41 protein-coding genes, 1 pseudogene and 1 riboswitch (1 of these 43 running past the window's edge) are annotated in these 51757 nt (G+C 69.6%); of the genes and pseudogenes, 20 read left to right on the plus strand and 22 right to left on the minus strand.

Translation table 11 applies throughout. From position 1 onward, the window contains the following. From AADR41_RS07010 to AADR41_RS07020, 3 genes are all read left to right on the plus strand, one after another. Positions 1–344, plus strand: partial view of an FMN-dependent NADH-azoreductase gene (locus AADR41_RS07010; RefSeq protein WP_342280495.1) — the 3' portion only. It extends 268 nt beyond the left edge of the window; 344 of the gene's 612 nt are visible here — the last part of the coding sequence; the start codon falls outside the window, past its left edge; it ends in the stop codon at positions 342–344. An 824-nt stretch (positions 345–1168) separates the two neighbouring features. Continuing rightward, positions 1169–2341, plus strand: coding sequence for an NADH:flavin oxidoreductase (locus AADR41_RS07015; RefSeq protein WP_342280496.1), 1173 nt, complete (start codon positions 1169–1171; stop codon positions 2339–2341). Positions 2342–2951: 610 nt separating this feature from the next. Next, a complete protein-coding gene (locus AADR41_RS07020) occupies positions 2952–3644 on the plus strand; it encodes a GNAT family N-acetyltransferase (RefSeq protein ID WP_342280497.1) in 693 nt (230 codons plus the stop codon). A 64-nt stretch (positions 3645–3708) separates the two neighbouring features. On the opposite strand, the gene AADR41_RS07025 is transcribed toward AADR41_RS07020, so the two are convergent. Beyond that, positions 3709–4914, minus strand: coding sequence for a cytochrome P450 (locus AADR41_RS07025; RefSeq protein ID WP_342280498.1), 1206 nt, complete (start codon positions 4912–4914; stop codon positions 3709–3711). Between the two features lie 745 nt (positions 4915–5659). Here AADR41_RS07025 and AADR41_RS07030 point away from each other — a divergent pair. The 6 genes from AADR41_RS07030 to AADR41_RS07055 all read left to right on the plus strand — a co-directional run bounded on the left by AADR41_RS07030 (position 5660) and on the right by AADR41_RS07055 (position 13146). Then, on the plus strand, positions 5660–5836 hold the full coding sequence (locus AADR41_RS07030; protein ID WP_342280499.1) for a hypothetical protein: 177 nt from the start codon (positions 5660–5662) through the stop codon (positions 5834–5836). A 382-nt stretch (positions 5837–6218) separates the two neighbouring features. Beyond that, entirely contained in the window at positions 6219–9305 is a 3087-nt protein-coding gene (locus AADR41_RS07035; RefSeq protein ID WP_342280500.1) for a lantibiotic dehydratase, read from the plus strand. After that, on the plus strand, positions 9271–10629 hold the full coding sequence (locus tag AADR41_RS07040) for a lanthionine synthetase C family protein (protein WP_342280501.1): 1359 nt from the start codon (positions 9271–9273) through the stop codon (positions 10627–10629). Before AADR41_RS07035 ends, AADR41_RS07040 begins: the two co-directional genes overlap by 35 nt. Before the next feature lie 129 nt (positions 10630–10758). Further along, positions 10759–11622 (plus strand): hypothetical protein, encoded by an 864-nt coding sequence (locus tag AADR41_RS07045; protein ID WP_342280502.1) that lies wholly within the window; start codon positions 10759–10761, stop codon positions 11620–11622. Then, a complete protein-coding gene (locus tag AADR41_RS07050) occupies positions 11612–12598 on the plus strand; it encodes an alpha/beta hydrolase (protein ID WP_342280503.1) in 987 nt (328 codons plus the stop codon). Before AADR41_RS07045 ends, AADR41_RS07050 begins: the two co-directional genes overlap by 11 nt. Next, complete coding sequence (locus AADR41_RS07055) at positions 12595–13146, plus strand: hypothetical protein (RefSeq protein WP_342280504.1); 552 nt, start codon at positions 12595–12597, stop codon at positions 13144–13146. Before AADR41_RS07050 ends, AADR41_RS07055 begins: the two co-directional genes overlap by 4 nt. A 429-nt stretch (positions 13147–13575) precedes the next feature. On the opposite strand, the gene AADR41_RS42815 is transcribed toward AADR41_RS07055, so the two are convergent. From AADR41_RS42815 to AADR41_RS07065, 3 genes and pseudogenes are all read right to left on the minus strand, one after another. Then, a complete protein-coding gene (locus AADR41_RS42815) occupies positions 13576–13689 on the minus strand; it encodes an alpha/beta hydrolase fold domain-containing protein (RefSeq protein WP_446750992.1) in 114 nt (37 codons plus the stop codon). Then, positions 13688–14007 (minus strand): annotated as a pseudogene (locus AADR41_RS07060) (esterase); the annotation flags it as partial. The gene AADR41_RS42815 and the pseudogene AADR41_RS07060, both read right to left, overlap by 2 nt. A gap of 349 nt (positions 14008–14356) precedes the next feature. Further along, positions 14357–15727, minus strand: a complete 1371-nt coding sequence (locus tag AADR41_RS07065; RefSeq protein WP_342280505.1) for a peptidase C39 family protein — start codon at positions 15725–15727, stop codon at positions 14357–14359. Positions 15728–15925: 198 nt separating this feature from the next. On the opposite strand from AADR41_RS07065, the gene AADR41_RS07070 reads away from it, so the two are divergent. Together AADR41_RS07070 and AADR41_RS07075 are read left to right on the plus strand one after the other, a co-directional pair. Next, a complete protein-coding gene (locus tag AADR41_RS07070; protein WP_342280506.1) occupies positions 15926–16555 on the plus strand; it encodes a uridine kinase family protein in 630 nt (209 codons plus the stop codon). 361 nt (positions 16556–16916) lie between these two features. Continuing rightward, positions 16917–18830 carry an AAA family ATPase gene (locus AADR41_RS07075; protein WP_342280507.1) on the plus strand — a complete coding sequence of 638 codons (1914 nt, stop codon included), beginning with the start codon at positions 16917–16919 and terminating at the stop codon, positions 18828–18830. Positions 18831–18887: 57 nt separating this feature from the next. On the opposite strand, the gene AADR41_RS07080 is transcribed toward AADR41_RS07075, so the two are convergent. From AADR41_RS07080 to ribD, 10 genes are all read right to left on the minus strand, one after another. After that, complete coding sequence (locus AADR41_RS07080; protein ID WP_342280508.1) at positions 18888–19994, minus strand: hemolysin family protein; 1107 nt, start codon at positions 19992–19994, stop codon at positions 18888–18890. Further along, positions 19991–21340, minus strand: a complete 1350-nt coding sequence (locus AADR41_RS07085) for a hemolysin family protein (protein ID WP_342280509.1) — start codon at positions 21338–21340, stop codon at positions 19991–19993. Before AADR41_RS07085 ends, AADR41_RS07080 begins: the two co-directional genes overlap by 4 nt. Positions 21341–21526: 186 nt before the next feature. Then, complete coding sequence (locus AADR41_RS07090; protein ID WP_342280510.1) at positions 21527–21991, minus strand: PH domain-containing protein; 465 nt, start codon at positions 21989–21991, stop codon at positions 21527–21529. A 31-nt stretch (positions 21992–22022) separates the two neighbouring features. After that, a complete protein-coding gene (gene hisG / locus AADR41_RS07095) occupies positions 22023–22871 on the minus strand; it encodes an ATP phosphoribosyltransferase (protein WP_342280511.1) in 849 nt (282 codons plus the stop codon). A gap of 71 nt (positions 22872–22942) precedes the next feature. Next, a complete protein-coding gene (locus AADR41_RS07100) occupies positions 22943–23215 on the minus strand; it encodes a phosphoribosyl-ATP diphosphatase (RefSeq protein ID WP_018524273.1) in 273 nt (90 codons plus the stop codon). Between the two features lie 34 nt (positions 23216–23249). Beyond that, positions 23250–23735, minus strand: coding sequence for a 6,7-dimethyl-8-ribityllumazine synthase (gene ribH, locus AADR41_RS07105; RefSeq protein ID WP_124718909.1), 486 nt, complete (start codon positions 23733–23735; stop codon positions 23250–23252). Between the two features lie 30 nt (positions 23736–23765). After that, a complete protein-coding gene (locus AADR41_RS07110) occupies positions 23766–25064 on the minus strand; it encodes a bifunctional 3,4-dihydroxy-2-butanone-4-phosphate synthase/GTP cyclohydrolase II (protein WP_342280512.1) in 1299 nt (432 codons plus the stop codon). Further along, positions 25061–25705 carry a nicotinamide mononucleotide transporter family protein gene (locus tag AADR41_RS07115; RefSeq protein ID WP_342280513.1) on the minus strand — a complete coding sequence of 215 codons (645 nt, stop codon included), beginning with the start codon at positions 25703–25705 and terminating at the stop codon, positions 25061–25063. Before AADR41_RS07115 ends, AADR41_RS07110 begins: the two co-directional genes overlap by 4 nt. Next, entirely contained in the window at positions 25702–26319 is a 618-nt protein-coding gene (locus AADR41_RS07120; protein ID WP_342280514.1) for a riboflavin synthase, read from the minus strand. The genes AADR41_RS07115 and AADR41_RS07120 overlap by 4 nt, the downstream gene beginning before the upstream one ends. Then, a complete protein-coding gene (ribD, locus tag AADR41_RS07125) occupies positions 26320–27420 on the minus strand; it encodes a bifunctional diaminohydroxyphosphoribosylaminopyrimidine deaminase/5-amino-6-(5-phosphoribosylamino)uracil reductase RibD (protein WP_342280515.1) in 1101 nt (366 codons plus the stop codon). 159 nt (positions 27421–27579) lie between these two features. Beyond that, positions 27580–27710, minus strand: a riboswitch (FMN riboswitch). Between the two features lie 268 nt (positions 27711–27978). Here ribD and AADR41_RS07130 point away from each other — a divergent pair. Beyond that, positions 27979–30315 carry a chitinase C-terminal domain-containing protein gene (locus AADR41_RS07130; RefSeq protein WP_342280516.1) on the plus strand — a complete coding sequence of 779 codons (2337 nt, stop codon included), beginning with the start codon at positions 27979–27981 and terminating at the stop codon, positions 30313–30315. Between the two features lie 134 nt (positions 30316–30449). Here AADR41_RS07130 and AADR41_RS07135 read toward each other — a convergent pair whose 3' ends face one another. After that, the gene (locus tag AADR41_RS07135) at positions 30450–31640 is read right to left on the minus strand and encodes an ROK family transcriptional regulator (protein WP_342280517.1); all 1191 of its coding nucleotides are present in this window, start codon (positions 31638–31640) and stop codon (positions 30450–30452) included. A 172-nt stretch (positions 31641–31812) separates the two neighbouring features. Here AADR41_RS07135 and AADR41_RS07140 point away from each other — a divergent pair, with 172 nt between their 5' ends. Both AADR41_RS07140 and AADR41_RS07145 read left to right on the plus strand, forming a co-directional pair. Continuing rightward, complete coding sequence (locus AADR41_RS07140) at positions 31813–33060, plus strand: MFS transporter (RefSeq protein WP_342280518.1); 1248 nt, start codon at positions 31813–31815, stop codon at positions 33058–33060. Between the two features lie 180 nt (positions 33061–33240). Continuing rightward, entirely contained in the window at positions 33241–34641 is a 1401-nt protein-coding gene (locus tag AADR41_RS07145) for a uracil-xanthine permease family protein (RefSeq protein ID WP_342280519.1), read from the plus strand. Positions 34642–34662: 21 nt separating this feature from the next. Here the strand turns inward: AADR41_RS07145 and AADR41_RS07150 are convergent, their stop codons facing one another. Next, positions 34663–36246, minus strand: a complete 1584-nt coding sequence (locus tag AADR41_RS07150) for an FAD-dependent monooxygenase (RefSeq protein ID WP_342280520.1) — start codon at positions 36244–36246, stop codon at positions 34663–34665. A gap of 102 nt (positions 36247–36348) precedes the next feature. On the opposite strand from AADR41_RS07150, the gene AADR41_RS07155 reads away from it, so the two are divergent. Together AADR41_RS07155 and AADR41_RS07160 are read left to right on the plus strand one after the other, a co-directional pair. Beyond that, the gene (locus tag AADR41_RS07155; protein ID WP_342280521.1) at positions 36349–36891 is read left to right on the plus strand and encodes a CGNR zinc finger domain-containing protein; all 543 of its coding nucleotides are present in this window, start codon (positions 36349–36351) and stop codon (positions 36889–36891) included. Between the two features lie 113 nt (positions 36892–37004). Further along, on the plus strand, positions 37005–37739 hold the full coding sequence (locus AADR41_RS07160) for a DUF5995 family protein (RefSeq protein WP_342280522.1): 735 nt from the start codon (positions 37005–37007) through the stop codon (positions 37737–37739). 185 nt (positions 37740–37924) lie between these two features. On the opposite strand, the gene AADR41_RS07165 is transcribed toward AADR41_RS07160, so the two are convergent. From AADR41_RS07165 to AADR41_RS07190, 6 genes are all read right to left on the minus strand, one after another. Continuing rightward, entirely contained in the window at positions 37925–38857 is a 933-nt protein-coding gene (locus AADR41_RS07165) for a GNAT family N-acetyltransferase (RefSeq protein WP_342280523.1), read from the minus strand. Continuing rightward, positions 38854–41049 carry a peptidase C14 gene (locus tag AADR41_RS07170; protein ID WP_342280524.1) on the minus strand — a complete coding sequence of 732 codons (2196 nt, stop codon included), beginning with the start codon at positions 41047–41049 and terminating at the stop codon, positions 38854–38856. The genes AADR41_RS07165 and AADR41_RS07170 overlap by 4 nt, the downstream gene beginning before the upstream one ends. 56 nt (positions 41050–41105) lie before the next feature. Further along, complete coding sequence (locus AADR41_RS07175; protein ID WP_342280525.1) at positions 41106–41966, minus strand: SDR family NAD(P)-dependent oxidoreductase; 861 nt, start codon at positions 41964–41966, stop codon at positions 41106–41108. A 185-nt stretch (positions 41967–42151) separates the two neighbouring features. Continuing rightward, a complete protein-coding gene (locus tag AADR41_RS07180) occupies positions 42152–42997 on the minus strand; it encodes an amidohydrolase family protein (RefSeq protein WP_342280526.1) in 846 nt (281 codons plus the stop codon). Continuing rightward, positions 42994–44181: a mandelate racemase/muconate lactonizing enzyme family protein gene (locus AADR41_RS07185; protein ID WP_342280527.1), complete on the minus strand. Its 1188-nt coding sequence runs from the start codon at positions 44179–44181 to the stop codon at positions 42994–42996. The genes AADR41_RS07180 and AADR41_RS07185 overlap by 4 nt, the downstream gene beginning before the upstream one ends. After that, positions 44181–45551, minus strand: coding sequence for an aspartate aminotransferase family protein (locus AADR41_RS07190; RefSeq protein WP_342280528.1), 1371 nt, complete (start codon positions 45549–45551; stop codon positions 44181–44183). The genes AADR41_RS07185 and AADR41_RS07190 overlap by 1 nt, the downstream gene beginning before the upstream one ends. Positions 45552–45855: 304 nt before the next feature. Between AADR41_RS07190 and AADR41_RS07195 the strand changes: the two genes are divergently transcribed. The 4 genes from AADR41_RS07195 to AADR41_RS07210 all read left to right on the plus strand — a co-directional run bounded on the left by AADR41_RS07195 (position 45856) and on the right by AADR41_RS07210 (position 51697). Further along, on the plus strand, positions 45856–46713 hold the full coding sequence (locus AADR41_RS07195; protein ID WP_342280529.1) for an IclR family transcriptional regulator: 858 nt from the start codon (positions 45856–45858) through the stop codon (positions 46711–46713). Positions 46714–46921: 208 nt separating this feature from the next. Beyond that, positions 46922–49069 carry a peptidase C14 gene (locus AADR41_RS07200; RefSeq protein ID WP_342280530.1) on the plus strand — a complete coding sequence of 716 codons (2148 nt, stop codon included), beginning with the start codon at positions 46922–46924 and terminating at the stop codon, positions 49067–49069. 31 nt (positions 49070–49100) lie between these two features. Next, the gene (locus tag AADR41_RS07205; protein ID WP_342280531.1) at positions 49101–50357 is read left to right on the plus strand and encodes a Gfo/Idh/MocA family protein; all 1257 of its coding nucleotides are present in this window, start codon (positions 49101–49103) and stop codon (positions 50355–50357) included. An 83-nt stretch (positions 50358–50440) separates the two neighbouring features. After that, entirely contained in the window at positions 50441–51697 is a 1257-nt protein-coding gene (locus tag AADR41_RS07210; RefSeq protein WP_342280532.1) for an extracellular solute-binding protein, read from the plus strand. The last annotated feature ends 60 nt before the right edge of the window (positions 51698–51757 follow it).

A 51757-nucleotide genomic window follows, 5' to 3' on the forward strand; every position in this document is an offset into this window, starting at 1 on the left:
TCCCCTCCACCCTGAAGGCCTGGCTCGACCAGGTCATCCTGGCGGGGCGGACCTTCGGCGAGGGCGTGGCACCGTCCGGCAGGCGCGTGGTGATCGCGTCCTCGCGCGGCGGCTCGTACCGCCCCGGCACCCCGCGGGCCGGCTTCGAGTTCGACACCAACTACCTGGAGAAGGTGCTGGGCGGCGGACTCGGCCTCCAGGTCGAGGTGATATCGCGCGAGCTGACGAAGGCCCCCGTCAACCCCGCCATGGCCGAACTGGTGCCGCAGGCCGAGGAGTCGGCGCGGCGGTCGCTGGAGCGTGCCGCCGAATCCGCACGCGAGCACGCCGCGCTCCTGGCCTGATCCACGGACCCGGCCACCCGGACCGGCGTCGCATCGGAACACACCGTCCGCGAGCCGGCACCCGTGGCGAGGTGGTTGCCGACGGCCTTGCCACAGGCCGCGGATACCCTCCGGGATTGAGCAAACGCGATGCGGGACGCCCCGGCAGCGACAGCCTCCCGGCGGTGCGGCGCCGCGCGGCCGTCATGGACGACCTCACCGGGGTCGAACCGGTGACGGTGACCGGCGCACACCGTCCGGCCCGGAACGACTGCGGCGGCCGGTCCGCGGTCGTGGTGCTTCGCGGAGGACGGCCACGCGCTGCTGCTGGCGTTCGACCACGGGTCGGCGCCGAATCTGTACGCAAAGGAGGACGCCGAATCTGTACGCAAAGGAGAATTTCGCCCTTCAGGAGTCCTTCTACGAGGGCGTCCCGGCATCCCTCGCCGCCCTGGTGAGCGACTGTCCCGAGAACTACGATTCGCTGAACCTCACGCCCCCCGTGACGGGCCTGACGATTCACTGCGCGGGCGGTGTCTTCTGGTACGACGGCACGCGCCGGCACGTGTCCGACGGCCCGGAGAAGTACTGCCGCGGCGAGGACGCGGACCTCTTCGGCGAGTTGGGCTTCGACTGCTGCCTGGACGCCTGCCGCTTCGGCCAGGACTACCCGTGCTGCGGAGAGTCCGTTCCCGACCGTGGGGGCACGCCGAGCGTTTCCCCCGGGCACACGAGTTGGCGCCGTCGGCGCCCAGGGGTGCGCGAGTGGTCGTGGCCATGGCAATCGACGGCTCGAACCGCTACAGATGTCGTGCGCTCCAGCCGCCCCGTACCCAGGAGGTCGCATGACCGGCAAGCCGACTCCCGATGTGCTGTCGCCGGGCGAGATCGGCCCGTTGAAGCTCCGGAACCGCACCATCAAGGCCGCGACGTTCGAAGGACGCAGTGACGGCGGTCTCGTCACCGACCCGCTGATCGAGTTCCACCGGAACGTGGCGGCGGGAGGCGTGGGCATGACCACCGTCGCCTACTGCGCCGTCGCGCCCGAGGGACGTACGCAGTACGACCAGATCTGGATGCGGCCCGACGCCGTCCCCGGCCTGCGGCGGCTCACCGATGCCGTGCATGCCGAGGGCGCCGCGGCATCGGCGCAGATCGGACACGCGGGACCGGTCGCGAACCCCCGGTCGAACCGGCTGCCCGCGCTCGGACCGAGCCGGCGGTTCAACCACCTGGGCGGGCAGATGACCCGCGCCGCCTCCGAGGAGGACATCGCCCGCATCGCCCGCGCGCACGGGGCGGCCGCCCGGATGGCGGTCGAGTCCGGCTTCGACGCCGTCGAGGTGCACCTCGGGCACAACTACTTCGCCAGCTCGTTCCTCAGCCCGCGGATCAACAAACGCAAGGACGCGTACGGCGGTTCACTGCACAACCGGGCGAAGGTGGCCCGCTCCGCGGTCCGTGCGGTGCGGGAAGCGGTGGGCGACCGGATCGCGATCCTGGCGAAGTTCAACATGGACGACGGCGTCGGCGGCGGCTTCTGGCTGGACGAGGCGCTGCAGGTCGCCCGCTGGATCGAGGCGGACGGCACGGTCGACGCCCTGGAACTGACCGTCGGCAGCTCCCTGCTCAACCCCATGTACCTGTTCAAGGGGAAGGCGCCGCTGCGTGACTTCGCGGCAGCACTGCCACGTCCACAGCGCGTCGGCGTACGGATTCTCGGCCGGCGCTTCCTGCACGAGTACCCCTACCGCGACGCGTTCCTCCTTGAGGAGGCCCGCCAGTTCCGTGCCGCGCTCGACCTGCCCCTGATCCTCCTCGGCGGTATCAGCAGCCGGGCGTCCATGGATCTGGCCATGGCTGAGGGGTTCCAGTTCGTCGCGATGGCGCGCGCACTCCTGCGCGAGCCGGACTTCGTCAACCGCGTACGGGAAGAGGATTCGGCCCGTTCGCTGTGCGTGCACTGCAACAAGTGCATGCCGACCAACTTCTCGGGGACGCGCTGCGTCCTGGCGTGACCACCGTCGACCACGCGGACGCAAGGAAAGACGACGGTGGTGAGTGTGCCCGCGTGGGCACCGCCCGTGTGGCGCGAAGACCGTCGCACAGGGCGTCCGGGACGTGCTGTTCGTGGAGCTCCACGTTTCGCTCGTCCTGTTCCTGGTTCCGCATGCCGAGGGTAACGTTGACGACCGCTGGATGCGTTCGGGGAAAGCCGATGACGGCGGCGGGCAGGGTGGTGCCGTACTGCTCACTGGCCCTGCTCATGGCCGGCGGTTGAGCGATCAGGTCGGGCGAGGCGTCCCGGCAGTCGTGCTTCCTGCCTTCGGTCGGCCGGTCTCATACAGCACCAGGGCGAACCACTCATCCCGCCATCTGAGAACGCATCAGCCCCGGGGGCGTTGGGGGCGTGACCACCGCTGTGGAATTCAGCCCGACCTCCACTCTCGTCGCGCGAAGGAGATTCCGTTGAGACCATCCGAATCGTCGGCCTCGGTCCGCTTGGTCAGCCGCGTCGCGGACGACTCCGGGTCCGGCCCGCTCAGCCGGCTGTCAGAGATACGGGAAAACGGCGGGGAAATCGTCGGGCTCATTCGCACCTCCGCGGATCCCGGTCACGGATCCACGGTGGGCCGCATCGAGGAGCTCCGGATCAGCCGCCCGGACCCGGATTCCCGTTGGGGATCAGGGGCGGTGCTGGAGGCGGAGAGACGGTTTCGGACCGTGGGATGCAAACACTCACAGGTGACTCTTCAGCCCGATGACCAGCTTGTGCCGCTGTTCAGCGGGCTCGGCTACGTCGAACTGTCCCACACGATGCACAAGCCCCTCGGGGGGCTGCCGGGGATCGCACCGGGCAGCTCCGCACGCCCCATGGACGAGGACGACTTCCTCGACTGGTCCCGGCAGTTCCGCACCGACTACGTACGGGCCTTGCGCCAGAGCGGCATGTCCGCCGGCCCTGCTGAGAAGCACGCCGAACTCTGGGTCGACGAGCTGTCCTCCACCGGAATCGGCTCTCCCCGGTACTCCTTTCAAGTCCTTGTCCACGACGACGTGACGGTGGGGTACCTCTGGGGCGGTCGCGACGGCAGCCTCTCGTCGCAGTGGTTTGTCTACGACATAAGAATCCACCCGGACCATCGCGGCGCCGGGCATGGGCGCACACTCATGCACGTTGCGGAGATCGAAGCCCTGTCATCGGGATGTTCTGCCGTAGCTCTGAGTGTCTTCGCCGGGAACCAGACCGCCTTCCGTCTCTACACATCCCTCGGATACACGGTCGGCAACTCCCGGATGCTCAAGGATCTTGAAGCGTGAGCCGTGTTGTCCGATGTCGCATCGCTCCGGGGCGCCGGGTGGGGGGGTGGGCTCCGGATCGCGACTACTGCCCGACCGCTACAGGGAGCTCTTCGAATCCCCGGATCGGGAAGCGGTGGGCGCGCACCGGCTTTCCCGCGAGCTCAATTCCGGGGAAGCGCACCAGGATTCGCTGGAGAGCCTCCTGGGCCTCGATACGTGCCAGACCTGTACCCAGGCAATAGTGCGGACCGGCACTGAACGTGAGAGAGGGCGCAGAGCTGCGCGCAGGATTGAACGTGTGCGGATCCTCGTATCGAGCAGGGTCTCTGTTCGCCGCCGCCAGGAGCACCATGACCTCCGCGCCCTCAGGCATCAGGCAACCACCCACCGTGGTTTCCTGTGCCACCCTTCGACGATTGGCGAGATGCGCCGGCGGGTCGTATCGAAGGACCTCGTCCACGAAGAGTGTCGCGGCTTCCATGGTCGCCGGTACCGCCACGCGATCATCAGGCCGCTCAAGAAGAATCGACAGGCCGCTGGCGATGCCGTAGGCAGTGGTCTCGAATCCCGCCACAAACAGAAAAACAATATTTGCCAGCAGCTCTCGATCCGTCAGCTTGCCGCCGGTGTCGTCCTGGACGTGCAGCAGCTCGCCTATGAGATCGTCAAGAGGGTTCCGTCGGCTCTCCGCGATCAGTGATGTGAAGTACTCCTCCACTTCTCTGGCGGACTTGGCGGCCTGAGGCAGATCTTCGGGCTTGTCCGCGTCCGCCAAGTACTTGAACTGGACGAGAAGCCAATCCTGATCCGCTCGTGGCACACCTACGACTTCACTGATCACCGAAATCGGCAGCCGATAGGCGAACTCGTCCATGAAGTCCACGACGCCGCGCTGTCGGGCCAGGCCCTCGAAGCGATCCAGGAGAACCTCGACATTACGAGCGACGGCGGATCTCATCGCAGCCAGTCGACGAGGAGTGAACGGCTGAGCCAGGGCATGATGGGCCCGCCTGTGATCCTCGGGTCCAGCATGGATCAGGGAGTCCAGGAACAAGTTCACGGAAGAACCGTCCGGGTGCAACTTCCCCCGGTCCGGACTGTCCAGCGTCTGAACCGGAAAAAGCGGACTACGCAGTACGTAATCGGCTTCGGCGTAGCCCACGACCAGGAATTTGCGGGCCGTCAGCTCATGGACCGGCCCGCCCTCGGTCAGGATTCTGTAGTAGGGATACGGATTTTCCCGACCCTCCGCCGACCACACCCTGGCCATAATACCGTTGGCATCCATGCCGCGAAGCATGCCATGGCATTCCTGGAATCTGTCAAGGCAGCACTCACCCCTGACCGTCCGATTCACGCGTTCCTGGCCGGGCTCTCTCAATGACCCAATTCCTTCTGAATACTCTCCAGCAACCGCCGCACCCAAACCAAAAAATATTCTTCGGGCCGCCCGGAGGGGCTCGCGATGGGCGGCCACACCTCCCTCACGCTTCCTCCTCACCCGCGGCCCGGTTCACCCCCCGCAGCCACCGAACCGCCCACCCTCCAGGCTCCGGACCGGCGGCTTCCGACACGAGCGCCCATGCCGGCGACGAGCTGGAAATACCCCACTGACCTGCGACTATTCGACCTTCCTGCGACTCGCGTCGGCCCCCGTCCGCCCATCTCGCAGGCTCGCGGGGAACACCCCCGCGAGCCCGCGAGACCTGCCCACAGGTTCTTTCCTCCCTGCGTGAAGCAGGCGCCCACGCACCTCGGACGCCATCCGCCGCAACGCACTGCGCCGGCACGGCGCTAATCGCCGTACGGAATGCCGAAATACTCACGAAAACTAGATCAAAAACAGACGAAAGGGTAATGTGAAGGCCCCGAGGAGAAAATTTGATCACCCCTGTTCCCCATTCACCGAACAGCGCTTACAGTGATTCCGAGTTCTACGGCACACCCGTGGTTCCGCCGGTTCTATTTGCTCAAAAGGCAAGGAATCTGCGGTCTACTGACCTGGGTATAACCTGGAATAGGGAGACAGCTACATGAGCACTGACCTCATTACTGCAGTGGCGAATCAAGAACTGTCCGACCTCGACCTCGACATTAAATTCCTGGCGAGTGACGAAAGCGCGGACTTCACGCTGACCTGCGCGGTCGACAGCATGGGAAACAATGTCAACACCTCGATGGGGATTCGCGGCCCGATCTGCTGCGCGTAGATCCGCAGCAGGCCGCAGGAGCCTCACGCTTCAGTCAAGCGGTTGACAGCCGGCTGAAGATTTGAGGAAGCAGAAGACCGGGCCCACGGATGGATCGCGAATCCAGGTCGATCCGTGGGCCTCCGGTCGCGCGGAATGCCGCTCGAACTGCCTCCGTACGATCCTGGCGATGACTCCCGGACCGGCCGGCTCAGCCGCTCCAGCCCGCCCCATCGGCCACCGATCCTCCTATGAAATCCAGCGACCGGGCCTCCGAACCCACACCCTGGGGGACGCCCGGACAGATCCAGTCTGAATGAAATCAGAGATCGCGATGCCCAGATCGGTCCGCACTCGCCTCAGCAGACCGACGGCTCAGCCGGACGGAACAAGGACAACGTAGATGACGGGCACTTATTTCGCCGCCGAGGAGCCCATACTGCTCCGAGCCGCCTCCCTCCCACGAGGCGCTCTCTCCATATCGACCCCTCGCTCGACGCACAGAAGCGAAACGTCGGATTCGGAGCTCGTTGCCTACATCCGGGGACTGGCTTCCAACGCAACCCTGAAAGAAGCCATTGCGGTTTCCAGCACATCACTGGGTGAGACCCTGGATTCCCTTGCGCGTGGTGATGTGCTGTCCCGGAAGAAACTTGTCAGAACGGCGATCTCTGTCACGAAATACGCTTTGCGTATAACGGGGCGGCCAACTCCCTTTGGGCTTCAGGCAGGGGTTTCCGTGGCAACCCCTGCCGACCGGGCAAGTCTCAGATTCTCACGGAACCAAAAACACGTAAATTACGACGAGGGATGGTTCTCCGAGGTCGCGAAGTCCCTGCTCGGCATCGCGGAGGTGCGCAACCGGCTGACCATCGTCGCGAACGACCTCTGCCACCTTCGGGGCAACAGAATAGTCATTCCGTACGCCGGCCTGCATGGCACGGAGACTGAGCAACGGAAGGGACAGGTGAGTATACGCCTCACCAAACTCCTGGCTTCCGTACGCACCATCACCGAGAGCCCGATCCCTTATGCAGAAGCCATCGGCAGACTGGCTGACTCATTTCCGGAGATCAGTCGAGATCGACTTGATGGCTACATGCTGGAGCTCATCAGAAGCGAAGTCGTTCTCACCTCCCTCGTGTCAGGGAATTTGGATGACATACCAGAGGGAACCCAGAACGCCACATTGATCGCCCTTCGCGAGGTATCCGAAGGCCAGCGGCAATACGAACAGCGTGCAGTGGGCGAGGGCCTTGAGGACTACAAGCGCACTCTTGCACTGGCCAAGGCGGCAACGGGGCGGACTGAGGACGTCCCGCTCCAGGTCGACCTCAGGACGGGGATGGAAGCTGCACTGCCCTACGGCGTGCTGCGCGAGATAGAAAAGTATGCGTCCGCGGTCTGGCGGATTGCACCGAACACCTCATCGCACCCGCACATGGTCACATACTTCAATGCCTTCGCCGACAAGTACGGAAAATATGGCGCGGAACGCCTGGACCGGCTGATCGACTCCCATATCGGGCTGGGCTTCCCCCAAGGATTCCAGAACCCTCCGGTAGAGTCCCGCATGCTCCGTGAGCACGATCACGGCTTGGGGACCGAATCGAAGCCGAGTGAGCGCGCCGAGATGCTGGGAGCACTGCTCCACAGGGGACTGGCGAGCAAGGACGGAGAGATCGTCCTGAGCGATGCCGATATCGACATACTGGCCCGTGGCGAAATGAGCACGGCTCCGCCTTCTTCAATGGATCTCTGTTTCCAGCTGATGGCGCGAAGCCTTGACGACATGAATGCGGGAGATTTCAGGCTCGCAGCGTCGCCGCTCGTCGGATCTCGTGTCATCGGCGCGACCATGGGACGTTTCTCCCGGATCACCGGCAGCGTGAAGGCTGTTTCCGACCTCTACGCACGTCCCACGACGGACATGCAGGATGTCATCCATGCGCAGGTGGATTTCCAGCCCAATAAGGCTCGGGCGCTCAATGTTATGCGGGCGCCGCAGCTTTCTCCCTACGTCATTCCAGTCGGCACGTTCAGCGACCGCGGCGATGGACACATCGACTGGAGAGAGCTCGTTGTCTATTCTGACGGTCAGGCACTCCGGCTTCATTGGGAACGCAAGGGAAGGGATGTGCAACCCTTCGTCCCGCATATGCTCGCCCTCCAGAACCGCGCACCGAATCTTGCGCGTCTTCTCAGTGAACTCAGATACTCGGACGGCACGAAGGCATGGAAGCCGTGGTCCTGGACAGGCTACGAGTCGATGCCGGCCCTGCCACGTGTCCGCATCGGCCGAGTCATCGCCTTTCCCAAGACCTGGCGCCCCAGTGCTGAGATGCGGAATTCTGCTCGGGACGCAGCATCCTGGACGCGTGCGGTTCAGGATTGGAGAGAGCGCACCGACATCCAGAGCAACGTGAGCGTCTCTCATCTGGACCGGGTGTACGGAATCGATCTGGACAGTGAGTTCCACCGCGAGATGCTGCGGCGCGACGTCCTCAAGGGCGGCGTAGAGATCACGGAGACCCTGGGAGAAGAGGATCACGACTTCGGATGGCTGCAGGATCGGAGCAGCGAGATCGTCGTCCCCCTCCGCAGCACACCGCACCCCATGACCTCACGGAAGGCGCGGCAGGTCCCCAGGGTGTTCGAGAGCCCACGGTACGAACCGGCCGGCGAGTGGGCCTACATCCGGGTGTTCGGGGATCTCAATGCGCAGAACGAGTTCATATCGCAGCACCTTCCCGACATTGTCCGCGAGGTGGCTGAATGGACGGACCGATGGTTCTTCATCCGGTTCAACTCACCGGACCCTCACATCCGGCTACGCTTTCACGCCGCAAACGATGAGGCGAGGGAAGTCCTTCTCATCAAACTGTTGGACACCGCGAAGAGATTGCGCGCGTCCGGCGTCGTCCGCAAGGTGACGGTGGACAACTACGAACCGGAGGTCTCCAGGTACGGAGGCGCGACCGCCATGACTCTGGCCGAGAAACTGTTCTGCATCGACAGCCAGACGGCCATCAATCAGATCCGCCTGCTGGAGGCCAACAGCATTCAGAATGCAGGCATCGGAACACTGATGGTCGCGAACTACACCTGTCTACTGGATTCACTGGGACTGGACTGGTGCACCTGGGTGGGGAAGCAGTTCCCCAAGAGCCACGACGGGGCGGTTTCCCGTGCTGAAATCGACGAGGCATGCGCCATGATATCGCCGACCAATACTGCCTCGAAGATCGGTGAGCACCTGGGGTCCTCGAATCTCGAACGGGCCTGGTCCGGGAACGTTATCGCCAAGGAATACGGCAATCTGATCCTACGTAATTCCCAGTTCATTTCGGAGACCGCCCGGAACTACTCGATCCTGAGTCTTCTCCATATGCAGCACAACCGGCTCATCGGCATCAATCCTGAGAACGAGAAAAAGACCCTCACTCTCCTGGGTCATGTCGGACGGAAGCTCTCGTCCCTGCCCCGGTGAACTGCTGAAGGTGACGTGGAAAATGACGGACGCTCAAATCGGTGAATCGACATGGACGAAGATCTCCGGGGACATCGCACGACGAGTCACCGACCCGGATCGAGTGCTGACCGTCCTGGAGAACCAGCCGGGCGCCGAGGACTGGAACCCTCAGTCACGGCACGCGCTGGGAAGTGGCCTGCTCGGTCCGGCGATCCTGCTCGGTGGCGATCCCACCCGGGCCAGCCATGACGGGCCGGCAGCACACGAGCACATGAGACGTGTTGCCCGTTGGGTCACCTCGGTCCCCGCTCTGAACCCCGGTCTGTACTCGGGACAGGCCGGGGTGGCGTTCGGCATCGTCATGCGACAGAGGGCGGCCGGGGGTTATACGGGGGCCCTGCGGGAGCTGGACCGGAAGATCTCGACCGGCATCGCCGCCATCTGCCGCAGGATGAACGAGAACAGCATCGGCGACAGAGCAAGGTTCGACACCATAGCCGGTTTGGCCGGAATAGGCCGCTACGCCCTGATGCGACCTGCCTCCATGGCGGATGCTCTGCGAACCGTCCTGTCGACGCTGGTGGGCATGAGCGAGTCGGTTCGAGCCGGGGGCCTCAGCGTGCCGGGCTTCTGGTGCCTGACCCGTCCCAGGGGCGAGCCCGTCGAATCCGTCCAGGAAGGTCATCTCAATCTGGGCCTGTCACATGGCATCGCCGGACCATTGGCCCTGTTGTCACTCGCCCGGAGCTCGGGAATCGAGGTCCCTCACCAGGAGCGGGCGATCGAGCGACTCGCCCAGATATTTCAAGAGCAGCAGCTCGTGGACCACCGCGGCGTCTACTGGCCGAATCTCCTCACGTGGGACGACTGGCGTCGCGGGTACTCCACGAAGGAGAGAGGCCGAACGGCCTGGTGCTACGGCGGCCTTGGAATCGCCTGCTCTCTCCAGTTGGCCGCAGCCGCCACAGGCCGCCGCGACCTGAGGGAACTGGCCACGGACTCGGTCGACGCCATCATCCGCACCCCACTGCCGGAGTGGGGTATTCGCGATGTCTCGCTGTGCCACGGTTGGGCCGGCGCACTCAATTGCCTGAAGTTCTTCAGCGACGGGGAGCGCGCCGAGGACGTCTCGCGCGCAAGGGATCGCATAGCAGCCATCATCGAGAAGGAGTTCGATCCCGACTCCCCGTTCGGCTATCGATACCCGGACGAGAGACACGACCAACTCCTCGATCGGCCGGGGTTCCTGGACGGTGCCAGCGGCATCGCCCTGGCCCTGGAAGCCTATTCCTCGGGTGAGACTTCTGCCGCCCCCTGGGACGCCGCGCTCCTTCTGGCATGACGTGCCGGCCTGCGCAACATACCGCGCACAGTCGCAAATGATCTCTCCCGATCTTTCCTTCTCCGGCGCGGACGACTTGGCCTTTTGCATGGTGTGAGGCAGATTTCACGCAGAAAAGAGGTGACCGAAATGAAGATTCTGAAGCGAATCAAAGAAATATCCCGCTCACAGATCGGCCGGGAACGGGCGCTTACCACGACCGAACAGATCAGCGCCGTGACTCATCTGGTCAACAGCCTGGAGGTTCTGGCAAACGATCGCAACCCCCGGAACGCCGCCCTGGTGGACTGGAACCTCATCAAGGATGAATATTCGTGGGCTCCGCGTCACGTCCATGATTTTCTGGGCTTCGTTTCCCGACCGGGCGTCAGTCGCGCAATCCATGTGGCGCGTGCCGCTTCTGCTCTTTCGTTGTTGATTCCTGGAACACATCGCCGTCATCGTGCGGCAGCGGGAATGTTCCTTTCACTTACATCCGTGATCACGAGCCCACGTCAGCATTTCGGAACGGATGGCTCCGACCAAGTCGCATTTTTGGTTCAGGGTGTTGCCGCCCTGGCACGTATGGGTGAGCAGCAACCCAGAATCGTCGACTCCTGCCTCTGGTTCGTAGGCCTTCAGTCGAGCCTCTCCTATTTTGCTTCCGGGGTGGCCAAGGCCGCCGGCCCCCTCTGGCGTTCCGGCGAAGCTCTGCCGCTTATTCTGCGCACCGAGGCGTACGGCGACAGCACCGCTTTTCGCCTCGTCAAGAAATACCCCCGCGCGGCCAGGGCTGCGACTACGGGTGTGCTGCTCCTTGAGTGCGGTTTCCCCGTAGTGTTTCTGGCCAAAGGCAGGATGACGCTGCCGGTACTCGTCTCGGCGGGTACATTCCATGTGATAAATGCCCGTGTGATGGGTCTCTCCCGCTTCGTGTGGGCCTTTCTGTCCACATACCCTGCGATTCTCTATGTCACGCAGCAGGACCTCGGTTCGGTGCGCCATGGAAAATAGAAGCGACACCCTCCCCCGGCTGATCGCAGGGGTACTGGCCGGCAGCCTTGCGGGTGGCATCGGGGTTCAGAGGATGCGACGGCGGAGAGTCGGCCTGGGGTCGGGCCGCGAGCGCTTCCTCGATGCCGACTCGGGGAACCTGATCTCCTATCAATTGCACCCGGCGGTCGCCCCTGCCTTCTCTCAGGATCCCCTACTGGTATTCGTTCCCGACCTGGGCGCGACAGTGGAGCGCTGGAGCGAGCTCAGGATGGCGCTGGAGCACGATTTCTCCGTCCTTACCCACAACCGCGCCGGTTACGGCAGGAGCCGGTACCGAATGGGCGGAGAGTTCTCTCTCGGCTCGGCGGTCAGCGACTTGCTCAGTGTCATCGAGAAGGCCGGTTCCGACCGACCCGTGGTCCTCATGGGTCATGGATTGGGCGGCCTGATCGCATTGCTCGCGGAGGAATCACTGCCCACAGCATCGCTGATGCTCCTTGATCCGCGGTATCCCGCAGAGCTTCAGCGCTCTGTGCTGCTTCGTTCGAAGTCCGAGCAATCCGGCTTCAATCTGAAATACATGCCCTCGTCATCGCGCATCGGCCTCTCCTCGCTTCTGGTCCCGCCTCCCTGGGCCGGCTCTCTCCCCGCAGACGTGCGGCGGCTGTGCCTCGATCAGTACCGGGATGCAGAGTTGTGGCGCGCGTACATGCGGGAGTGGAAGGCAGCCCACTCCGAACTGCAGAACCCCGATCCGATGCCCGTGGTGCGCAAGCCCCTGCACCTGGTCACGTCCAACACCAAGGGTGTCGAGAGCGAGGCATACGAGGAGATGCACGCGGAGCTGCTGAAGTCCGCGGATGCCGGCCGCCGGACGAGTCTTGAGAACGTGATGCGTGACCAGCTGCCGATGGGAAGCCGCTGCGTGGAGAGCCTCGTGCCTCTCGTCGGCGAGTTCCTCCAATCGATCTGCGGACCCGGGAGGACGTCTTGAAGCGCAGCTCAACCGTGGCTCATCGTTCGGTCGACGCCCTGCTGGCCGGATGGTTCGCGATCACGTTGGTGAGCCAGCACCCGCACCGTTCCTTCGACTGGTTCCGTCAGTTCGACAGGATGGGCGCCATCCCCAACTGGCGTTTCTTCGCTCCCTTTCCCATCCGGTACGACTTCGTCGTGCTTTTCCGAGTCGTCGGCGAGGGGGGTGAGGTCTCGCCCTGGACACGGCTCGTCGGAGGTGACGGACGGTCCTGGAGTGCGGTCGTATGGTCTCCGGAACGACGCCACGAGAAGGCTGTTCTCACCGTCTGTGGCGATCTGGTTTCGACGCTGACGGCCTCGGGCCCCGGAGCGATAGAGAATTCGGTCCCCGACAGGGTTCTCCGTGAACTCGTGCGGCGAGAAGTCCTGCACGGTTCGCACGCGTCGCGCGATCCGGCACAGCGCTGCCAGTTCCTGATCACCAAGAGCGGAGGATACGACGACCAGGTGGCACCGAAGTTCCTCTACGCCTCGCCTCTCTTTTCCTCCCGGAGCAAGGACTGATGCGTTGCCAGGTGGCGACATGGACGGTTCGCCGCGGCGCGGCAGGGCACCAGCGATTCGCCCGACCGGAAATGACGAGTGCCGGTAGGGCCCCGGCCGGCGGGGTGATCTCGTCGTGATCACTCCCTGCCCGTTGCGCGGACGGTGGACTGCCGCACGAGGTGTCTCGCCGGCTCAGGTATGGCTCGACGGCCGTCTTTCGTCGCTACCGTCCTCGCGAGCAGTCCGAGCAGTCCGAGCAGGGGCACGGGCAGGGGCAAGGTGTGAGTGAGCCGATGTGGGGCATCGGGGCACTCGCCGTCCCCATCTCGGGAAGCCGGTTGGTCATGCTGAGTGGCGAGGCCCTGACAGCGCGTTCGTACCTTTCAGCGCTGTCAGGGCCTCGCCTGCCTACGCGGCTCCTCGAACCCCACAGGCAGCGGCGGTGGGTCAGGCCGGGTGGAGTGCGGTGCGGAGGCTGGCGGCGTATGCCTCACCCTCGTCGCGCAGGACGTCGGTCTCTGCGGTGACGACCAGGGTCGGGGCTCGCGTCGGTGACCGGATCGTGGGTGCGGGCGTTGCCGAAGACCCATCCGGCGCCGTGGATGCAGAGGATCACCGGCAGCGCGCCGGTGATCCGGCCGGCCGCACGATCCTCGCCCGCACACTGCCGGTGGGACCGCCCGTGACAGTGATCCACTCCTCGTCGATCACCGGCAGTTCGACGTCCCCCGGCTGGACCTCGTCCACGGCCTTGCGCCCCTCGACCGGATCCAGGTCGAACAGGTACGGCGGGTTCGCCGTCGCCTCGGCGAACGCCAGGGCCTCGGGTTCGAGGGCGGGCCGGACCGGAGTCGTCGCATCAGGCCTCTCCAGCTCCATTCGCGGGGCGTCATGCCATAGGCCGCGCGAGCGCCCGCGGCGCTCGTCGATGAGCTCCTGGTGGTTGCGGGTGATCTTGGTCGAGAACCCGCCCACCAGGAGCTTCGTCGTTCCGTGGAACCGTCCGGCACCCGGCCATCAGAGCCGGGTCGAAAAAATCTCAATCCGCATGATTGACAACAGAAGCGGGCCACCGTGACCGCGACGAGCGGCGTTTCCGTTCACGAGGTGTCTCGCCGGCTCGGGCATCACTCGATCGGGGTCACGGTGGACAAGCACGGCCACCTCACCCCGGACGGCCGGGAACGCTGCCGTCGGACGGTCGAGGCGGCCGTGGCGCCGCGCCCGATCACATCAGGCCGAACGACCTCAGGACCCGGCGCTGCTCAGCGGTCGGCATGGCCGGCCAGTACAGGTAACAGACGCCGCCCGTACCGCTCCTGACCTTGCCCTGCGCGTCATAGCGCTTGGTGCGGAGCCAGATGTTCTCCCACTCCCGGCGCCGGTAGATCCGGCGCACCGCCTCGTTGTCCGGCGAGGCCGGGTCGTTCGCGATCACGTCGCCGGACTCGGTGAAGCCGATCACGGTCATCAGATGGCCGGAGGTCCCGTACCCGGCTCCGGTCAGCTCCTCCTTGAGGAAGGACTGTGACGTGATGACCGGGATGCCCGCGCGGATCAGCGTCTCCAGGTCCCCGAGCGAGCCCAGCCGGGTCACCGCCGAGCTCATCTCGTCGTACGTAGCGGCGTAGGCCGCGTTGAACGGCCAGTTGCCGCAGCCCTCGTACTGGTAGTCGTAGGTGAACCGCGCCGCGTGGCAGACCTGCGGGTCGGCCAGGCCGGGCTTGACCCAGGCGAGGTCCTCGGCGGTCGGCCGGCGGCCCCAGTACTCGATGATCATCTGTGAGGAGGTGGGGCTGCACCAGGCCTCGCCGCCGTTGTCGTACTCGGGGTACTGGCCCGCGTGGACGTTCTGCGAGTAGCGGGGCACCCGAAGCTCGCGGACCAGGCCGGGGGTGCCGGCCGGGACGGTGAAGCGGTCCGGGATGTCGGAGGCCATCGCGCCGATCCTCCGGACGGCGGGCGTCACACGGCTGCCCGGGGTGCGGTACAGGGTGAGCCGCAGCCGGTAGGAGACCAGTCGCAGTCCGCTCGCCGGGTCGTCCACCGAGAAGGTGTCGGTCCAGACCGAGCTCCTGCCGTCGCTCTGGTCGTCGACCGACGTGCGGCGGATGTCGCCGTCACCGGCGGCCCAGCGGCCCATCACGTACCAGGGCGTCGAGCCGCCGTCCGAGTAGTGGCCCTGGAGCTCGATCTGGATCCAGGTGCCCGCCGGGGTCTGCGCGTTCCAGGAGGCGATCACCTCGGTCGCCGGGACCGAGGAGCGGTGGACCGGGGAGGTCCAGGTCGCGTACTCCCAGGTGGCGGTCGTACCGGTGTGCGGGTCGGTGTAGTCGGTGCGCCCCACGGCGTGGCCGATGACCAGCCCGGGGCAGCGGCCCGCGGCGACCCGCGTCCCGGCGCCGGAGCCGGCGCGCCAGTCGGTGTAGGTGTGCCAGAAGCGGTTGTCCACGGCAGGGGCCTTCACCGAGGGAGCGTGGGGCGGGGCGGCGGAGCGGGCGGCGGCGGTCGCGGAGCCGGCGGACGACACCGCTCCGGCGGCGGCCGCTGCCGCGATCGCGGCGGTCAGCACGGTCCTGCGTGAGGTCGGTCTGTTCATGGGCGAGACCCCCGGTCGTAAGCGGAATGGGGCTGCGATGTGCACGACAGTGCGCCAACTATCGCGGGTCGCAGCCGGATCCGGCCAGCGATTCGGCTCGCGCCGATGAACCAATATTGGTCTGGTCCACTGGCGTGACCTGCGGCTGTCCCGGACGCGGACGGCGGGCGCCCGGGACCGGCTCGTAGGCTGGTGTCCATGAACGACCTCTCGCTCCTCGCCCGGCGGCTGCGCACCCTGGCGCCGTCCTGCGGACCGGTCCGGCTGATCGCCGTCGACGGCCACGCGGGCTCGGGGAAGAGCACCTTCGCCGCCCGCCTGGCCGCCGCGCTCGGTGACGCACCCGTCCTGCACCTGGACGACGTGGCCACGCACGAGTCCTTCTTCACCTGGGTGGACCGGCTGCGGGAACAGGTGCTCGTGCCGCTGGAGCGCGGTGAGCGCGCGCGGTACGCGCCTTACGACTGGACCGCGCGGAGCTTCGGGGCGCCGCGCGACCTGGAGCCCGCGCCGGTGGTCCTGATCGAGGGCGTGGGGGCCGGCCGCCGGGCGCTGCGGCCGCATCTGGCCCGGCTGCTGTGGATGGACCTGCCGGCCGCGCGGTCCTGGGAGCGCGGCCGCCGCAGGGACGGGCCCGCGCTCTCGGAGTTCTGGGACGGGTGGACGGCGGCCGAGGCGGAGCACTTCTCGGCCGACCCTTCCCGTCCCCACGCGGACACTCTGGTGCGGCAGTTGCCGGTGGGATACGAGTTGCTGGAGGGACCGGGAACAGCATCAGGAACGAACCATTCCGTCACGGAACGTGAGCGCGTGGCGCCGTCGTACTGAATGGTGAGAAATCGCCCGGCAAGTACCTCAACTCCGCTTGACCCGGGGGCGGTACAGGTCTTACGTTCTCAATGTGCGGCTTTTCGGAGCCCCAACAGACGCGAAGCCCCCGATTGTTCCCCCGTGATCGGGGGCTTCGTTCTGCCCTCACGCCCCCTCCCGCACACCCGTCCGACGGATTCCACTCACCCTGGGTCACGGTCTCCCTTCGGCCTGCGGCGCTCTTAGTCGCACACTCCCTGCGCAGGTACGATGCCTCTCGGTGCGGTCAATTCCCGTCTGCGGCAAAGTGATTCGGCGCGCCCGGGTGGGCAGAATCGTGCGGCGGGACATCCTGGGGGCACGGTTTGTGGGGGACCAGATGGACATCGGCACTCAGGGCGCACAGGCCCCGGCCGACCTCGCCTGGCTGCGCGGCGTGGACGCCTACACCATGGGCGCCTACCCACAGGCCGAGGAGGAGTTCAGGGCCGCGGTCCGGCTCGATCCCGGCATGGCGGACGGCTGGCTCGGCCTCCATGCGCTGAGGGTCGACACGACTGCGGCGCTGCTGCACATGTACCGCCACCGCGAGCGCTTCGGCGAGCAGCGCACCCGGCACCGGCGCACGCTCAACTCCTGGTACTGGCTGGGCTGGTGGGTGCAGCCGGTCCTGGAGAGCGCACGGGACCTGCTGCTGGCGCACGCCTCGCACTGGCTGGACGGCCGCCACGTTCCCGAACTGGACCGGGCGCTCGCGGGCCTGCCGCCGGTGGACACCGACCCGCAGGTGCGCTTTCTGCACGCCTGCCGTTCGTACCTGGTCAAGGACTGGGAACAGCTCGTACGCAACACCGAGCAGCTGGTGGACGATCCGCTGCTGGGCATCGAGGCCGGGCTGTTCGGCGGCATGGCCCGGGTGCGCCTGGAGATGTACGGGCAGGCCGAGCCGCTGCTCTCCACCGCGCTGATGCGCTGCCGCAGCGAGCAGCCGCAGCGCAAGGAGCTGCGCTACTGGCTGGCCCGTGCGCACGAGGGCACCGGTCGCAGCGCCGCCGCCCTGCCGCTCTACCGGGCGGTGCACCGGATCGACCCCGCGTTCATGGACACCTCGGCGCGGCTCGCCGCGATCGCGGACTACGACGGCCTGGAGGGCTCCGACGAGGCGGCCGGCCTGGCCGCCGTGTCGCTGGCCGGGCTCGGTACCGACGGCACCGTTTCGGAGGCGCAGCCGGACGCGGATCCGCTGCTCGGCGCCGATCCGGTGGACGGACGGGAGCTGCGGCCCGGCGGTGAGGTGCCCGGTTTCGTGGATGTCGGGATGCCGCCGCCGTCCGGCGGGACGCGGCGCAGAGCGGCGGTGCCCGGCCAGCCGGCGTCCCCGTTCCCGGCGGGGCCCAGCGATCCGGTGCTGCTCGCCCAGGCGCTGGCCGAGCTGGAGCGGATGGTGGGGCTGGAGCCGGTGAAGCGCCAGGTCAAGGCGTTGTCCGCGCAGCTGAACATGGCGCGGCTGCGGGCCGGCCAGGGGCTTCCCGTGCAGCCGCCGAAGCGCCATTTCGTCTTCTCGGGCCCGTCCGGCACCGGCAAGACCACGGTGGCCCGCATTCTGGGCCGGGTCTTCTACGCGCTGGGGCTGCTCGGCGGCGACCATCTGGTCGAGGCCCAACGGGCCGATCTGGTGGGCGAGTTCCTCGGCCAGACCGCGGTCAAGGCCAATGAGCTGATCGACTCGGCGCTCGGTGGGGTGCTCTTCGTCGACGAGGCGTACAGCCTCGCCAACAGCGGCTACAGCAAGGGCGACGCGTACGGCGACGAGGCGCTGCAGGTCCTCCTCAAGCGCGCGGAGGACAACCGGGACCATCTCGTCGTCATCCTCGCGGGCTATCCGGAGGGCATGGACCGGCTGCTGGCCACCAATCCGGGGCTCTCCTCGCGCTTCACCACCCGGGTGGACTTCCCGAGCTACCGGCCGCTTGAGCTCACCTCGATCGGTGAGGTGCTGGCGGCGGAGAACGACGACGCGTGGGACGAGGAGTCCCTGGACGAGCTGCGGTCCATCAGCGGCCATGTGGTCGAGCAGGGCTGGATCGACGAGCTGGGCAACGGCCGGTTCCTGCGCACCCTGTACGAGAAGAGCTGCGCCTACCGCGATCTCCGGCTCTCCGGCTACGCGGCCGTGCCGAGCCGGGACGATCTGGCCACGCTGCGGCTGCCGGACCTGATGCAGGCGTACGGCGAGGTGCTGTCCGGCCGGGGGCCGGTGGACCGGGGGCCGCAGGAGCCGCCGGCGCTGTGAGCCCCGGTGGCCGGAGGGGCCGGGCGACGGCCCCTCCGGCGGACCGGGACGGTGCGGTCAGCGGACCGCTGCGGTGAGTTCGCCGTATCCGGTCGTGGTGCCCGCGGGTTCCGCCGCCCGGCGCGGCACCGCGATCCGGTGGGCCGGGTCGCGCACCTCGCCGACGAGCATCTCCAGGACGTCCTCCATGGCGACCAGGCCGAGGATCCGGCCGGACGCGTCCGCGACCTGTGCCAGGTGCGTGGCCGCCCTGCGCATCACGGTCAGGGCGTCGTCCAGGGGCAGCTCGGCCCGTACGGTCGCCATCGGGCGCCATACGTGCTGGGGGACGGCCCGCTCGCCGTCCTCCAGGTCCAGCACGTCCTTGACGTGCAGGTAGCCCATGAACGGACCGCCGCCCTCCGCGCACACGGGGAAGCGCGAGTAGCCGGTGCGTACGGTCAGCTCCTCGATCCGGTGCGGGGTGACGGACGGGTCCACGGTCACCAGGGACGCCCGGCCGAGCAGCACATCGGTGACGGGCCTGCTGCCCAGCTCCAGCGCGTCCTCCAGCCGCTCCTGCGCCTCCGGCTCCAGCAGTCCGGCCTGGCCGGAGTCCTCGACGAGCCGGTTGAGCTGCTCGCTGGTGAAGACGGCCTCGACCTCGTCCTTCGGTTCGACGCCGAAGATCCTGAGCACCAGCCGGGCGCAGGCGCCCAGCGCGACGGTGACCGGGCGGCAGACGCGGGCGAAGCCGACGAGGCCGGGGCTGAGCCAGAGCGCGGTCTTCTCCGGCGCCGCCATCGCGAGGTTCTTCGGGACCATCTCGCCGATGACGAGGTGGAGGAAGACCACGAAGACGAGCGCCAGGACGTAGCCGAGCGGATGGATCAGGCCCTCGGGCAGATGGACCGCCTGGAAGACCGGCTCCAGCAGATGGGCGACGGTCGGTTCGGCGACGGCGCCGAGGGTCAGTGAGCAGACGGTGATGCCGAACTGGGCGGCGGCCATCATCCGCGGCAGGTTCTCCAGCCCGTACAGCACCTGCCGGGCCCGGCCCGAACCGGCCGCCGCGAGGGGCTCGACCTGGCTGCGCCGTACGGAGACGAGGGCGAACTCGGCGCCGACGAAGAAGCCGTTCGCCAGCACGAGGAGTGCGGCGAAGAGCAGTTGGACCAGGCTCATCGCACGGCCTCCAGGAGGTCCTGGGCCACCGGGGCCTCGGCCGTGCGGACGAAGCGGACCTTCTCGGCCCGGTAGTGGCCGACCTGGCGGACGGAGATCCGCCAGCCGGGCAGCTCCGCCCGGTCGCCGGGGGCGGGGATCCGTCCCAGCAGATCGGCGACGAGTCCGGCCACGGTCTCGTACGGTCCGTCGGGGACGTCGAGTCCTATCCGGCGCAGGGTGAGGACCCGGCAGCTGCCCTCGGCGTCCCAGGCCGGGCGGCCGTCCTCCGGGGCGGCGGGGGCGAGCTCGGGCCGGTCGGCGCCCTCGGCGTCGTGCTCGTCCCTGACCTCGCCGACGAGCTCCTCGATGATGTCCTCCAGGGTGACGACTCCGGCGGTGCCGCCGTACTCGTCGACCACCACGGCGATCGGCTGCTCGTTGCGCAGCCGCTGGAGCAGCTGTTCGACGGGCAGGGTCTCGGGGACCAGGAGCGGCGGTACGGCGATCCGTCCGGCGGGGGTGCGCAGCCGGTCCTGGGCGGGCACGGCGAGTGCGTCCTTGAGGTGGATCATGCCGACGACCTCGTCGATCCGTTCCCGGTAGACGGGGAAGCGGGAGAGCCCGGTGGCACGGGTGAGGTTGAGGACGTCCTGTGCGGTCGCCGAGGACTGCAGGGCGCTGACCTTCACCCGTGGGGTCATGACGTGCTGGGCGGTGAGTCCGGCGAGCGACAGGGTCCGTACGAAGAGGTCCGCGGTGTCCTGTTCGAGGGTGCCGGCCTCGGCCGAGTGCCGGGCCAGGGAGACCAGCTCCCCGGGGGTACGGGCGGAGGCCAGTTCGTCGGTGGGTTCGACGCCCAGCAGCCGCACCAGCCGGTTGGCCACGGTGTTCAGCAGGCTGATCACCGGCCGGAAGGCGGCGGAGAAACGGTGCTGGGGGCCGGCGACGAACCGGGCGACCTGGAGCGGCCGGGAGACCGCCCAGTTCTTCGGTACGAGTTCGCCGATCACCATCTGGACGGCGGAGGCCACCATCATCCCGATCACCACGCTGATGCCGGGGACGGCGCCGTCGGGCAGCCCGGTCGCGGTGAGCGGGCCGTCCAGCAGCTGGGCGAGCGCCGGTTCGGCGAGCATGCCGACGACCAGTGAGGTGATGGTGATGCCCAGCTGGGTGCCGGAGAGCTGGAAGGAGAGTTCGCGCAGGGCTTCGACGACGGTACGGGCCCGCCGGTCGCCCTCGGCGGCGGCGCGCTCGGCGTCCGGCCGCTCCACCGTGACGAGCCCGAATTCGGCTGCCACGAAGAATCCGTTGGCGAGGATGAGAAGGAATGCCGCGCTCAGAAGCAGCAGGGGGGTGGTCATGCCGCCGCCTCCGGGGAAGGGGCGGCGCAGGTACTACCGGACGATCCGTCCATTGCTGGAAGGAGTCACTCCTTGGGTCGCAGGAAAGCCCCGCCGGTCTCATGGACCTCTGGGTGCGGGGCGGGGTGCGCAGGGGCACCGCCGTCCTCCAGAGTAATCAAGAAGCGGCCTCGCGGGGCAGGGGGCTCAGCCGATGTCCGTTCCGGTGCCGTGGTTCTCGGCGAGGGCGCGCAGCGTCCGGGCGTCGCGGATGGCCTGCTGCTTGGCGATTCCCGGCTGGATGCCGAGGGCGGGCATGCTGGTCCCGTCGCTGAGGTCGAGGAAGACCCAGGGGTCGCCGACGCGCAGGTTGACCCGGAGGATCTCCGCCCAGGACAGCCGGCGCGTCCGGGTGAGATTGACCACGGTCACCCCGTCCTCGTTCGCGACGACCTTGGGGCGGCTGAGCAGCGCCAGCACACCGAAGAACAAAAGCGCCGTGAAGACGAAGCTGGCCCGCTCCCCCGGGCTCAGCTGCTCCAGGGTCAGCGCGACGGCGGTGATGACGAGGAACATCACCGCCCCCACGCTCAGCAGGACCACCCGGGTTCGGGTCGGCCGGAACGTGACCGGGAGCGTGGGGAGTTCGGGCCGGGGTGCGGGGGCGGACATGGTGTTCTTCTGTCTTCCGGGCGGCCGGCCGTCAGAGGCGGCAGGCGTGGATGGCGGTGGTGAGGATGGCGCGGGCGCCGAGGTCGTACAGATCGTCCATGATCCGCTGGGCCTCCCGGGCGGCGACCATGGAACGGACGGCGACCCAGCCCTCGTGGTGCAGCGGCGAGATGGTCGGCGACTCCAGGCCCGGGGTGAGGGCGACCGCGCGCTCCAGGTGCTCGACGCGGCAGTCGTAGTCCATCATCACGTAGGAGCGGGCGACCAGGACGCCCTGGAGGCGGCGGAGGAACTGCCGCACCTTGGGGTCGTCGTCGGGTGCGCCGGTGCGGCGGATGACGACGGCCTCGGACTTCATGATCGGCTCGCCGATGACTTCGAGTCCGGCGTTGCGCAGGCTGGTGCCGGTCTCCACGACGTCGGCGATGACCTGGGCGACACCGAGCTCGATGGCGGTCTCGACGGCGCCGTCGAGGTGGACGACGGAGGCGTTGACGCCGACGTCGGCGAGGTGCTTGGCGACGATGCCCTCGTAGGAGGTGGCGATCGTCATGCCGTCGAAGTCCTGCGGGCCCTCGGCGGTGCCGGGCTTGGTGGCGTAGCGGAAGGTGGAGCGGGCGAAGCCGAGCTGGAGGATCTCCTCGGAGTCCGCGCCGGAGTCCAGCAGCAGGTCGCGGCCGGTGATGCCGATGTCGAGCCGGCCGGAGCTGACGTAGATCGCGATGTCGCGCGGCCGCAGGTAGAAGAACTCGACCTCGTTCTCGGGGTCGACGAGGACGAGCTCTTTGGACTCCTTGCGCTGCTGGTAGCCGGCCTCATGGAGCATCGCCATCGCAGGCCCGGAGAGTGAACCCTTGTTGGGGACGGCGATGCGCAGCATGAGGTCAGGTTTCCTTTGCGAGGAGGGAGTCTTCTGCGGACGTGCGGATGTACGTGGTGCGGGGGTGGTGCTCAGAGGTGGGCGTAGACGTCGTCGAGCGAGATCCCGCGGGCGACCATCATCACCTGGACGTGGTACAGCAGCTGGGAGATCTCCTCGGCGGCGGCGTCCTTGCTCTCGTGCTCGGCGGCCATCCAGACTTCGGCGGCCTCCTCGACGACCTTCTTGCCGATGGCATGGACGCCCTTGTCCACGAGCTCGGCGGTACGGGAGGTGGAGGGGTCGCCGTTGGCGGCCTTGAGCTGCAGCTCGGCGAAGAGCTCTTCGAAGGTTTTGTTCGCCATGATGGTCTTAGAGTACGGGGTCGGTGCCCTGTGATCAGCGCCAGGGCTCGCTGACCGTGCGCAGCGTGGCGGCGGTGGCGACGGCCGCGGTGACCGCTTCGTGCCCCTTGTCCTCGTTGGACCCTTCGAGACCGGCCCGGTCGAGCGCCTGCTCCTCGGTGTCGCACGTGAGTACGCCGAAGCCGACCGGGACTCCGGTGTCGACGGCGACCTGGGTGAGGCCGTTGGTGACGCCGTGGGACACGTACTCGAAGTGCGGGGTGCCGCCGCGGATGATCACGCCGAGGGCGACGACCGCGTCGTAGCCGCGGCCCGCGAGGACCTTGGCGACGACCGGGAGTTCGAAGCTGCCGGGCACCCGGAGCAGGGTCGGCTCGTCGATGCCGAGCTCGTGCAGGGCGCGCAGGGCGCCGTCGACGAGGCCGTCCATGATCTTCTCGTGCCACTGCGCGGCGACGACCGCCACGCGCAGGTCACCGCAGTTGCGTACGGACAGTTCGGGTGCGCCCTTGCCGCTCATGTCTCTCCTGCCGCTCGTTTCCGTGATTCGTCACTGGTTGCCGCAGGTCGACGCCTTGGCGGCGTCGAGCCAGGGCAGGTCGTGCCCCATGCGGTCGCGCTTGGTGCGCAGGTAACGCAGATTGTGCTCGCCGGCCTGGACGGGCATCGGCTCGCGGCCGGTGACGGCGAGCCCGTGCCGCAGGATCGCGGCCGTCTTGTCGGGGTTGTTGGTCATCAGCCTCAGGCTGTGCACGCCGAGGTCCTTGAGGATCTGGGCGCCGGCCGCGTAGTCCCGGGCGTCGGCGGGCAGGCCGAGCTCCAGGTTCGCGTCGAGGGTGTCGATGCCGCGCTCCTGGAGTTCGTAGGCGCGCAGCTTGGACAGCAGGCCGATGCCCCGGCCCTCGTGGCCGCGCAGATAGACGACGACACCGCGGCCCTCCTCGGTGATCCGCCGCATGGACGCGTGCAGCTGGGGCCCGCAGTCGCAGCGCTGGGACTGGAAGATGTCTCCGGTCAGGCACTCGGAGTGAACCCGGACCAGGACGTCGTCGCCGTCCCCGAGGTCGCCGTGGACGAGGGCGACGTGTTCGACGCCGTCGGTGGTGGAGCGGTAGCCGTACGCGGTGAACGCGCCGAAGGCCGTCGGCAGCCGTACCTCGGCCTCGCGGCGGACGGTCGGCTCGGAGCTGCGGCGGTAGGCGATCAGGTCCTCGATGGAGATGATCGTGAGGCCGTGCTTGCGGGCGAACGGGACGAGCTGGGGCAGCCGCAGCATCACGCCGTCCTCGCCGGCGATCTCCACGATGGCCCCGGCGGGCCGCAGTCCGGCGAGCCGGGCGAGGTCGACGGCGGCCTCGGTGTGGCCGTTGCGGACCAGTACGCCGCCGGAGCGGGCGCGGAGCGGGAAGATGTGGCCGGGGCGCACGAAGTCGCCGGGGCCGGCCTCGCCGCCGGCGAGCAGCCGGAGCGTGGTGGCCCGGTCGGCGGCGGAGATGCCGGTGGTGACGCCGTGGGCGGCGGACGCGTCGACGGTGACGGTGAACGCGGTGCGCATCGACTCGGTGTTGTGGTCGACCATCTGCGGGAGTGCGAGCCGTTCCAGCTCGTCGTTCTCCATGGGTGCGCAGATCAGGCCGCGGCACTCGCTCATCATGAACGCGACGATCTCGGGTGTGGCCTTCTCGGCTGCGACGACGAGGTCGCCCTCGTTCTCCCGGTCCTCGTCGTCGACGACCACGACGGGCCGTCCGGCGGCGATGTCGCGGATCGCCTGCTCGACGGGGTCGAGGCGGAGGTCCTCCGCGGCGCTCGGGGGTTCCCGGTGCAACCAGGTGGGCTGGGCAGTCATGCCGTGGCTCCTTCCAGAGCGGGTGTCCGCGAACGCAGCCACCAGTCGCGCATGCCCCACAGGACCAGGGCGCCGTACACGACGTAGATGAGACCGGAGAAGGCCAGCCCGCTGTGGAAGTTCAGCGGTACGCCGACCAGGTCGACCAGCAGCCAGGCGAACCAGAACTCGACCATGCCGCGGGCCTGGGCGAGCATCGCCACGAGCGTGCCGGCGAATATGTACGCGTCCGCCCAGGGGCTCCAGGAGAGCGAGGGGAACGCGGTGAACAGGCCGCCGACGGCGAGGGTGCCGAGGGCGGCGCCGCCGAGCAGGTAGCCGCGCTCGCGCCAGGTGGCGAACCGTACGGCGATGGAGCCGTCCTGGGCCTGCTGCCTGCCCCGGGTCCACTGCTGCCAGCCCCAGACGGCCACGGCGATCACGACGACCTGCTTGCCGACGCTGCCCGCCTGGTGCACGGAGGCGTTGGCGGCGACCAGCACGACGCCGGACAGCAGCTGGGCGGGCCAGGTCCAGATCGAGCGGAGCCAGCCCAGGGTCAGGGCGATCAGACCGACGGTGTTGCCGATCATGTCGGACCAGATGATGTGCTGCCCGAAGACGGTGAACGCCTCCGAGTTCAGCCAGTGCAGGGCGCTCACCGGACCGGCTCCCCGGGTTCCTGCGCGGTGTTGCCGAGCAGTCGCTCGACGTACTTCGCGATGACGTCCACCTCCAGGTTGACCGGGTCGCCGGGCTCCTTGATGCCGAGCGTGGTCAGGGCGAGGGTGGTGGGGATGAGGCTGATGGTGAAGTAGTCGGTTCCGGCCTCCACCACGGTGAGGCTGACGCCGTCGACGGTGATCGATCCCTTCTCGACCACGTAGCGGCTCAGGTGCGCGGGGAGAGAGACCTTCACGATCTCCCAGTTCTCGGAGATCCTGCGCTCGACGATGCGCCCGGTGCCGTCGACATGGCCCTGGACGATGTGTCCGCCGAGCCGGCCGCCGACCGCCATGGGGCGTTCCAGGTTGACCCGGGAGCCGGTGTCCAGGGCGCCGAGGCTGGACCGGTCGAGGGTCTCGGCCATGACGTCGGCGGTGAATTCGCCGTCGCCGAGGTCGACGACGGTGAGGCAGACGCCGTTGACGGCGATGGAGTCGCCGTGCTTGGCGCCTTCGGTGACCACTGGGCCGCGCAGGCGGAAGCGGGAGGCGTCGGCGAGCTTCTCGACGGCGGTGACTTCACCCAGTTCTTCGACAATTCCGGTGAACACTCAGTTTCCCTTCCGGGCGGGGCCGGGGACGGCGGTGATGCGCAGATCGGGGCCGATGCGGACGGTCTCGGTCACATCGAGGCGCAACGCCCCGGCGATGGTGGAGATTCCGGCGTCGGCGAGGGCCGCGGGGCCTGCGCCGAGGAGTACGGGGGCGAGATAGCCGACGACCTTGTCGACCGTTCCCGCGGCGACGAAGGCCCCGGCCAGGGTCGGGCCGCCTTCGAGGAGTACGGAGCGGATACCGCGCCCGTGCAGGGCACGGAGCAGGGCGGGGATGTCCAGGCCGGGGCCGTGGGCGGCACGCGGCAGCCGCAGGACGGCGGCTTCGGGCAGGTGTCCGGCGTCGGCGTCCTCGGCGACGGCGATCAGGGTGGGCGCGGTGTCGTCCAGGACCCGGGCGCCGGGGCGTACGGCGGTGGCGCCGGTGTCGACGACCACCCGCAGCGGCTGCACGGCACCCTCGATGCCGCGTACGCCGAGCTGCGGGTCGTCGGTGCGGGCGGTGCCGGAGCCGACCACCACGGCGTCGGCCTCGGCGCGCAGCCGGTGGACGTCGGCGCGGGACTCGGCGGAGGTGATCCAGCGGCTGGTGGCGTCGGCGGCCGCGATCCGGCCGTCGAGGGTCGCCGCGTACTTCCACAGGACGTACGGACGGCCCAGCCGCACCGAGGTGAGCCAGGCCGCGTTGCCCGCCTCGGCCTCGTCCGCGAGGAGCCCCTGCTCGGCCTTGATCCCGGCCGCGCGCAGGGTGTCGCCACCGCCGGTGGCCTGCGGGTCCGGGTCGCCGACGGCGTAGGCGACGCGGGCGACCCCGGCCTCGGTGAGCGCCTGGGCACAGGGGCCGGTGCGGCCGGTGTGGTTGCAGGGTTCGAGGGTGACGTAGGCGGTGCCGCCGCGGGCCCGGTCGCCCGCCTCGCGCAGGGCGTGGATCTCGGCGTGCGGTCCGCCGGCCCGCTGGTGGAAGCCTTCTCCGGCCTGCCGGCCCGCGGCGTCGAGGATGACGCAGCCGACGACGGGGTTGGGGCTGGTGGAGCCGAGACCGCGGGCGGCGAGCGTGATCGCACGGCGCATGGCGGTGATGTCGGCTGCGGTGTCCACCGGGTCCTCCTGCCTCTTCGGGCACGGACTCCGGGGCCTGTCGATGACGACAGATGAAGCGGGAACACCACGGGGGAACGCCGGAAAAGCCGGAAAACACGGATGGATCGGTCGCCCGAAAACCATCCGCCGACGGCGGCGTACCCGCGAAACGGCCCGCCGCGCACTGCCTCCCATCCGGACTTTAACCGTCGGTCCAGGAATCTCACCTGGTCAACCGGCCGCTGGATGCGGACGGGTCGCGGACTATAACCGCCGGTTCGGAATTGCACCGACCCCGGAGTGCGCTGCTGCTGGTACACGATCAGTGTGCCACGCCCGGCGGTGGGCCATGCGGGTGAGTGTCTGTGGACTGGCTCACAGGGAACCTCCGGCGGACGGCCCGGCGGAAGAAGTTGACCCTTAAAGGTCCAGACCTATTGACGCACTGGTCTAGTCCTTTTAATCTCTGCGTCACCTCCGAGGAGCGGTCCCGCGGTGTGCGCACACCCGGGGCACCGACACGCCCCACCCCCTTGCCAGTTGTGTTCTGCCGAACCTCCCCGGGAGGAACCGAACGTGCTGTCCCCCACTCGTGCGAGAGCCACCCTGCTCGCGGCCGGCGCAGCCGTCGCCGGTCTGCTGATGGGCTCGCTCGCCGCCACCCCGTCGGCCGCCGCCGACCAGGAGTCCTGTCGCCCCGACGGGCTCTACGAGACGCCCGGCGTCGCCGTCCCCTACTGCTCCGTCTACGACACCGAGGGCCGCGAGAAGATGGGCGCCGACCACCAGCGGCGGGTCATCGGATACTTCACGAACTGGCGGACCGGCAAGGACGGCAGACCCGCCTACCTCGTCCCCGACATCCCCTGGGACAAAGTCACCCATTTGAATTACGCGTTCGCCCATGTCGACGGCGGCAACAAGCTCTCGGTCGGCGCCGACGGGCCGGACAACGCCTCGACCGGCATGACCTGGCCGGGTGTCGCGGGCGCCGAGATGGACCCGGGCCTCCCCTACAAGGGCCATTTCAACCTGATGGGCAAGTTCAAGAAGAAGCACCCGAACGTGAAGACCATGGTGTCGGTGGGCGGCTGGGCCGAGACCGGCGGCTACTTCGACGACAGCGGCAAGCGGGTGGACTCCGGCGGCTTCTACTCGATGGCGACCAACGCCGACGGCTCGGTCAACCAGGCCGGTATCGACACCTTCGCCGACTCCGCCGTCGCGTTCGTCAAGAAGTACGGCTTCAACGGCGTCGACATCGACTACGAGTACCCCACGACCATGAAGGACTCCGGCAACCCGCTGGACCGGACGCTCTCCAACGCGCGCCGGGCCGGCCTGGTCAAGGGCTACGCCGCGCTGATGAAGACGCTGCGCGAGAAGCTCGACCGGGCGTCCGCCGCCGACGGCACGCACTACCTGCTGAGCGTGGCCGCGCCCTCGTCCGGCTATCTGCTGCGCGGGATGGAGACCTTCCAGGTCCAGAAGTACCTGGACTACGTCAACATCATGTCGTACGACCTGCACGGTGCCTGGAACGAGTACGTCGGCCCCAACGCCGCTCTCTTCGACGACGGCAAGGACGCCGAACTCGCCCAGGCGGGCGTCTACTCGACCTCCCAGTACGGCGGCACCGGCTACCTCAACACCGACTGGGCGTACCACTACTTCCGCGGTTCGATGCCGTCCGGCCGGATCAACATCGGCCTGCCGTACTACACCCGCGGTTTCAAGAACGTGCAGGGCGGCACGGACGGGCTGTGGGGCAGGGCCGCCACCACCGACTGCCCGGCCGGCGCCGGACTGGCCAAGTGCGGTGACGGCGCCGTCGGCATCGACAACCTCTGGCACGACCTGGACACCGCGGGCAAGGAGTCGCCCGCCGGTTCCAACCCCATGTGGCACGCGAAGAACCTGGAGAAGGGGGTCGTCGGCGACTACGTCACCGACTACGGCTTCCCCGCCGACACGAAGCTGACCGGCACCTACGCCCGCAAGTACGACTCGACGCTGGTCGCGCCCTGGCTGTGGAACGCCGAGAAGAAGGTCTTCCTGTCCACCGAGGACGAGCAGTCGGTCGCCGCCAAGGCGGACTACGTCGTCGACAAGGGCATCGGCGGCACCATGATCTGGGAACTCGCGGGCGACTACGGCTGGAACGCCGCCAAGGGCCAGTACGAGCCGGGCTCCACGCTGACCTCGGCGATGTACGACAGGTTCAAGTCGGCCACCCCGTACGGCGCGAAGCGGTCCACCATCGATCTGCCCACCGAGGCCATCGACATCGATGTGTCCTTCGACCGGTTCCCGCTCGGCGACTCCAACTACCCGATCAGCCCCAAGCTGAAGATCACCAACAACACGAAGGCGACCCTGCCGGGCTCCACGGAGTTCCGGTTCGACTACTCGACGTCCGCGCCGGCCAACGCCAAGGACCAGTCGGGCTTCGGCACGACGATCGTGCGCAGCGACCACACCGCGGCCGACAACATCGGCGGGCTCAAGGGCGACTACAACCGGGTCTCGCTGAAGCTGCCGGCCTGGCAGAGCCTGGCCCCCGGCGCCTCGGTCGAGCTCGACTTCGTCTACTACCTGCCCACCTCGACGCCGTCGAACTGGACGGTGACCTTCGGCGGGAAGTCGTACGCCCTCGCCGCCGACCTGGCACGCGGCACCACCCCGGTCGAACCCGGCACCGGAACGTCGACGCCCTCGCCGGACCCGTCGACCGGGCCGGAGCCCGGTGGTGGCGGCTGCACCGCGCCCGTCTGGAGCGCGGGCTCCGAGTACGGCGCCGGTACGGCCGTCTCCCACGGCACGCACCAGTGGAAGGCCAAGTGGTGGACGAAGGGCGAGGAGCCCGGTTCCACCGGTGACTGGGGGGCCTGGCAGGACCTCGGGGCCTGCTGACGCCCCTCCCGCAGCCGCCCGGCGGTGACCGGTCCGCCCCCGGTCACCGCCGGGCTCCCCGCTGTCCGGGGACCTGGGTCCTCCGTCCGGACCGGGCCGGATCAGCGGGCCCGGCACGATCCGGACGAGCGGCCCTAACCCGCCGGTGTGAACAGCTCGTCCTGGGCCGCGTCCCGGGCGGCGAGCAGCGCGCCGCGGAGCACCGCCGCGCCGCCCAGCCGGCCGGCCCTGACCTCGGTGCGCAGCGGTGACATCCGGGCCAGCCGTTCCTCGACCCGTGCCGCGAGCGCGGCCCCGCCCGCGTGGCCGACCTCGCCCGCCAGCAGCACACAGCCCGGGTCGAGGACCGAGGCGACGGCGGCGGCGCCCAGCGCGAGGCGCTCGGCGAGGGTGTCCAGGAACGCCTCGTGGTCCCCCTCCCCGGCCAGCGCGGCCCGCACCGCCGACGCGGCTCCCGGTTCCTTGTCGCCCTCGGCCGCGCCCGGGGGCACGGCGATGCCGTGGGCGGCGGCCAGTTCACAGACCGGGGCGGAGCCGACCAGGGAGTGGAAGCCGCCGTCGCAGTTGAGCGCGGACGGCGCACCGGCCGTGCCGGGCACCGGCAGGAAGCCGATCTCGCCCGCTCCGCCGGAGGCTCCCCGGCGCAGCTTCCCGTCCAGCATGACGGCGGCGCCGACACCGTGGCCGAGCCAGAAGAGCACGAAGGTGTCGCGGTCGGCGGCCGATCCGCCCCGGTGTTCGGCGACCGCCGCGAGGTTGGTCTCGTTCTCGACCAGCACGGTCGCGGGAAGCCGTTGCTGGAGCACCCGCACCAGCCGCCGGTGCCAGGCGGGCAGCCCGCTGGTGTCGCGCAGCTCGCCGGTGACCGGGTCGATCAGTCCGGGTGCGCCGATGCCGACGCTGTGCAGCGGGCCGGCGCCGGCCTCGCGCGCGGTGCGCTCCAGGAGCGCGGCGGCCCGTTCGGCGGCGGCCTCGGTGTCGGTGCCGCTGCCGATGGGCAGGGTGGCCTCGGCGAGCGTGGTGCCGACGAGATCGGCGACGACCACGGCGACGCTGTGGGTGCGTACGTCGAGCGCGGCGAGATGGGCCCGGTCGGCGGCGATCCCGTACAGCCGGGCATTGGGGCCGCGGCGCTCGGCACCGGCCTCGCCGACGACTCTGATCAGACCGGCTCCCTGGAGCCGTTCCACGAGGTCCGCGACGGTGGGCCGGGAGAGGCCGGTCAGGGTCTTCAGCTGCGTGGCCGTCAGCGGGCCGTCCTGCTGGAGCAGTCGCAGGGCGAGCCGGTCGTTGATGGCCCGTGCGGTGCTCGGTGATGCGGGCATGCCGGGATCCTTCCAGATCGCTGTCGTACTGATCGCCGGCGTACTGGACGCCCGGACCCACTATTTATCAGGCAGGGTTCCTGATAGTTTACTGCGCGCACCGTGGAGACGGGCACCGGGACACCGGAGACAGCGAATTCCGAGAGAAACTCCCAGGGGAGGGCACGGCGGTATGACAGCGGATTCCACAGACGCGGGCTTCGGCACGGCGCAGGTGAGGCGGGCCAGGTTCGCCGTCGCCGCGGTCTTCACCGTGCACGGCGCGGTGACCGGCAGCTTCGCCACCCGGGTGCCCTGGATCCAGGACCACGCCGGGGTCAGCGCCGGCCAGCTCGGCCTGGCTCTCGCCTTCCCGGCGATCGGCGCCTCGCTCGCGATGCCGCTGGCCGGCGCGATCAGCCATCGTTTCGGCGCCAGGACCGCGCTGCGCGGACTGCTCGCCCTGTGGACGCTGGCACTGGTCCTGCCCGCGCTGGCGCCCAACCTGCTGACACTGTGCGCCGCGCTCCTCGTGTACGGGGCCTCGGCCGGCATGTCGGACGTGGCGATGAACGCCCTCGGCGTCGAGGTGGAGAACCGCCTGGACAAGTCGATCATGTCCGGGCTGCACGGGATGTGGAGTGTGGGCGCCCTGATCGGTTCGGCGGCGGGCACGGTGGCCGCGCATCTGGGCGCCGACGCCCGGCTGCACCACACGCTGGCCGCCCTGGTGCTCACCGCGCTCGGCCTGATCGCCTGCCGGGACGTACTGGATCTGCGCGGCGAACCGGACGAGGAGCCGCCGCCGCGCTTCACGCTCCCGCCGAAGTCGGCGCTGATCATCGGTGCGGTGGGCTTCTGCGCGGTGTTCGCGGAGGGCGCCAGTCTGGACTGGTCGGCGGTGTATCTGCGGGACACCATGGACACCTCCGCGGGGCTCGCCGCGGCGTCCACGACGGCGTTCGCGCTGACCATGGCAGTCGCCCGGATCGCCGGTGACAAGGTCGTCGACCGCTTCGGCGCGGTCCCGACCGTTCGGTTCGGCGGGGTCCTCGCGACGCTCGGCGGGCTGCTCGTGGTCGCGGCGCCGAACGCGGCCCTGGCGATGTGCGGTTTCGGGTTCCTCGGCCTCGGCGTGGCCGTGGTCGTACCGCTCGCTTTCGCGGCGGCCGGGCGCAGCGGTCCGAACCCGAGCCAGGCGATCGCGGGCGTCGCCACCATCACGTACACCTCCGGGCTGATCGCCCCGTCCGCGATCGGCTCGCTGGCCGAGGCGACCTCGCTGGTCGTGTCGTTCGGCCTGGTGACGGTGCTGGCGTTCGGTCTGGTGCTGGGGGCGGGGGTGCTGCGGGCGGGCGACCGCCGGGCGGTGCCGGCCTCCGACGCGGGTGCCCCGGACGCCGGCGCCCGGGGTCCGGCGGCCACCGAGCCGCGCCCCTGACCGGTCGCGGTGGCGGGCGGGCCCGCTCCCCCCGCCCCACCTGCGCCGTCCGTGTCCGGGAGGGCCCGGCCCGGCCGCGAACACCTCATGGTCCGGCATTACCATGGCGCTGATCATTTCTGCGGCAGCGACGTGCCCGGCGAGGCGCTCGGCTCCGCACCCAACACTCAGGGAGCGACCATGGGCCTCGGCGTGCGCTGGACCTTGCACGGCGACGGGAGGACCCCCGCCCCGGGAGCCGTGGTCAGGCCGGACGAACGGCTCTCCTGGCCCCGTACGTTCGGGCTGGGCGCCCAGCACGTGGTCGCCATGTTCGGGGCGTCGTTCGTCGCCCCGGTGCTCATGGGTCTGGACCCGAACCTGGCGATCATGATGTCGGGTGTCGCGACGGCCGTCTTCCTGCTGGCCACCCGCGGCCAGGTGCCCAGCTACCTCGGCTGTTCGCTCTCCTTCGTCGGGGTCGCGGCGACGATCCGGGCGAGCGGCGGCAGCAGTGCCGTGGTCACCGGTGCGGTCTTCGTCGTCGGCGCGGTGCTCTTCCTCGCCGGTCTCGCGGTGCAGCGGTTCGGTGCCCGGATCATCCACGCGGCGATGCCGCCGGTGGTCACCGGCGCGGTCGTCATGCTGATCGGTTTCAACCTGGCTCCGGTCACCGCGTCGACGTACTGGCCGCAGGACCAGTGGACGGCCCTGCTGGTGATGCTGTTCACCGGACTGGCCGTAGTGTGCCTGCGCGGTTTCCTCTCGCGCATCGCGATCTTCCTCGGCCTGGTCTTCGGGTACGCGCTGTCCTGGGTCCTCGACCGGGTCTTCGGCAAGATCCACTCCCCGGCCGGCGGCGCGGAGGCCGTGGACCACTGGCGGCTCGACCTGTCGGGGGTCGCCAAGGCCGACTGGATCGGGCTGCCGTCCTTCCACGCGCCGAGCTTCGAGTTGTCGGCGATCCTGGTCGCCTTGCCGGTGGTCATCGCGCTGATCGCGGAGAACGCCGGGCATGTGAAGGCCGTCGGTGAGATGACCGGCGCCTCGCTGGACGACAAGCTGGGCACCGCGATCGCCGCCGACGGCGCCGCGTCGATGCTGTCGACCGCGGTGGGCGGTCCGCCGAACACCACGTACTCGGAGAACATCGGCGTGATGGCCGCGACCCGGGTCTACTCCACCGCCGCGTACTGGGCCGCCGCCTGCTTCGCCCTGCTCTTCGGCCTCTGCCCCAAGTTCGGCGCGGTCGTCGCCGCCATCCCCGGCGGGGTGCTCGGCGGCATCACCGTCATCCTCTACGGCATGATCGGCCTGCTCGGCGCCCAGATCTGGCTGAACGCCAAGGTCGATCTGCGCAACCCGCTGAACCTGGTGCCGGCCGCCGCGGGCATCATCATCGGCGTCGGCGGGGTCAGCCTGAAGATCACCGACAACTTCGAGCTGAGCGGGATCGCGCTCGGCACCATCGTGGTGATCACCGGCTATCACGTGCTGCGCGCCTTCGCGCCGGCACACCTCAAGACCCAGGAGCCCCTGCTGGACTCGGGCACGTCGGCGTACGACGAGGAAGCCGCCCGCAATCCCGGCGAGAAGCCGTAGGGCCTTCCGCCGGGGCGGCGCTCACCCGGCGGACAGGATGCGGCGCAGGGTCTTGGCGAGCGCCGGGCGCGAGGAGCCGGGCGCGACCAGGGCGACATGCCCGTCGGGACGTACGAGGACGGCGCCGTCCGCTTCCGCCGTGCCGCGGAACCCGGCCCACTGTCCGGGCACCGCTTCCCGCTGCGCCCCGGTGTCGAGTGCGCGGGCCACGACCGGGATGCCGGTCGCCGCGCGGACGGCATCGGCCTCCTGACGCCAGGCCGGGCTGTCCGTCCTGGTGAGAAGGGTGAAGCCGGGGCCGACGAGGTCGAGCGTCGAGGTGACTCCGGGCGGCCCGCCGACCAGCCGGACGTGCGGTGCCCGCCGGCCGGGGGCGCAGTCCGGGTGGAGGCCCGTGGGATCCAGTGCGGTGCCACGGCCGTCCGTTCCGGTGCCGGTGACGACGGCGGTGGAGCGGTACTCGGCGGTCAGCAGGAGCTCGTCGTCGATGCGGTAGCCCGTGCGGTTGCGGGCGTTGTCGGTGGAGATGTCGAGGACCTGGCGGGCGACCGGCCGGCGTTCGGCCTCGTAGGTGTCGAGCAGGGCGTCTCCGGCATGTCCGGCGACGACGGCAGCGAGCTTCCAGGCGAGATTGTCGGCGTCCCCGATGCCGGTGTTCATTCCGTGCCCGCCGGACGGCGGGATCGCGTGGGCCGCGTCGCCCGCCAGCAGCACGCGCGAGCTGCGGTAGGCGGCGGCGAGCCGGGCGTCCATCCGCCACGTCATCGTGGACCGCACGGTCACGTCCAGGTCGGGGATGCCCGCCGCGGTGCGGATGAGCCGGGCCAGGTCACCGTGGTCGGGGATGTCCGGCCGCTGTTCCGCCGCCGGGTCCAGCGGGTGCTGGTAGATCCAGTGCCGGTCGTTGTCGACGGCCATGAAGCCACCGCCTCCCGGCACCGTGAGGAAGTACGAGGCGCTGGCGCGGTCGGCCACGACCTCGCCCAGCGGCGCCTCGAAGCGGACGCTGAGGTACCGGCCCAGACCGGTGGGGCCCTCCATCGCGATTCCCGCCCCGGTGCGTACGGTGCCGGCGGCGCCGTCGCAGCCGACGGCCCAGTCCGCGCGCACGGAGTGCCGGTCCCCGGTGGCGGTGTCCTCGACCGTGGCCGTCACTCCGTGGCCGTCGTCGGCCAGGGACAGCAGCCGCATGCCGAACCGGACCCGCGGGCCGGCCAGGTCCTGGGCGCGCCGCCGGAGGATGGGCTCCAGCACGTCCTGGGAGCAGATCAGGCCCGGTGACGGGGTGTGCTCCTGCTCGTCCTCCAGGGGGCCGTGCGCCAGTCCGGTCCGGACGAAATCCGGATCGACGAGGTCGCGGCCCCGGTAGAAGAAGACCTGGGACGCCGGGAGGCCGGCCTCCCGGATGCGCTCCTCCAGGCCCATCCGCCGGAAGATCTCCATGGACCGTGCCGACACTCCGCGTGCCTTCGGGTGGCTCGACGTCTTCGGGCGGGCCTCGACCAGCAGGTGGTCGACGCCGTGGCCGGACAGCAGGGCCGACATGGTCAGGCCGACCGGTCCGCCCCCGACGAGCAGTACGGACACCTTCGACGGAACAGACATGATTCTCCCCGTGTACACGGCCGACCGGCCAAGTAACGACTAACTTCCGAAATTGACGTTACCATGGGGCCGGGCAGCACGGCGCAGAGCAGAGGAGACGCGATGAGCGGCAATGGACCCGGTGACGACAATCCCCGCGGCCTGTACTTCCTGACCGACCTGATCAACACGGTCCAGGACGAGGTCCCGGCGAGCGCGGCCGATCTGCAGGCCGTGCTGGAACGCCACGGCGGCCCGCCCCTCGCCCTCACCGAGACCGCCGCCGGGGAGCTGCGCGACGCCGCGGCGTCGCTCGCCGGGATCCTGGAGCTGAGCGACGAGGACCGTGCGGCCGACGCGATCAACGATCTGCTCGACCGCTACCCGGCCCGTCCCCGTCTGGTCCGTCTGCCCGGCCGCCCCTGGTCGCTCCACTCCCGGGCGCCCGAGGGCACGGAGCCCGCCCGCTGGCTCCTGTCCACGGCCGCCCTCGCCCTCGCGCTCTGGTTCGGCGAGCGCGGGTACTGCGCCTGGGGCCGGTGCGCGGCACCCGGATGCCGCAACTACTTCATCGACACCGGCCGCCGGTCGCCGCAGCGCTACTGCTCGCCCCGCTGCGGCACCCGGGTACGCGTCGCCGCGCACCGCGCGCAGCGCGATCAGTGAGCCGGTCCGCCCGGCCGCACCCCCGGCACGCCGGAGCCGGGACCGTTCGCCCATTGAGATGAACCCCCGGCCCGGCGCTGCCGTGGCGGGTGCCCGGCTGGGACGCTGCCCGCATGGCGCAGTACCAGCAGACACAGGAGCTCCCGGCGGGGGACGGCCCGGTCCTCACCGCTGCCCCCGACATCGACCGGGTGATCGGCCGGATGCGGGCGCTGTGCCCCGCCCGGCCGCCGGTGGGCGGGGCGCAGGACGGGGTGGCTGTGTTCCACCGCGTCTATCTGACGGTCACCGAGACCGTCGGGCGGCAGCTCGCCGGTGGCGCGTTCCCGGACCGGCGGGCCGCCGCCGCGCTGGACGTGCGGTTCGCCGAGCGCTACCTGGCGGTGGCCGACGCCGCGGCGGCGGGAGAGCGGACGCCCGACTGCTGGCGTCCGCTCTTCCGGTACCGCCACCATCCGGGCGTACGGCCGCCGCAGTTCGCCCTGTCCGGCATCAACGCGCACATCGGCCACGAGCTGCCGCTCGCCGTGGTGGACACCTGCCGCACGCTGGGCTGCGCCCCGCCCGATCTGGAGGAGGAGTTCGACCGGGTGGGCGATCTTCTGGTGATGCTGGAGGAGCGGATCCGGGAGGATCTGCTGCCGGGCCCCGAACTGCTGGATCTGGCGGACCCGCTCACCCATCTGTTCGGCTCGTGGAGCCTGGAACGGGCCCGCGAGGCGGCCTGGTCGACGGCGCTGGTGCTCTGGCGGCTGCGTGAGGTTCCGCTGCTCGCCGAGGAGTTCCGTCGCCGGCTGGACGCGGGGGCGGGGCTGGTGGGGCGCTTTCTGCTCACGCCCTGCCGCTGACGGCGAGTCCGCTCCGGGAGGGGCCCCGTACGCCCCACCCGGGGTCTTTCGTTCGGATCGTGCCGGGATCGCGCGCCCCGGCACGATCCGGCCCGATCCGAACGAAAGTCCCCGGGCCCTGCCCGCGAAGCCCTGCCCGGCTCGCGACGCCCTCCGGGCGTACGACGGGACGTCACGGACCCGGCCTAGAAGCAGTCGCCGTACCAGTGGACCGCGCCGGGTGCCGTGACCGTGGCACGCACCGATTCCTCGGTGGCGTGCAGCGGGCGTGCCATGCCCACGCGTTCGGTCACCCGCCAGGTGTCCGACAGCAGCACCGGCAGCGCGGCCCGGACCCCGGGACCGTCGGGGAGGCGGACCCGGGCCCGGCTCAGACCGGCCGCCCTCCCCCGTTCTCCGGCGGCGGCGAACAGCCCGCCCAGGCTCCCGGGGGCGCCCGCGAACTCCCGCACCTCCAGGTACTCCCCTTCGTGCTGGGCCACCAGCCAGCCGGCGAGCGCCCCCGACGCCGGGTCCTGGGCCACCAGCGACCGCTCGACCGGCCCGTACCAGGCGGGCACCCGCACCGCCCAGTCCCCGGCCGCCCGCACCGAGCTGAGCGGCCGGTCCGCGTTGTACGCCCGGTGCAGGGCGGCCACCTCGGCGGTGTCCCGCACGGTGGCCGGGCGGATCCGGAACTCCCCGGCGGCGGGCGAGGGCGCGAGGGTTCCCTCGGTGTACGTGCTGGCGAACTCCTGCCATCCCGAGCCCCGGTAGACGCCCGGTGTCCCGGTGAACAGCAGCGACCAGGCGCACCCTTCGGCCGTCATGGTGTGCTCCGCCGCCTCCAGCAGCCGGCGCACCAGTCCCCGGCCGCGGGCCTCGGGGCGGGTGGCGACGCTGCCGATGCCGCCGACCCGCTGCGGGGTGCCGTCCGCGTCCCGGATCAGCCTGGGCACGTAGACGACGACCGCGTCGATCCCTTCTCCCTCCGCGCTCTGCGCGACGAAGGTGTGACGGTGGCGGTCCGGATCGAGGGCGTGCAGGTCGGCGATCTGCGGCGCTTGGAAGCAGCGCCGCCACAGGGCGGCCAGTGCCGGGTCGTCAGCCGGGGTGGCGGTGCGGATCGTGGCGGTCACAGGGTCAGGTTCCCGTCCGTGCGTACCTTGTCGCCGTCGGCCGGCATCGCGCTGCGCTTCGTACCGTCCTCCACGCAGGTGGTGTGCAGCACCGAGGCCAGGGCGTCCGGAGCGAGGTGGAGGGTGCCGCCGGTGAAGCGGCTGCCGGTCGCCGCGTAGTGGTTCGTTCCGTCGGCGATGCGGACATGGGCGGTGTCCGGGCCGGAGGCGGAGCTGCTGAGACCGTTGATGTCCCAGGTGGTCCGCCCCTCGCCGGCGGCCCGGCCGAGCAGCGCCCGGGCCTTGTTGCTGCCGGTGAGGCGGGTGCCGCCGGTGACGGTGATCCGCTGGTCGCGCACGGCGCTGAGTTCGATGCCGGTGTTGTCGTAGCTGCCGCCGTCGATCCGCAGATCCGCCGAACCGACCGAGAGCGGCGCGGCGTTCTCGGCGCCGGTGACGGTGCAGTCGGTGAAGTGGACGGGGCCCGCCCCGCGCAGGATCGCGCCGTCGACGCCCTTGAACGTGCAGCGTACGAAGTGCACGGGCGCGGTGACCGGGGTCTGGACGAGGACGGCTCCGGCGGGCGGCTCGAAGGAGCAGTCGCTGATGGTGGTGGGCCGGGTGGAGCGCGCGGAGCGCTGGGCGACCGCGAAGGTCTTCGCGGTGCAGCCGCGCACCTGGGCGCCGTCGGCGTTCACCGTGAGGGTGCCGGCCTGGTCGAAGGTGGGGCGGGCGATCACCGTGATGTCTTCGAGGGTCAGGTCGGTGATCTTGGTGTTGGCGGTGAACCAGGAGCAGACATGTCTGCGCACCGTGATCCGCTTCGCCGAAATGCCCCACTGGGCACCGGAGTTGGCGATGTCCATCAGGCCGGAGTTGCCGTCGAAGAGCAGATCGTGCTCGTACTGCCCGTGCGTGGTGAAGGGGTTGCCGCCCGCGTCGTCGCCGTCGCCGTGGCAGTTCACGACGGTGCAGTACGCGGAGGCGGTGAGGTCGTTGAGGTGGCGGACATTGCTGGTCGTGCAGTCCGCGACCCGTCCGTACAGGCAGTAGATCTGCTGGGTGAGGTAGCCCGCGCCGCCGTACTCGACGGTGGGCGGGTTCTTCAGCGAGCAGTCCTCGGTGCGGAAACGGGTGCACCAGCGGCGCATGACGACCGGCCAGAAGGTGCCGGTGGCGTGGATGCCGGAGACGTCGCAGCCCACCGCGTACTCGAAGCTGACCGGGTGGGAGCCGGTGTACTCGTCGGGGCCGGCGCCCTCGAAGACCATGTTGCGGATGTGGGTGTCCCGGACCGGTTCGACGCGGGTCCAGGTGAGGTTGCGGCCGGCGGCGAGTTCCCAGCCGTTGAGGTAGCCGATCCGGATGTGTCCGGCGTCCACGATCTCGGTGATCTCGACCAGCTTCTGCAGTTCGCGTTCGTCACGGCCCCCGCCCGCCACCGGGTCCACCTGCACGGTCCACCACTGACCGACCGCGAACGCCTTGGCGTCGGGGACCGGGAAGGTGTCGGTCAGCTCGATGACCTTGCCGGAGAGCGCGTGCCTGACGGTGGTGTCGGTGACGGTGCCGCGGAAGGAGAGGACGGCGCCGAAGGGGTTGTCGTGGGTGTTCTTCTCGATGCCTTCGGTGCGTATGCGGTGGCCGCCGAAGTCGAGTTCGATGTGGGAGCGGTCGAAGAGGTGGCGTCGGGTGAACAGGAGGTCGGTGTGGGCTTCGATGCGGTGGACGCTGCTGTCGGCGATCATGGCGTCGAGGGCGGCGTCGGCGGGGGATTTGGCGTCGAAGTGGCCGAAGGTGCGGAAGTCGAGGGTGCCGGTGTGGAGCTGGTGCCAGCGGCCGGTCTTCGCGTTCTGCGGGGCGATGACGGTGCCGCCGTTGTGTGCGGCGGTGGACTTCTTGTCCCAGCGGACGGCCATGGTGCCGCCGTCACCGGGGGTGCGGTAGCCGGCGATCAGGACCTGGGTGCCGTCGTCGAGGGGCTTGGTGTTCAGCGCGCGCAGTGCTGCGACCGTGTCGACACGGAGTACGTCGCCGGTGTGCGACGGCGCGGCCTGGGCGGAACCGGCGGCCACGGCCGAACCAGCCACGACCAGACCGGCCAGCCCCGAAGCCCGGAGAAGATTCCGACGGGACGAAGCGGGGGCCGGGCCGGAGGACGAAGCGGGGGCCGGGCCGGAGGACGGAGCGGTGGACGATGCATTGACGGACATGGCGGAGGCGCTCCTCGCGTTGTCGATGCGTGCTCGGGGAGACCGGCGACCGCCGGTCACGGTCGGGGGTCGTGCGGTCGGATCGTGTTGCGGTACGGCGGCATGAAACGCATCCGCGGCATCTGGTCGGCCAGCACTCCCCCGTCGACGACGATGCGGGCCCCGGTGAGATACGCCCCGGCGTCCGAGGCGAGCAGCAGCAGCGCGCCCACGCATTCGTCGGGCTGCGCGTACCTGCCGAGCGGGATGCGCTCGCGGTAAGCGGATTCGAAGGCCTCCCGGTCGAAGGGGAATTCGCCGTCGATGGGGGTCTCGACCATGCCGGGAGCGAGGGTGTTGGCGGTGATGCCGTGCGGGGCGAGCTCGACCGCCAGGGTCTCGGTGAGCAGTTGGGCGGCGGCCTTGGAGGCGTTGTAGTGGGCCAGACCGGCCTCCGCCACCAGTGCGTTCTTCGAGGTGATGGTGATGATGCGGCCGGCGACCGAGTCCGCCGTCATGTGTTCGGCGATGCGCTGGCTGAGGAAGAAGACGGCGTCGACGTTGACCCGCATGATGTGCGACCAGCTCGCCGGGGTGATTTCGTTGAAGCGCTCCAGCGCCGCGGTGCCCGCGTTGTTGACCAGGATGTGCAGCGGTCCCGTCTCGGCGCGTACGGCGTCGACGAAGCCGGGCAGCGCGTCGATGTCCGCGAGGTCCTGGCCGTAGGTGCGGCACCGGCGGCCGAGTGCCTCGATCGCCGCCGCGGTCTCGGCGATGCCCCGGGCTCCGGGCAGGTCGACGAGGACCAGGTCGGCGCCCGCCTCCGCGAGGCCGACGGCGAAGGACCGGCCGAGGCCGCGGGCGGCCCCGGTCACGACCGCGGTGCGGCCGGTCAGATCGAAGCGGTCGGTTCCGCGGGGCGGGACGGCTGCGGTCATGGCGGGGTTCCTCCAGGCGGAGCGGTACGGAGAGGGGTGTGTCGGCTCCGGTACTGGTCGCCGGAGGGGTCCGGGCCGCCGCGCTGGGACACATGGGTGATGGCGCGGCGGCCCGGCTGCCGGTCGGTGCCGGGCGTCAGGGATGACCCCGGCACCGTACCGGCAGGTTCGGAGGAACGGCCGGATCAGCCGTTGAGGCCGAGCAGGTCCAGCGACGGCCGGTGGATGATCTCCTCCACCGCGTCCACGTCGAGCGGCGGCAGCCCGGGGATGCCGGGGATGCGGGCGATCTCCCGCAGCCCCTTCACCGAGTCGTCGACCGTCGTGAACGGGTAGTCGCTGCCGAACATCAGCTTGTGGAAGACCCCGTAGTCCTGGACCAGCCGGAGACTGTGCCAGAGCTGGAAGGGCCGGTAGTGCAGGGCGCTGATGTCCGCGTACACGTGCGGGTGCTTGCGGATGACCGCGATGCACTCGCCCTCGAAGGGGTGGCCGAGGTGGGCGAGGACCATCCGCAGTTCCGGGTGGCGGATGGCGACCGCGTCCAGGTGGCGGGGCATCGCCCACTCCAGCGGCGCGCTCGACACGAAGGTCGTGCCGGTGTGCACCAGGAGCGGGAGACCGTGCCGTTCGGCGTACGTGTACAGCTCGTCGTACTCCTCGGCGGCCGGGTCGAAGCCCGCGTACATCGGCATCAGCTTGATGCCGCGCAGGCCCAGTTCCTGGTGGCCGTGGCGGAGTTCGTCCTGCCAGCCGGGCTGGGTCGGGTCCAGGGAGAGATAGCCGATCAGCCGGTCGGGGTGCGCTCCGGCGTACGAGGCGACGGCCGCGTCGTCGACCCAGAGGCCGCTGCGCCGAGCCTTGCCGCCGACGACGATCGTGCGGGTGCCCTCGGGGGCGGTGGCCTCGTACTCCTCCCACTTCACCGTGAGGTCGACCTCGCCCGCGTGGGCGCGGGCGGAGTCGGACCTGAACGGGTCGGTGAAGTCGTGGCTGTGCCGGAAGAGGTGCGAGTGGACGTCGACGATCATGTCCGGTTCCGCTTCTCCCAGCCGTCCGCGAACATGTTCCAGAAGCGGTGGGTGGGCGGGTGTTCCTCGAAGACCTCGTCGACGAGCTCGACACCGAGACCCGGTGCGGTCGGCAGGCCGATCCGGCCGTCGACGATCGGGAGGGTGCCCTTGAGCGCGTCGAAGACGTAGTCCTCCAGGAGACCGTCGAAGGTTTCCAGGATCTTGAAGTTGGGGATTCCGAGCGTCGCGTGCACCGAGACGGTGGTGCAGAGCGGCGAGTTCGAGTTGTGCGGGGCGACGAGCATGCCGTGGGTATCGGCGATCGCGGCGAGCTTCCTGACCTCGGTGAAGCCACCGGCCATGGAGAGGTCGGGCTGGATGATGTCGACGGCGTTCGTCGCGAAGAGCTGCTTGTACTCGTAGCGGTTGTGGAAGTGCTCACCGCCGGAGATCGGGAACGCGGCGCGCTGCCGCAGTTCCGCGTACCGCTCGATGTGGGTCCACGGCATCGGCTCCTCGAACCAGCCGATGTCGAAGGGCTCCAGCTCGCGCACCAGCCGGGCCGCAGTCGGCATGGCGAACCGGGCGTGGCCCTCGATGAACAGGTCGACGTCCGGTCCGATGGCCTCGCGGACGGCGGCCACGAGATCGACGGAGCGGCGCAGTTCGGCCCGCTCCAACTCGTGCAGGCCGGGGCCGAACGGGTCGAACTTGAGGGCGGTGAAGCCCTTCGCCACGATCTCCTTCGCCTTGGCGGCGAAGGTCTCGGCGTCGCGCTCGCCGTTGTACCAGCCGTTGGCGTACACGCGTACGTCGTCGCGGCAGGCGCCGCCGGTCAGCCGGTAGGCGGGGACGCCGAGGGCCTTGCCCATCAGGTCGTACATGGCCTGGTCGAGGCCGGACAGGACGACGCCGCCCATGTCGCCGCCGCGCAGGAAGTCGCCCTGGTAGACGCGGAGCCAGAGCTCCTCGATGTCGAAGGGGTCGGCGCCGATGAGGTGGCGCTGTGCCAGTGCCTCGGTGAGGGCGCAGACCTCGCGGACCCGGTAGGGGTGGGTGATCTCGCCGATGCCGGACAGGCCCTCGTCGGTGTGGACCCGGACATAGCCGAAGTCGCGCCAGGAGGTGCCGAGCATCAGGGTCTCGACGCGGGTGATCCGGCCGGCGGGGCCTGCCGGGCGGGTGCGGTTGACAGTCAGCATCAGCGGGTCGCTCCGCCCATGGTGGAGGTGTTCTCCAGGTCGCGGGCGCCGCCCTCGGCGAGCACGGCCTTGACCGCGGCCTCGGTGCCCTCGACGAGACGGTCCACGTCGGCGTCGGTGTGGGCGTAGCTGATGTGGCTGCGCTTGAGGTTGAGCGGCAGCTCGAACAGGCCGTGGTCCAGGAGTTTGCGGCGGTAGCCGACGAACAGCGAGGCGTCGTTGTTCAGCAGGTCCGCGTAGGTGCGGGGGGCCTCGCCCGGCATGAAGTAGCTGACGAAGACGGAGCCGTAGCCGGTGACGACGGCGGGGACGCCGAGGCGCTCGTACAGTCCGGTCAGTTCGGTGCGGACCCGCTCGCCGAGCCGGAAGACGTGCTCGTGGACCGGCTCCTCGCGCAGCTTGCGCAGGGTGGCGAGGGCCGCGGCGACGACGGACGGGTGGCCGTTGTACGTGCCGGCGAAGAAGGCGGGGGCGCCGGGGCGGGTGGAGAAGAGGTCCATCAGGTCGGCGCGGCCGCCGATCGCGCCGACGGGGGCGCCGTTGGCGATCGCCTTGCCGAGGGTGGTGAGGTCGGGGGTGACGCCGGAGATCTTCTGCCAGCCGCCGATGTCGTGGCGGAAGCCGGTGATGACCTCGTCGAAGATCAGGATGCTGCCGGCCTTCGTGGTCTCCTCGCGCAGCGTGGTGAGGAACTCCTGGTACGGCAGGAGCGCTCCGACGTTGTGCGGGACGGGCTCGACGATCACGGCGGCGATGTCGGAGCCGTGCTCGGCGAAGGTGCGGCGGACGGCCTCGCTGTCGTTGAACGGCAGGACGAGGGTGGCTTCGAGGACCTCGGGCAGGATGCCGGTCGAGATCGGGTCGTGGCCGCCGACCTTCTCGGGCGCGGAGATGACGTTGAGGCTGACCGCGTCGTGCCAGCCGTGGTAGCAGCCCTGGAACTTGACGACCAGGCGGCGGCCGGTGGCGGCGCGGGAGACGCGCAGCGCGTGGAACGTGGCCTCGCTGCCGGTGCTGGTGAGCAGCACCTTCTCGATGGAGGGGATCAGCTCGGTGAGCTGTTCGGCGAGGAGGACCTCGCCCTCGGTGACACCGACGCCCATGTGGCCGAGGGTGGCTCCGGCCTCGGCGGTGGCGCGGGCCACGTCGGGGTCGTTGTGGCCGAGCAGGGGCGGTCCGAACGCCGAGTGGAAGTCGGTGTACTCGCGTCCGTCGGCGGTACGGAACCGTGCGCCGTCCGTCCCCGTGACGACCAGGTCGGTCAGTCCGGGAACACTGCGCTGACCGCTGTTCACGCCGCCGGGTACGACCTGGCGGGCGCGCTCGGCGAGTTGGGCTCCGGATTCGTTGTCCACCGGGCCTGAACTCATATCGCTTGCTCCTTGCGTCGAGAGTCGTCGGTCTTCGCAGGCCCTGCCCGGCCTGTGAATCCCTGGCGCCATCCGCCCGGCAGTCGCCGCAGGAAAGGGATGATCCGTGGTGCTTGGGGTGGTACTCGGGGTGGTGCGTTTCGCTTTTCCAGAACGCTGTTCTGTAGAGCAGAACAGTGCCTGGATATTACGTCCGACTTCGGGGCCGGTCAAGACCTTTCCGGGCTCAGGAAGGCCCGATTCCGCGCCTTCTTGACCGAGAACACACGTTCCTGACCTCCCCGAGGGACTAGGCTGTTCTGCTATGACGAACAGTGCTGCCCCAGAAGAACCGAAGTACTGGGTCAAGAGCGTGGCCAGGGCAGCGGACATCCTCGAAGCGCTCGCCGCCCCCGCACAGGGGAACGGCCTGAGCGTCACGGAGGTCGGCCAGGCCTGCTCCATCTCCAAGAGCGCCGCCTTCGGCATGCTTCAGACCCTGCGCGCCTACGGCCTCGTCTCGGACGACGGCGAGGGGATGAACCGCCGCTACCGGCTCGGCATGAGCCTGGCCCGGCTCGGCGACCGGGCCCGCTCCCAGGTGTCGCTGCGCGGCGTCGCCCACCCGGTGCTGCGCGAACTGACCCGGGCCACCGGGATGGCGTCCAGGCTCGCGGTCCCCGAGGACGGCCACGCGGTCGTCGTGGACCAGGTCGAGCTCGACCAGCGCGTCCGGCTCGATCTGCGGATGGGGCAGCGCGAACTGCCGCACTGCACGGGGCTGGGCAAGGCGCTGCTCTCCGCCGTGCCGCCCGGCGAGGCGGCCGCGGTCGTCGAGCGGTTCGGGCTGCCCCGGCGCACCTCCCGCACCATCACCGACCCGGCGACCTTCCTGTCGCATCTGCGCGACATAGCCCGGGTCGGCTACGCCCTGGACGACGAGGAGGACGCCGAGGGCATCATCTGCATCGGCGCGCCGGTCTTCGACGACCGTTCGGTGTGCGCCGGGGCCGTCTCGATCACCGGCCTCAAGCTCGGCCTGCCGGCCTGGCGCTACCAGGAACTGGGCGGCCAGGTACGGGACGCGGCCCGCCGGATCAGCGTCTCGCTCGGCTGGGTCGACGAGCCGGACGGCACCACGTCCGACAGCGACACGTCGCATTCCGACGGATTCGGGTCTTGACCAAATGGCTTAACCCGCCGTAGGTTCCCTGCCAACCGCGGTGACACTTCGAGGTCACCGGCGTTTTACCCCTTCCGACCCGGTTCCGGCGCCTGCCCATCGCGCCGTGGACACTCGACGGCCGGACCCTTTTCAGCCATCCGCCTCATGGCAGTCCCCCGCAGGAACGCTCCCTCACTTGTCGCACTTCTCGGAAGGCGAAGTCCGCATGAGCGTTCCGCAGCAACACACCCCCGCTTCGTCCCGTCGGAATCTTCTCCGGGCTTCGGGGCTGGCAGGTCTGGTCGTGGCCGGTTCGGCCGTGGCCGCCGGTTCCGCCCAGGCCGCGCCGTCGCACACCGGCGACGTACTCCGTGTCGACACGGTCGCAGCACTGCGCGCGCTGAACACCAAGCCCCTCGACGACGGCACCCAGGTCCTGATCGCCGGCTACCGCACCCCCGGCGACGGCGGCACCATGGCCGTCCGCTGGGACAAGAAGTCCACCGCCGCACACAACGGCGGCACCGTCATCGCCCCGCAGAACGCGAAGACCGGCCGCTGGCACCAGCTCCACACCGGCACCCTCGACTTCCGCACCTTCGGCCACTTCGACGCCAAATCCCCCGCCGACGCCGCCCTCGACGCCATGATCGCCGACAGCAGCGTCCACCGCATCGAAGCCCACACCGACCTCCTGTTCACCCGACGCCACCTCTTCGACCGCTCCCACATCGAACTCGACTTCGGCGGCCACCGCATACGCACCGAAGGCATCGAGAAGAACACCCACGACAACCCCTTCGGCGCCGTCCTCTCCTTCCGCGGCACCGTCACCGACACCACCGTCGAGCACACCCTGAGCGCGGCGATGCCGGACCTGTCGGACCTCTTCGAGGTCGGTGACTCGTCGAAGTTCGCCGTGGGCCAGTGGTGGGCCGTGGAGATCAACGCGCTGGCCGGGAAGTACGAGAAGGAGATCCAGCGGCTCGTCCAGGTCACCGACGTCGTCGACTCGACGCACGTCCGGGTCAACTACCAGATCGGCTGGGACCTGGCCGCCGGCCGGACCCTGACCTGGACCCGCGTCGAGCCCGTCGACCGCGCCCACGTCCGCAACATGGTCTTCGAGGGCTGGGGCGAGGACGAGATGACCGGCTCGCACCCGGTCGCCTACGAGTACGCGGTGCGCTGCGACGTCTCCGGCATCGAGGCCATCGGCACCTTCTGGCCGGTGGTGATGCGCCGCTGGTGCACGTACTACCGCACCGAGCAGTGCTCGCTGACCAACCCGAAGTCCGTCACCTACGGCGGCGCGGGCTACCTCACCCAGCAGATCTACTGCCTGTACGGGCACGTCGAGGACTGTCACACCTCCAACGCCCGTCACCTCAACGACTTCACGGCCTCCGCCTACTGCTACGTCACCAACTGCCACGGCGACGGTGACGACGAGGGCCCGTTCGTGACGCACGGTCAGTTCGAGCACGACCTCGTGTACACCGGCAACTCCGGCCTGATGACCTTCGCCAACTCCGGCGCGGCCTGGGGCGGCAGGGCCAAGCGGATCACCGTTCGCCGGCACGCCTGCTCCTGGTTCGTGGCCCGGGTCAAGATCACCGATCTGACCCTGGAGGACGTCCTGGTCGTCGGCAAGAAGTCGCTCGCCGGCTCCGGAATGCTCTGGGTCAACGCCGACGGCGTGCAGATGCGCGGCTGTACGGCCACCGGTCCGCTGATCGTCTCCCGGGCCTCCGACCTCTCCGCCCGGCCCAATGTGATCGCCGACTCCTCCTTCGCGTTCGCGGCGGGCGCGGAGATCTCCCAGGCCAACGTCACCGCCCCGCTCACCATCCAGCGCAGCGTCCTGAAGGGCGTCGACGGCGCGGTGTTCAACGGCACCGGCCCGCTCACCCTGGACCAGTGCACGCTGACCGGCTCCAAGGACACCGCCCCGGTCTCGCTCGCGCACTCCGAGGTCACCGTGCTGGGCGGCGAACTCCGCGACACCGGGCTGAAGCTGACCTCGGCGAAGGACCAGCGGCTGCGCGTCGACGGAACACGGCTGAGCGGCACCAACAAGGACGGCGCCCTGCTCGCCCGTACCGGCTCCGGACGGACCGTCGACTGGCAGCTCACCGGCCTCGACTCGACCGCGCCCAAGGGCACCGCCCATGTGCTGGTCACCGAGGGCCCCAACCGCTACCGGGCCACCGGCTCCACCTTCACCGGCGGCCGGATCGAACTGCGGCCCGCGGCGTTCACCGGTGGCAGCCATCTGCTGCACACCGGCTGCGTCGAGGACGGCACCGAGCGCACCGCGCTGCCGGACGAGGGCGACCGCGTCGCCCACACCGCGGCCACGCTGCGCATCTGACCACCACGCCCATCGAGCACCAGGGATTCCCGTGTCCACGCATACCCCGATCACCGGCCGGCCCGTACGGGTCGCGCTCGTCGGCGCCGGCAACCGCGGTCTGACGTACGCCGAGTGGATCAAGGCGCACCCCGAGCGCGCCGAGCTCGTCGCCGTCGCCGACCCGCGCCGCGCGGCGCGGGCCGCCGCCGGCGCACCCGTCGAGTTCGACGACTGGCGGCCGCTGGTCGAGAACCGCATCGCCGACGCCGTCGTCGTCGCCACCCAGGACCGCTTCCACGTGGAGCCGGTGCTGGCGCTGGCCGAGGCCGGTTACGCGATCCTCGCCGAGAAGCCCCTCGCCCCGACCGAGGAGGAGACCCGGCGGATCGTCGAGGGCGTGGAGCGGTCCGGAGTCCTGTTCGCGGTGTGCCACGTGATGCGGTACACCCCGTACACCGACCTGGTGAAGGAGGTCGTGGACTCCGGGGTGCTCGGTCAGCTGGTCTCCCTCGACCATCTGGAGCCGGTCGGCTGGTGGCACTACGCGCACAGTTATGTGCGCGGTCCGTGGCGCAGCGAGAAGGACTCCTCCCCGATGCTGCTCGCCAAGTCCTGTCACGACCTGGACTGGATCACATACGTGATGGGCGGCCGGATCGAGCGGGTGTCCAGCTTCGGCGGGCTGAAGCACTTCCGGCCGGAGAACGCGCCGGCCGGATCCGCCGAGCGCTGCCTCGACTGCGCGGTGGAGTCCGGCTGCCCGTACAGCGCGCTGAAGCTGTACATGCCGACGCTGCGCGAGAAGGGCGCGGTCTGGCCGGTCACCCATGTCACCGAGGCGACCGACGAGGCCGGTCTCGTGCAGGCGCTGCGCGAGGGCCCGTACGGCGTCTGCGCGTACCGGAGCGACAACGACGTGGTCGACCACCAGGCCCTCGCGATGGAACTGACGGACGGAGTGACCGCCACCTTCCAGATGGTGGCGTTCACCGAGCAGACGCACCGCCAGACCCGGATCTTCGGCTCGCACGGCTGGCTGATCGGGGACGGCGAGCGGGTCACGGTGCAGGACTTCCGGACCGGCGAGACCACCGTCCATGAACTCGGCACGTCCGGTTCGAACGCGGCCGACGGGCACGGCGGCGGGGACGCCGCGCTCGTCGAGGCGTTCGTCACCGCCGTCGCCACGGGTGACGCCGGGGCGGTCCGCTCCGGTCCCGCCACCTCGCTCGGCAGTCATCTCGCGGCGTTCGCCGCCGAACGTGCCCGGCACACCGGCACCGTCCAGACGGTCCCGGCGCAGTGACTCCCCCTGAAGGGCCTGTTGTTCGGACCGGACCGGGCTCGCCCTCTTCCCGCCCCACCCTCACGTCCTCGGAGGACCACCTCATGTCCCGTCTCCTCACCCGCCGTTCCAGAGTCCGCGCCGTCGCCGCCCCCGTGGTGGCCACCGCGCTGGCCGCCGGAGTGCTGGCCGGCTGTTCCGGCAGCGGCAGCGACGACAACACCGTCACCATGTGGACCTACCCGGTCATCTTCGACGAGGCCAAGAACAAGGCGTACTGGGACGGCCTGGTCAAGGCGTTCGAGAAGGACCACAAGGGCGTCAAGGTGAAGGTGGAGACCTTCCCGTGGGCCAACCGCGACACCGCGCTGGCCACCGCGATCGCCTCCGGCAAGGGCCCGGACGCGGTCTACCTGATCCCGGACCAGCTGCCGAAGTACGCCAAGAGCATCGTCCCGGCCGACGACTACATGCCGGCCGACGCCAAGTCGGACTACACCGACTTCGCGCTGAAGTCCGTCACGGTCGACGGCAAGGCGCTCGGCACCCCGATCCTGACCAGCGCCAACCCGCTGATCTGCGACAAGCGGGTGTTCGCCGCGATCGGCGAGAAGACCTACCCGACGAGCTGGGCGGACCTGGAGGCGCTGGCCCCGAAGCTGAAGGCGAAGGGCTACTACGCCACCAGCTACAGCGGTGACACCCAGCAGACCCTGAACATGACCTTCTACCCGCTGCTGTGGCAGGCCGGCGGCGACGTCTTCTCCGAGGACGGCAAGAACGTCACGTTCAACGACGCGGCCGGTGTGAAGGCGCTGACGTACCTGAAGAAGCTGGTCGACGGCGGCTACACCGACAAGGACCTGGTCACCACCACCCCGAAGCTGGAGCAGACCCCGACCGCCAAGGGCAAGGTCGCCTGCACCTGGCAGAACACCCCGGCGGACGTCGAGCCGTTCTGGGGCAAGGAGAACATCGTCGTCCAGCCGCCGCTGAAGGACGCGAAGCCGGTCGGCTACGGCACGGTCGGCGCGCTGTCGATGCTGAAGGGCGCCGACAAGAAGAACACCGGTGACTGGCTGAACTTCGTCGCCGAGTCGAAGAACGCGGCCGGCCTGCAGAAGGGCGCGGGCTACTTCCCGGCCCGCAAGTCCGGCGGCGACCTGTACCCGGGCGACGCCCTGCAGACGGCGGTCGGCGCGACGCTGCCGAGCATGACCGTGGGCCCGCTCCAGGACAAGGCCCGTGAGGTCCAGGGCGTGCTCGCGCCGGAGATCCAGGCGGCGCTGCTGGGCAAGAAGAGCCCGCAGGAGGCGCTGAACGCCGCGCAGAAGGCCGCGCAGGCGATGCTCGGCCGCTAGACCGGTCCCGGTACCGGGGTCCGACCGCACTCGGGCCCCGGTACCGCCCCTCTCCCGGGG

Origin of the sequence: Streptomyces sp. CLV115, from assembly GCF_038448545.1 — a bacterium.
Classification (GTDB): Bacteria; Actinomycetota; Actinomycetes; order Streptomycetales; family Streptomycetaceae; genus Streptomyces; species Streptomyces sanglieri.

Bases quoted from the DNA above. Each gene is read 5' to 3' on its own strand.
- AADR41_RS07015 (WP_342280496.1), top strand. From the start codon at position 1,169: ATGACCGGCAAGCCGACTCCCGATGTGCTGTCGCCGGGCGAGATCGGC.
- AADR41_RS07025 (WP_342280498.1), bottom strand. From the start codon at position 4,914: ATGGATGCCAACGGTATTATGGCCAGGGTGTGGTCGGCGGAGGGTCGG.
- AADR41_RS07030 (WP_342280499.1), top strand. From the start codon at position 5,660: ATGAGCACTGACCTCATTACTGCAGTGGCGAATCAAGAACTGTCCGAC.
- AADR41_RS07035 (WP_342280500.1), top strand. From the start codon at position 6,219: ATGACGGGCACTTATTTCGCCGCCGAGGAGCCCATACTGCTCCGAGCC.
- AADR41_RS07040 (WP_342280501.1), top strand. From the start codon at position 9,271: ATGTCGGACGGAAGCTCTCGTCCCTGCCCCGGTGAACTGCTGAAGGTG.
- AADR41_RS07045 (WP_342280502.1), top strand. From the start codon at position 10,759: ATGAAGATTCTGAAGCGAATCAAAGAAATATCCCGCTCACAGATCGGC.
- AADR41_RS07050 (WP_342280503.1), top strand. From the start codon at position 11,612: ATGGAAAATAGAAGCGACACCCTCCCCCGGCTGATCGCAGGGGTACTG.
- AADR41_RS07065 (WP_342280505.1), bottom strand. From the start codon at position 15,727: ATGAACAGACCGACCTCACGCAGGACCGTGCTGACCGCCGCGATCGCG.
- AADR41_RS07070 (WP_342280506.1), top strand. From the start codon at position 15,926: ATGAACGACCTCTCGCTCCTCGCCCGGCGGCTGCGCACCCTGGCGCCG.
- AADR41_RS07075 (WP_342280507.1), top strand. From the start codon at position 16,917: ATGGACATCGGCACTCAGGGCGCACAGGCCCCGGCCGACCTCGCCTGG.
- AADR41_RS07080 (WP_342280508.1), bottom strand. From the start codon at position 19,994: ATGAGCCTGGTCCAACTGCTCTTCGCCGCACTCCTCGTGCTGGCGAAC.
- AADR41_RS07085 (WP_342280509.1), bottom strand. From the start codon at position 21,340: ATGACCACCCCCCTGCTGCTTCTGAGCGCGGCATTCCTTCTCATCCTC.
- AADR41_RS07090 (WP_342280510.1), bottom strand. From the start codon at position 21,991: ATGTCCGCCCCCGCACCCCGGCCCGAACTCCCCACGCTCCCGGTCACG.
- hisG (WP_342280511.1), bottom strand. From the start codon at position 22,871: ATGCTGCGCATCGCCGTCCCCAACAAGGGTTCACTCTCCGGGCCTGCG.
- AADR41_RS07100 (WP_018524273.1), bottom strand. From the start codon at position 23,215: ATGGCGAACAAAACCTTCGAAGAGCTCTTCGCCGAGCTGCAGCTCAAG.
- ribH (WP_124718909.1), bottom strand. From the start codon at position 23,735: ATGAGCGGCAAGGGCGCACCCGAACTGTCCGTACGCAACTGCGGTGAC.
- AADR41_RS07110 (WP_342280512.1), bottom strand. From the start codon at position 25,064: ATGACTGCCCAGCCCACCTGGTTGCACCGGGAACCCCCGAGCGCCGCG.
- AADR41_RS07135 (WP_342280517.1), bottom strand. From the start codon at position 31,640: ATGCCCGCATCACCGAGCACCGCACGGGCCATCAACGACCGGCTCGCC.
- AADR41_RS07140 (WP_342280518.1), top strand. From the start codon at position 31,813: ATGACAGCGGATTCCACAGACGCGGGCTTCGGCACGGCGCAGGTGAGG.
- AADR41_RS07145 (WP_342280519.1), top strand. From the start codon at position 33,241: ATGGGCCTCGGCGTGCGCTGGACCTTGCACGGCGACGGGAGGACCCCC.
- AADR41_RS07150 (WP_342280520.1), bottom strand. From the start codon at position 36,246: ATGTCTGTTCCGTCGAAGGTGTCCGTACTGCTCGTCGGGGGCGGACCG.
- AADR41_RS07155 (WP_342280521.1), top strand. From the start codon at position 36,349: ATGAGCGGCAATGGACCCGGTGACGACAATCCCCGCGGCCTGTACTTC.
- AADR41_RS07160 (WP_342280522.1), top strand. From the start codon at position 37,005: ATGGCGCAGTACCAGCAGACACAGGAGCTCCCGGCGGGGGACGGCCCG.
- AADR41_RS07170 (WP_342280524.1), bottom strand. From the start codon at position 41,049: ATGTCCGTCAATGCATCGTCCACCGCTCCGTCCTCCGGCCCGGCCCCC.
- AADR41_RS07175 (WP_342280525.1), bottom strand. From the start codon at position 41,966: ATGACCGCAGCCGTCCCGCCCCGCGGAACCGACCGCTTCGATCTGACC.
- AADR41_RS07180 (WP_342280526.1), bottom strand. From the start codon at position 42,997: ATGATCGTCGACGTCCACTCGCACCTCTTCCGGCACAGCCACGACTTC.
- AADR41_RS07185 (WP_342280527.1), bottom strand. From the start codon at position 44,181: ATGCTGACTGTCAACCGCACCCGCCCGGCAGGCCCCGCCGGCCGGATC.
- AADR41_RS07190 (WP_342280528.1), bottom strand. From the start codon at position 45,551: ATGAGTTCAGGCCCGGTGGACAACGAATCCGGAGCCCAACTCGCCGAG.
- AADR41_RS07195 (WP_342280529.1), top strand. From the start codon at position 45,856: ATGACGAACAGTGCTGCCCCAGAAGAACCGAAGTACTGGGTCAAGAGC.
- AADR41_RS07200 (WP_342280530.1), top strand. From the start codon at position 46,922: ATGAGCGTTCCGCAGCAACACACCCCCGCTTCGTCCCGTCGGAATCTT.
- AADR41_RS07210 (WP_342280532.1), top strand. From the start codon at position 50,441: ATGTCCCGTCTCCTCACCCGCCGTTCCAGAGTCCGCGCCGTCGCCGCC.